Raw genomic sequence first — 57,671 nt, 5'->3', positions numbered from 1 at the left:
CGCCCTCGCCGTCGCGCATCAGCAGCCACGCCTCATCCACCACCACCAGCCGCCGGCCCTGCGGGCGGGATCCTGCGGGGGACCGCCGCCGATATTGGGGTGGGAGGTCGACCTGTCGCCAGATCTCGTCCAGCGCGAGCAGGGTGCCGACGGTGCGGAGTTCGTCCGGCAGGTGCCGCAGGCTCCAGACGACGAGGTGCCCGTCCGTCCGGGTCGTGGTCGGTGAGTCGAACAGGTCGGAGAATGAACCGGCCACCCACGGCGCCAGCCGGGCGGCCAGCTCGTGGGCGGCCGGGTTGTCGTCGGCCCGCAGTGTCGCGGCCAGATCCTTCAGCAGGGGTGCGGGCCGGTGGTGGGTGGCCGGGTCGGCGGTGATGCCCGTCTGCCGGTACACCTGCAGGATCGCCCGGTCGAGGGCGGCGCGCTCGGCGGGCGGCGGTACCTGCCCCACCAGGACGCTGATCAGCGTGTGGAGGAACAGGCCGCGGCGGGTGAGCACGTCCGGGCGGCCGTCGTGGGCCGGCAGGTCCAGGGGGTTGATCTTCACGCCGGGTGCGCCGAGTCGCACGATGGTGCCGCCGACCGCGTCGGCGAGGCGGAGGTATTCGTCCTCGGGGTCGACGACGGCGACCTGCACCCCCTGGTAGAGCTGGCGGAGGATGTCGAGTTTGACGAAGTAGGACTTGCCGGCGCCGGAGCGGGCCAGGATCACGCTGTTGTGGTTCTCGCAGCTCCAGCGGTCCCACCAGACGATGCCCTGGGAGTCCGGGTTGACCCCGTACAGCACCCCGCCGGTGGTGGCGGGGTCGCCGGGCAGCGGCGCGGGCAGGTCCGCCGACGCGAGGGGGAACGCGGCGGCCAGGGCTTGGGTGTCCATGGTGCGGCGCATCTGCAGCGAATCGGTGGCCAACGGGAGGGTGGTGGTCCAGCCGGGCAGGTGCCGCCACGTCGCGGGCTGCACCTCGATCAGGGTGGACGCGGCGGCGGCTTTCACCTGCGCGCACGCGTCGAGGAGTTCGGCTTCGGTGCGGGCGTGCACGGTCAGGTACAGGCCGACGCGGAACAGCTTGGCCGCCCCGCGGGCGAGGCGTTCGGCGAGGTCGGCGGCGTCGTCGGCGGCGGCCTCCACGTACGGGTCGGCCAACTTCCCTTTCTCGGCATCGGCCCGCCGGGACGATTCGAACCGGGCGCGTTGGTTGCGCAGCCGGGATGCCGCCACCGGTGCGGGGATCGGGTCGATGTGCAACGCGAGGTCGAGGCGGCCCGGCCAGGACAGCAGCGGCTCCAGCCACGCCGGCCCGACCTCGGCCGGATACCCGGTCACCACCAGCGTGGCGGCGTAGCCGTCCCCGACTCGCAGGAACCGGGGCGTGACCTCCACCGAAGCCGGTGCCACCGCCGCCGCCAGTCCTGCGGACGGCGGGCTGGCGCTGGGGTTGTCGTCGTGCGGGGCGCGTCGGCGCCTGACGGAGATCACGATGTCCTCCTGGTGCGTGGCCTCCTGACCGGAGGTCCGGTGATGGTGGTGTGGGGGGCGGCGAGTCCGCCGGGGCGGGGCGGCCGGTAGGGGTCGGCGGCGGCGGCCAGGGCAGCGGTCGCGGCGTGGCCGTCCAACGCGCGGGTGGTGACGCCCAGCCCGGACAGCGCCCGGACCGTCTGGTCGGCGCGGCGCCGGGCAGCGTGCTCTCCCCGTTCGCCGCTGGTGGTGCGGGTGACGATGAGGACCTGCCGGCGCAACGGATCCCGCCGCTGCGCGAGGTCGTCGAGGAAGCGGGCGTGGTCGGCCGCCGCGTCCGCGAGAGCCGGGTGCGGCATGGCGTCCGCCGCCTGGGCGACGGTGCGGGCGGCGGAGTGCAGGTCGACCGGCTGCGCCGACACCACGATCTGCGTCGGCGTGGACAGGCTGTTGAGCCACCGGCCGAACGTGTCGACCAGGGCGGCCTGCTCGTCGGCGGTGCGCAACGCGAGGTTGACGCTGGTCGCCGCGACCATCGCCGCCTTCACCGCTCCGAGGCTGATCTCCCCGCGGTCGTCGATGGCGTCGGCAGGCAATCTCAGCGGGGCCGGCAGTGTCACCGTCGACGTCGGGGCCTGTACCCAGTCGGGTGTTGTCGCGGTGGTGTCGGTGGTGGACAACGCGCGCGGAGCCCGCCAGTGGCGTACCGCGCAGGCCAGCCACACGTCCATGGGCAGTCCGTCGCGGCGGCCGACAGCGAGGCCGAACACCAGGCCGCCGAGCACGACACCCGCGCCGAGCAGCACCGGCGCGGGCACGACGGTGTGCAGGGCCTTCCCGCCGCCGTAGAAGACGACGGCGGCCACCGCCACGATCGCCAGTTGCCGGAACGTCAGCCCGTAGAGCACCTTGTCCGGCGCGTCCACGTCGGCGGGCATGCGGGCGGTGACAGCCTGTTCGTTACGCCGGTCGCGACTCATCGTCGCACCGCCCCCAGGCCGGGGATGCGCAGCCCGCGGGTGAGTTGCTGCACTACGACGACCCGCACGACCGCGCCGAGCGGATTGCCGCCACGCCCGCCTGCGCCGCTGGTGGCGTAGCGGCGCATCAGAGCAGGCACCTTGACCGTGGTCCACAGCAGGACCATCACGACGAACAGGTTGAGCACCGCGCCCGGTTCGACCGGCAGGCCCAGCAGCGGCAGCATGGCGCTGGTGTCCAGCAGCATCCACTGTCCGGCGAACAGCACGAACGCCTGCACCACCGGGATCGCCAGCATGGCGACGTACGACCGCCACCACAGGCGGGCCACACCCTCTGTTTGCGGCAGGGCGTGGCAGGCCAGGGCGATCGGCGCGACCGCGGTGAGCACCAGCGCGACCGCGAAGCGGACGATCACACTGCAGGCCGTGGCGGCGAGCAGGACAACGATGATCGCCAGGCAGACGACGAACAGCAGCCCGGCGCTCTGGTCCCGCGCGGCCATCAGGTGGGTCTTGACGGCGTCGAGGGCCCCGTCACCGTTGAAGTCCTGCGCGGTCAGGGCGGTGGTGAACGCGTTCGCGACCTCGATCAGCGTGCCCGCGATCAGCTGCGAGAAGTGGGCGGTGACGAACCCGACCACGCACCGCGGCAGGAGATCCTTGACGGTGTAGCGGGCGCGTTCGTCACCGCCGGCGACCATGGTGAGAACACCAGCAGTAACGAACGCCAGGACGAAGACGGTGTCGACGACCCAGACCGACCGTCCGGTCAGGGCCTGCACCTGCGGCAGGCTGGTGACGTCCGGGGTGATCAGCAGCGCGCGGGTGATCGCGGTGATGAGCCCGTTCAGGCAGTCCAGCAGCAGACCGGCGAACCAGTCCAGGATCTGGTCGAGCGCCCAGGCCATCGTCAGCCTCCGACGATTCCCTGAACGACCCTCAGCAGGACGGGCGCGAGCACGGCCAGGCCGTAGCCGATCAGAGCGTTCTTCAACGCGCCCTTGGCCTTGTCGACCTGGACGGGGTCGCCGCCGGCGGTGGCCCAGTACACACCGGCCAGGACCAGGAACAGGGTGGCGACGGCGGCCAGGATGCCCATCACCCAGGCCTGCAGGTTGGCGATGACGGTGGGCAGGTCGTTGACGGCCAGGACGACCGGCTCACCGGCGTCGCCGTAGGCGACGGCGGGCACGGCCAGCATCCCAAGGGCAGCCGCAGCGGGCGCGGCGACCCGGGCGACGCGGCGAAGCGTGGACAGCGCGATAGTCAGAGCACGAGAACGTGCCCACAACGTGGGGAACATGGGTGGCTGCACCTCCCGCACCGGCTCACGGCCGGCGCGAATAGTCGAACTTGGCGGTCGGGGAGCCGCCGCCGGGCGCGGGAGACACATGCCGGACAGGGGAGCGCGGTGAACCTCGAGAGGAGCTCGTCCTCCCATTCGGGTCAGCGGCGATCGATGAGGTGTCAGCGCATCAACGTGGCGCGGCACCCGAGGCAACCGGTCCCGTGTCAGCTAGGTGTCCCGGCCCGACGGCGGGCGAAACCAAACCTCCGCATGACGCCGCGGCGACGCCGGAGGAGTTCCGCACCCTCAAACCGGCGTTTGTGAGCCCTGACGAACACCTGCCGATCCCACAGCGCTCCAACACCACCTCACAAACCTCTAACGACCCTGGCCGGCACGCCTTTCCAGCGAGCATGCCGCCGGTGACGGAACCGCCTCTCAGCGTCGTCGCCGGAACCTCACAGCCGCCTCCTCGACATCCCCTGGACGCCGCTGTGAGAGTCCCGACAGCTCGGCCCACCCCCGGGCACGGCGGTTCGCCGCCGTACACGGGGGTGGGAGCCGGTCGCCGCTGCGGCACGGCAGGCTCGCCGCACACGGTCGCGGACCCGACCAGATGGCCGGGCCCGCGTCGAGGCGCTCAACGGGGACGGCACCTCAGGCGACTGCCAGCCTCACCCGCGCCGCAGCCGGTCGCGGACCGGCTGCGGCGCGGGCGGCCCGAATGTGCTGGCGTCGCTCGGCCGCCGCGGCGAGGTCCTCCTGCACCCGCGATGAGATCACCTCGGTGAGAAGCCCGGCGGCGAGCGCTTCGGCGATGCGCACGTCGATGCGCTCGACGCGCCGCCGCAGCGTGTCGACCTCCACGCCGAGCCGTGCGGCGATAGGTTCGATGGCCCGCCGGCCCAGCCGCAGGTCGATGTAGGGCTGCTCATCGCACTCATCGACGATGCCCAACTCGACGGCGCGGCGCACGAGGAGGTCCGGATGCCCGTAGGGCCGCCTCGGAGCACGCGGGCCGGTGACGTGCTCGAGGTCGTCCACCGGCACGGCCTCGGCGCCAGCACGCTGCCGCAGTTCATGGCCGGCCCGCCACGCGGCCATGCACAACGCCGCGTACGGCGCCGGGCGGGCCAGGTCAACCCGGTCGCGCAGCGCGGTCAGGAAACCGGTGAGGATCTCGGCGTCCAGGTCGTGGGCGTCGCCAGCCCAGCCGGTATGCAGCCGGCCGGCATAGCGGCGCAGCGCCGGCATCGCCAGGGCGACCGCGGCGATGACCCAGGCCGGCCCGTCGAGGCGGGCGCGGCGGATCAGCTCCCGCCACACCACGTCCCGCACCGTGTAGGCGCGGGGATGCTCCAGCAGCCACTGCCGCAACGCCGGCAGCGCGATGACACCCCTGGGTAGACCGGTGTCATCACCGAGCTGCCCGACAAGCGAATCGAGGTCCAGGAACAACGGGTCGGGGTCGCAGGTCAGGTCGGCGAACGCGGTGTCCACGGCGTCCAGAGGCGAGTCGGGCCAGCCGGTGGCGGAGGAGGTCATGTCCGGAACTCCCATGTCAGAGACGAATGTCGATGACGGGCCGAAGCGGCAGCCGGCACGCCTGACCGCCATTGCGCCACCTCGGCCTCACGGACCCCTGACAACGCAGGCTGGCCGACATGGACACCGGGTCGATGCCATCAGTCGCCTCTCGCGGCACCACCGCTCACTGACGATCGACGTCGACGTGCACCGTTCTGATACGCCACGCTGACCTGCGCTCTGACACGACCAGAGACGGACACACACTCCGCAGCCGCGGCCGGATGAGAGGACGCGCCATCGCGGCGCGGGTCCGACGACGCATCCCAGCCCGTCTCACAGCGCTGGACAGCGAACAGTGACAGACCGCGATCGGCTGGACGCCCGCCGCCTGTCGGAGGCCACGGGGCGTGGGGGGCGCCGGCATGCCCCGGCTGACAGCGTCCGTCCGCCGGGCCGTGACGGTCTGACGAGCCGCCGTCCGAATGACAGCTTCGGAGCCGGTGCCCCCGGTGACGCCGCTGCTGTCCGGCGAAGTCGGACAGCGGTCTGACAATGCCGGCCAGCACCCCGTGTCATTGGCGTACGCCGCTGGCATAGCCGAGGTGGCCGTGACACTGAGCGGCTGACAGAACTGGGACGATCGACGGCTCTGGCAGCCTCCCGATATTGATCCGACCCCACGGAGTCGGCGCCCGCGTGAACATCCCGGAGCCCCAGGACAGCTAAGCGGACGGGAACCGGCTGTCAGAGATTCGAGAGATCACCGTGAGAGGGGCAGGTGTTCGCCACAGCTGACAAACACCGGTTTGAGGGTGTCAGCGCACCACGGCGCGGCGCGGAGCCGACACCACATGAGCGAGCACACGCCGCAGCACCACAACCCGCATCCCGATCCCGCCGTCGACACCGGCCCTGACGCTGAGGTTGACCCGACACCGACCGACCTGGTCGCCGGCGACCCGCCGGTACCGCTCACCGTCTGGCGCACCGCCCGCACCCCGGGCGACGCCGGACGCAGCATCGGCACCCGACTGGCCGGCCGCCTCATCGCCGCCTACAGCCGCCCCGGCGAAGCGGTCGTCGACATCACCAGCGACCACGCCCTCACCCAGGCCTGCGCGGCGGGAGCGCGCCGTCACCACCCCGCGTGGTTCACCGACACGTCCAGCCTGATCATCGGCCCGGGCGCCGCGGCCCCGCCTGCCGGCGCCACCGTCGGTACGGAACCGGGGGAGGAGGACGACCTACCCGAGATGGCCACCTGGTTCGGTGACGATCTCACCGACCCGCAACTGCACCCACCGACCGACACGGCGGCCGACCCGCCACCCGACAACTCCCTGCAGCAGGCGACCAGTCTCGTGGTCGCCTGCTGGCCCCTGCACGAGCACGCCGCCGCCAACCGGGTCCGGCTGGCGTGGCTGCTGACCGCCTGCGCCGCACTGCTGCAACCGGGCGGCTGCCTTATCCTCCTCGTCACCGTCCCGGCCGGCACCACCACCGGCCCGGAAGACTTCTCCGGCGTGGTCCAGGCCGCCGCCGGCGTCGGACTGGGCTACCTGCAGCACCTCGTCGCCGTCACCGCCGACACCGACGGCGACGCCTTCGTCTACCACGTCACCGACGAGGAACTACTCACCCTCACCACCACCGACCAGCGGTGGCAGATGGCGCACCTGCGAATCCACGCGGACCTGATGGTCTTCAGCCAATCCCAGAGCCGCGCCCCGCGTCGACGGGGCGGGCGCGAGGGCGATGGTCGCCGTGGCTAAGCACCGCGCAGACACCGTCGGCGACCCCGACGAGCAGAGCACACCGACCGCCTCCTCCACCATCGACCCGATCGGAGGCCATCAGGCTGCTGCCGGCCCGGACGGCCTGTCGGTGTGGGCGACCGCCCAGGCCACCGGACCGGTCCAGCGCCGCGGCCGCTACGTCCGCGAGTCCGTGCAACACCCGGCACGGATGCTCCCCGCGATCGCCGCGCACGCCGTCACCGCCTACACCCAACCGGGGGACCTCGTGCTCGACCCGATGTGCGGGATCGGCACCACCCTCGTCGAGGCTATCCACGCCAGCCGTGACGCGATCGGCGTGGAGTACGAGTCCCGCTGGTCCGACATCGCCGACGCCAACATCACACACGCCCACACGCAGGGCGCGACCGGCCGGGCCGGCGTCATCCGCGGCGACGCCACCAGCCTCCTGTCGCTCGTACCCGGGGCCCTGACCGGGCAGATCGCCCTCGTCGTGACCTCCCCGCCGTACGGACCGACCGTGCACGGCCTCGTCCGGCCCGGCGCCGACGGCGTGGCCAAGTCCGACAACGCCTACAACGACGGCACCGACCGCGGGAACCTCGCCTACCGCGACCTCACCGGACTCGCCGACGGGTTCGCCCAGATCCTCGCCGGCTGCCACACCCTCCTACGCCCCGGTGGCGTCGTCGTCGTGACCGCCCGCCCGTGGCGCAAGCGCGGCGAACTGGTCGACCTCCCATCGGCCGTCATCGGCGCCGGCATCCGCGCCGGCCTCACCCCCGTCGACCGATGCGTGGCGCTGCTCGCCGCCGTCCGCGACGGCGGGCTCGTCGCCCGCCCGTCGTTCTTCCAACTCCAGGCCGTCCGCAAGGCCCGGGCCGCCGGCACCCCCATGCACCTGATCGCGCACGAGGACGTCCTCGTGTTCATCAAGAGCCAGAGCTCCGGAAGTTCCCGCGAACCCAAGTGTTCTCACGGGGAACCCAAGGCGCGGTAGCGGGCTGCCTCATCCCCGTGCTGCCGCCCCGTGCGGCGCTGGGCGGGCCGGTCCGCCGCCCGTGGTAGAGACGTCACGGTGGGTGGGCTGACTCGTTTCCGTTATGTCGCCCTGGGGGCTGACGAGGGTCTTGTCATGTCGTCCGCCGCCGTGTCGACCTGCCGGCGTGACGTGGTTGAAGCTTGGTCCCTATCCCCCGATCGAGGCACGTCCGCCGGGTTTAGCCGCGGCGCCGCGGTCCCCACCAGGGCAGGATCGGAGGAAGATCACGCAGCGGGTTCTTGGGAAGCTTGGGCATCGGCGATTCGTCATCGTCGCCGTCCCACCGTCGACCGTACTGATCGGGCAGGTTCCCCCAGCCCCAGTACGGCGCCGGCTCCGTCGGGACGAAGCCGAGCTGTTCCAGCGGATCGATCCGCTGTTCATCGACCGTGCACAGGTGCGCCCAGTCATCACCCATGTCGAAGACGTAAGCGAACTGTTCACCCGGGGTGAGCCGGCTCAGCTTGATCTTGTCGCTGTCGACAGCACCGTCCGGGGCCTCTTGCCAAACCTGGAACGAGCAGACCGGTGTCTCGTCGGCAAGGGTAAACAGGCGCAGGTGTGCCAGGTCCCATCGGCCGAAAGCGCCATCGATCGCCGCGCCGAACTGCTCAAACGTATGCGTCCGCGCCGCCGCGAAGATCCGCCCTGGGCGAGGCCAGAAGTCCTCGCCACGGCCGGACACCAACTCAACCCGGATCGACAACCACGTCCGCGCCACCGCACCGCCTCCGTCACCAGATGCGCAAAGAACGCTACCGGCAGCACCTCCCTCGGAGACCGCCGGGGGCCAGAAGCCCAAGCTTGACATTGGAGCGACAAGACATCTCCAAGGCCGGCAAACGCGCCGCCATCAGCGGTGTCCATAGCAATCTGTGGACAAGCGCCACCCACGCTGTTCGCGAACTTCGACCGCCCCTCGTGTTCGTGGAAGACGTCGCCGCCTCCGCCCACGCGGACTCGACGTCGTTCACGCCGACCTGGCCACGCTCGGGTACGAAACGAGCCGGCCATGCCTGCGCATCCGACGCCCCGCACCGACCGGACCAGCTGATCCCGCTCGCCACCGGCGGCGGGAGCAGCTACTCGCGCTGCCCACCCTCTGCGCCCGCGAAGGTAAAGAACCCGAGCACCACCACGGCTGCTCGACATCACCGAACCCCCACAGCGCCCGCCACCTCCCACCAACCCGATTCGCCAGCGACAGCAGAACCAGCGGCCACGAGTCGGCCCCGACTTCCGCCCAACCCTGTCCGGGGTCCTGCTGCCTAGACCCCGCGCTTCCTGATGCCAGAGGCCCCGGCCACCACCGCACCGGCGGATCTGGCCTGCGCACTACCGTCGCTCACCCCGCCACCACGCTCGGCGCACCCTCACCCACCCAACCCGGACAAGGCGGCCAACCCGTCCTCGCCCCACCATTCGTGGCATGGCTCATGGGCCTGCCCGACCAATGGGTCGCCCACCCCCGGCACTCGCCCTACCTCGCACCGTCGCGCTACGGATTCTCAGCAACGGTGTCGTCCCCGCCCAAGCAGCCGCCGCCCTTCGCCCTCCTGCTGTGCCGTCACCACTGACCACCCGCGCCTGCGAGGAGCTCACCGTGCGCGACAACCCGCCCCGCCCCCGACGACGCCCACCGCCGCCACCCACACCCGTCCGCGCGACGGGACACCACGACGAGCAGGAACCGCGCCTCTACACACCAGCCGAAGCCGCAGCGCTGCTGCGCATCCCGGAATCCTGGCTACGCCGCCGCGCCGGGCGCCGCCAGATCCCCTGCACCTTCCTCGGCAAGCACCTGCGCTTCTCCGCCGCCGACCTCGCCGCCCTCATCGCCGCCTCCGCAGAACCGGCCACCGGCCGCCGCACCCACCGGCGGCGGTACCCGCCAGCGCCGACTTGATCCGACCCGCGAAGTCACGCGTCCATCACCGACGCACGCACCCGCACCGAATGGAGTAACCCATGGCTTGGGTGGAACAACGCGGCATGAAGTTCCGCGTCCGCCTCCGCATGACCGACGGCACCGTCACCACCGACTCCACCCATGACCGGCGCGCCGATGCCGTCATCCGCGCCAAAGAGATCGACGTCGAGGTCGCCCGCGACACCTTCATCGACCCTCGCGGCGGACGGATCCCCCTCGCCGAATGGGTGCCCATCTGGGAGTCCACCCACCAAGCGTCCCCCGCGACCTGGGCCGCCTACCGAAGCCACCTGCGGCTGCACATCCTGCCCACCCTCGGCCCGCTACCCCTGGTCGACATCCGCCGCCAACACATCAAGACCCTCGCCGTCGCCCTCGGCAAACGCCTCGCACCCCGATCCGTCGCCGACGTGATCATGGTCCTGTCGATGGTCCTACAAGAAGCCGTAGAAGACCGCCGGATCCCCTTCAACCCCTGCCGAGGAATCCGCATCCCCAAAGGCATCCGCGCCGAGCGGCCCCACGCCACCGCCGAACAAGTCGCCGCCATCGTCGCCCGCCAAGCCCGACCCTCCGACGGCCTGATGATCCTCACCGCCGCCTACACCGGCATGCGCTGGGGCGAACTCGCCGGCCTGCACCGAGACAACCTCGACCTCACCCTCGGCAGCATCTACGTCCACCCCGACACCGGGGCCCTGCACGAAGTCGAAGGCAAGCTGTACCTCGGCCCACCCAAGACAAATGACTCCGTCCGCCACATCCGCCTACCCCGCTTCCTCACCAACCTCCTCGCCACCCACCTCGTCGGCCACCCCCACCACACCGTCTTCCCCGGCGCCCGCGGCTACCACCAACGCCGCTCCAACTTCAACCGCCGCGCGTGGACCCCCGCCCTCACCGGCGGCCCCCAGCGAGACATCCCGCCGATTCTTCCCGGGATGCACTTTCACGACCTGCGCCACACCCACAAGACCTGGCTGATCGAAGACGGCATCCCCGAGATCGCCCAGGCCCGACGGCTCGGCCACCGCCTCGCCGGCGTCAGAGGCATCTACAGCCACGTCACCGAACCCATGATCACCAACCTTGTTGATGCGCTGCAGCGACGCTGGGAGACAACCCATCCCGACCGCCCCAACAGCACGCTGCGGCATCTGCGACCCGTCGCTTGATCAGGCTGCTGAGGTGCGCATAGGTGTCCAGCCGTTAGTAGCCACATCATCTCGCCCAGGGCTGGACATGGGCGAGCACTGGCTGAGCGGGGGGTGTTGTGCCGCGCATTCGCGGGCACTAGCACCGCTGCGGAGAGCATCTGAGACTCCGCCGTCAAGCCTGGTTCGCGCAGCTCAGCGCCGACGGCTGGACCCTCCTTGAGCCGTACGTGTTCGACGAGCGGCGCCACAAGCCCGGCGATGTGGCCGCCACCGTCGGCACGTTCCGACCGACCCGCACCAGCTGACCGGCCACACCCACGGTCACCTAGTGCTCTGACCACGAACGTTGGGTCTGTGGATCTAAGGGTGTTTCCGGCCTGACCTGCCGGGCGTTGTGCCTGGTGAGGAGGGTGCCGTGATGACCACGACACTGAACGACCAGACCGGACGCAGGAAGCGGCCCGAGCCGTCGGCGGAGGCGAAGGCCGCCACCGATCTGGTCCGGGCAGCCAAGGAACAAGGGCTGTCCCTGACCGGTCCGGACGGGCTGCTGAAGCAGCTGACCAAGACGGTCCTGGAGACCGCGCTGAACGAGGAGATGGCCGAGCACCTCGGCTACGAAAAGCACGACCAACGACGTCGAGCTGAGAGCGCGACGTGACTGAGAGGGCGCAGCGAGCCGATTGGCTCGCTGCGCTCTCGTTGCGTGGCCGAGGAGGCGGCCACTACCGGCCCGCTGTGGGTGCTGCTTGGTCGATGGCGGACCTGGGCTCGGCATGGCCTGGGACCTCAGCGACGACGAACTGGCCGCCGATGGTGGCGTCCTGGGGCATCCGGTGACGTAGGTCCACGCCCACCTATCAAGCCGACGTCGCTCCGTGGCGCAGCTTGCACGTTCGAGCCGAGTCCGCCAGCGATTAAGCCCAGGGCGTGAAGGTTCCGCGGTGCAGGACACGGCACGGCCGCGTGGTCAGGACCAGGGTTCTTCGCCTAGCAGGTCACGGCACGCTGCCTTCAGCTTCTGTTGAGCTTCGGTGACCCGGGCCTCGGCCTGCGTCATGTCCGCTTTGCCCTTGCTGCCCACGTCCAGGTCGCCGGCCTCCTGCACGGCCAGCACCAACTCCTTGCCGGCAGCGCTTATCGCGGGGTCTGTCGAGCGAGCAGCCCGGGTCGCGACACTGCCATTCAGGATCCAGCCGTGGTCATTCTCCTTCAACCGTTGCGCCAGCAAGATGCAGCCGCTGCGGCTGTACTGGTCAGGGCTGGGACGGCTTGCCTCCGGCTTGTCGTCGCTACAGGCGGAGAGAAAGAGGACGGCACCTAGCAGGCCTGCGGCGAGGAGTCGCTTCACCGGCGGAGCTTATCCCAGTGATCATGAGCCAGTGCTACGCGATGGATGGGCAAGCCTCATGGCCGCTCGCCCAGAGCCTCGCCGGACGAACTTGCATCGACGTGCGGCTCTAGATCCGCCATGGTGGAGTTGGTAGGGATTCCGGCAGTTGAGACCCGAATCTCACCAGCAGCCATCTGACCAGGGTCTCCTGCGCGCTGACCACTTCGGAAATACCGGAGAGGCTACCGTCCGCTGCTGGCAGCGGGTCTCGTCGACAGTCGGGCTCGCTGCCTGAGCGGTCCACGTTGTCATTGCATGGGTGGCCGTTCCGGAGCGGTACACGCTGCAGTCCCAGGCTGCGAATCGCATTCCGCCGGCTTCCCGGGTGCTTCAGTCGGTCGCCATGCTGAAATTTGGGTGCGCCTTGCGCAGGCGAAGGCTGGTGCCGTCGGAGGCGAGTTTCGCGGCGGCGAGGGTGGCCCATCCACTGGTGCTGGCGAACACCACACCAGCGAGGAGTACGGCGAAGCTGAGTATGACGACGACCGCGGTCAGGCTGCTCGACGGTGGCATGGCCGCGGAGAAGCCGATGACGGCGATGAAACCCAGCAGGGCCACACCGATTCCGCCGAGCAGCCGTCGCAGGCGCTGGCGTGCGCAGGCCCGGCAGAACGGCCAGTTCGGCACGGTGACGCGCTTCTGCATGATCGTGGCGACGATCGCGAAGGGCAGCACGCCGAGCAGGATGAGCAGGAACGACCAGGTAGGTGGGGTAGAGCGGAACAGCACGGGCTTTCGTCGGATGGCGGGGGCGGCGTGTCTGACGCAGACGGGCGGCACACCGCCGGGTTGGCCGAGAGCGGCGACGGGAATGGGCGTCGGCAAGGCGGGGCTCCTGGGGAGCGGTCGGCGGGGCTATCGGCGGACAGTATGCACGACCTGCTAAGAGGTCGGTATTCGCTGGTGGACCGACGCTGCGGGCTACTCACGGTAGGTGAGATGGCTGCCGGTCCCGAAGCTTGTTGCCCGATTCGTCCTCACAACTTGTGAGGGATCTTTACATCTGTTGATCCGGGTCTCTACAGTTCGGCGACTTCATCACGTGATCAACGGGGGACCTGTGGTGACTGCTGCCCGACGTCGTGTCGGTTCGTTCTCGGCTGCTCGTCGACCGCGTCGGCGGCTGGCTTCGCTGCTGTCGATGGCGCTGGTGGCCGGCGTCGTGGTGGTGCCTTCTGCCGCCGCGTCGGCGGCCACGTCGAAGCCGAAGGCGCCGTTGACGGCCCGGGACGCGGCGGCGGCGTCGCGGCTGGCGGAGGAGACCGGTCAGCGGGTGGAGGTCGCCGCGGGGCGTTCGGAGTTGACGCAGGTTTTCGCGTTGCCGGATGGCGGTTTCCAGCAGGAGTCGGCGGTGGTGCCGCAGCGTGCGCGTCGCGCGGACGGGTCGTGGGCGCCCGTGGATCTGTCCCTGGCGCGGAGTGGTGACGGGTTGTGGCGGCCGGCGGTGTCGGTGGCGGACGTTCGCTTCTCGGCTGGTGGTAGCGGTCCGATGGTGACGTTGGTGCGTCGGGGCAAGAGTTTCAGCCTGTCGTGGCAGGGCGGCGCGTTGCCGTCCCCGACGATCGTCGGGGACTCGGCGACGTATCCGGGTGTGCTGCCGGACGTGGACCTGGTGGTGCGGGCCACGTGGACGGGTTTCTCGCACGTGCTGGTGGTGAAGACCCCGCAAGCGGCGGCGAATCCGGCGCTGCGGCAGCTGCGCTTCGACGTCGGCGGGGACGCGCGGGCGGTGCGGGTCGGTGACGGGGAGCTGCGGGCGGTCGCCGGTGGCGAGGTGTTGGCGGAGTCGGCGGCGGCGACGATGTGGGACTCGACGCCCAGTTCCGCGCCGCGTCCGCAGACCGCTGGTCGCGCTGCCGTGGCAGCGGCGGAAGCGGGGCAGGAGGAGGAGTCGTCGCCGGTCGGTCCGGGGGACGCGGCGGTGACCGCGCCGGTGCGTACGGAGGTGACCAGCGGCGGCGATGTCGTGTTGCACCCAGATGAGGCACTGCTGACCGGCCCAGGGGCGGTGTTTCCGGTGTTCATCGACCCGCCGTGGTCGACGGGTAAGAGCCGGTGGGCATACGCGACGAACAACAACTCCACGAACTCTGACGTCAGCGTCGCCCGGGTCGGAAAAAACCCGGACACAGGGGTGCTGTACCGGTCGTTCTTCGACTTCCCGCTGCCTGGGGTGGCGAAGAAGTTCATCAAGAAGGCGTACGTGCAGGCGACGGTCGACCACACCTGGTCGTGTGATGACACGATCAACTACCTGTGGCACGCGGGCCCGATCTCGTCCACGCCCCGCACGAAGTGGTCACCGACGATGAAGACGCCGGTGGAGAACGCCTACTCGCACGCTAACGAGGCTGGCGGCTGCAGCAGCATCCAGCCGGACATGACGGTGAACTTCGAGAGCACTGCGATCACGACCCTGATCCAGGACCACGCCGATCACTCCGCGCCCTACATCACGATGGCCCTGTGCGCGTGCGCGGCGGGTGGCAGCGGTGAGTCGACGCAGGAGCGGTGGAAGAAGTACCTGCCGAACTCGGTGAAGCTGATCGTGGACTACAGCTCCTACCCGGGGCAGCCGTACGGGCTGCAGACCACGGGGGCGGCTTGCACGTCGGGGGTGCGGTCGGTGATCGGCACGTTGACGCCCACGTTGTCGGCGGTGTTCCCGGACGCGGACGGTACGCAGGCGTTGACCACGAAGTGGGAGTGGTTGGAGATCCCGGCGTCGGGGACCTACAACGACAGCACCCCGCGCAAGCCCGCCCCGGCGGGGGCGTCGGTGCCGGCCGGTGGCCGGTCGACGACGGCGGCGTTGTCGGGGCTGGTCAACGGCAAGTCGTACGCGTTCCGGGCGATGGCCACCGACCCGGCCCCGTACAACCTGCCCAGCGTGTGGTCGGCGTGGTGTGAGTTCACCACCGATGTGAGTTACCCCGATGTGACCGCGACGGTGACCGTGATGCCGGCCGGGCCGGGGGAGAAGGGCGTGTTCAGCCTCTCGTCGAACACGTCGACGGTGGTGAAGTTCCGCTACGGCTGGACGTTCCCTCCCACGACGGAGATCACCGCGACGGGCACCGGTGTCCGCACGGCGTCGGTGACCCTGACCTCCCCGAAGTACGGCGAGAACATCCTATACGTCTCGGCGATCAACTCGGCGCAGACGGAGGGGCAGGGGTCGGTGGCGTTCATCGTGGACCGACCGGCACCGCCGACGAACTGGTGGAAACTCGAACCGCGTCCGGGTGTCACCCAGACCCAGGCACTGACCGACGAGCGGGCAGAAGCGACGATCACCACCCCGCTGGCCCCGACCGGGGTCACCTGGTCCCCGGGCCTGCGCCTGCCGGGGGCGTCGAGCCCGGCGTTCAACGGATCGTCCTCGGCGTTGAATCACCACCAGTCGGTGGTGAACACAATGGAGTCGTTCAGCGTGGCCGCGTGGGTGCGCCTCTCGGCGCTGCCGACCAGCGAGGACAACGTCGCGGTCAGCCAGGACGGTACGAGTGCCGCCGGGTTCCAGCTCGGTGTCCGGATGGCGGGGTCTCCGTTGACGCCGCGGTGGGCGTTTGTCATGAAGGACACCCCGGATCAGGCCAGCACCACTCGCTCCGCAGCTGCGGTCGCTGCGCTGACGTCGGCGGACGTGGGGAAGTGGACGCATCTCGCGGGGGTGTTCGACCGGCCGTCGGGCAAGATGCTGCTCTACGTCAACGGCACCCTGGTCGGTGACGCCGACCGGGCTGCCGCGCCGTGGGCAGCGACGGGGATCTTTTCGATCGGCCGTGGGTTCAACGCCGCACCGGCGAAGTGGTTCACCGGTTCGATCGCCGACGTGCAGGTCTACGACCGGGTGCTTGTGGCGCAGGACTTCACCGGCAGCACCGCCAGCGATGCCTACCCGTTCAACGAGCCCGGAATGGTCAGCGCCCCGCTGACCTCCGCCTGGAACTTCAGGGACGCCTACCCCTGCTACGAGGTCAGCTCCGACCCATCGTCACCGGCCTGCCAGGTCAACGAGGTAGGTAACCTCAGCCGACGCCTCGCCCTCACGGAGGGCAGCTGGGTCGGCTACGGCCAGCGCAACAAGGCACTCCTGCTGGATGGCACACACTTCGTCGAGGAGCCGAGCGACCCGCACTACAACCAGGTGACCCAGGAGTATGGACGCGCCCAGGACAACCTCGGCGACGAGGCCACCCCGAGCTGGAGTGACGGGGCGGTGGTGCGCACCGACGCGTCGTTCACGGTCTCGGCATGGGCGCGGGTGGACGCGGCGACCGGCCGGCAGACGGTCCTGTCGCAGGACCACAGCTCCGGCTACAGCGGCTTCGACCTGCAGTTCCGTGACACCTCCGGCGGGCAGTGGGCCTTCACCGTCCGCGCCGGGGCAACCAACACCACCGCGATCACCACCGCTGCGGCCACGGCGGTCGATCCGACAGAGTGGCATCAACTGACCGGGGTGCTCGATGCCGAGCGCCGGCAGATCCGCCTCTATGTCGACGGGGAGCTAAAGGCCACTACGGCGATGGTCTCGGCGTGGCAGCGGTGGAACGCCACCGGCCCGTTCGTCGTGGGCCGCTCTGACCAGCCCACCGGGTTCACCGATTGGCTCACCGGCGGGGTCGACGACGTGGTCGCCTACCAGGGCGCGTTCACCGACGGCGGCGTGCGCGACCTCTACAACATTCAGGTCAACCAGACGGGCGAGGAGTGACCATGCCCGCCGACAAGCCTGTTCACCGCCACGATCAGAAGCCGGCGCCGCGCCGGAGGACCACCCGAGATGGGATGCTCACGGTGCCAACTCTGACCTGCCCCCGCCGGGGCCGTCTGCTGTCCACGACGCGTCGGCTGATCGCGGCGACGGTGACCGCGGTCCTTGGCGCCGGCGTCCTGGCGGTCCCTCCGGCGCAGGCTAAGCCCCGCCCGTCGCTGCCGAGCGTGCGGCCGGAGAAGCTCGACTCCATCGGCGGCCCGGCGAAGCAGAAGGCGCTACCCACCAAGGCGGCCAAGACCGCCACGTGGGACAAGCCGGTGTGGCCGGCGCCGGGCCGCGCCCGAGCCGCCCTGCCGACGGCCACCGCCCGCGCCACCACCGCCGCTCCAGTACGCGCCGGCAGCCTGCCGGTGCGAGTCTCTCGCGCGGCGACGCCCTCCGGGCGTGCGGTCAGCGGCGTGGACGTCGAGGTCCACGATCGCGGGAAGATCCCCAGCGCGTGGCGTGATGGGCTGTTGCTGACTCTGCGTCCCGACGGCGCCGCCGGGCCGGCGGACGTGGATGTCACCGTCGACTACAAGCCGTTCCGTCATGCCTTCGGCGGCAACTGGTCCTCGCGGCTTAAACTGTGGGCTCTCCCGGCGTGCGCCCTGACGACCCCGGTCGCGTCTGAGTGCCGGGCCACGCCGGTCAAGTCCGTCAACTCGGTCGCGGACGGCACCGTGAGCGCGCGGGTGTCCGCAGCTCCGGCCGGGACCGTGATGGCCCTCGCTGCCGGTGCCGCTGGTGTTCAGGGTGACTACTCCGCCACGCCGCTGGCCGCCTCATCCACCTGGTCCTCCGGGGGATCGACCGGCAACTTCACCTGGTCCTACGACATGCGCGTGCCCCCGGCAGCAGGGCTGGCGCCGAAGGTGTCCCTGGCTTACTCCTCGGGTGCCGTCGATGGGCGTTCCAGCGCGGAGAACAGCCAACCGTCGTGGGTCGGCGAGGGCTTCGACTTCTCGCCCGGGTTCATCGAACGCAGCTATGTGCCATGCAGCGAGGACATGGCCGGCTCGGCCAACAACACGGTGAAGACCGGCGACCTGTGCTGGCGCTCCTACAACGCCACCATGTCCCTCAACGGTGGCGGCAGCGAGCTGGTATTCGAGGCCGGTAAGGGCTGGCACTCCCGCGACGAGGACGGCGCGAAGATCGAGAAGCTGCCCGGGGCGAGCAACGGCGCCGACGGTGGCGAGCACTGGAAGGTCACCACGACCGACGGCACCCAGTACTTCTTTGGCCTGAACAGCCCGCCCGGCCAGAGCGCCGCCACGAACTCCACCTGGACCGTCCCGGTCGCCGGCAACCACACCAACGAGCCCTGCAACGCCGGCACCTTCGCGGCCTCGTTCTGCACCCAGGCGTGGCGGTGGAACCTCGACTACGTCGTCGACCCCCGCGGCAACACCATGTCCTATTGGTACGCCCCGGAGACGAACCGGTACGGCAAGAACAACAAGGCCACCGACAGAGCCGTCTACACCCGCGGCGGCACGCTGAGCCGCATCGACTACGGCACCTGGGACCGCCCGACCGGCCGCTCCATCACCCCGACCGGGCAGGTCACCTTCACCGCCCTGGACCGCTGCGAGTCGAACTGCACCAACCACAGCCCCGGCGTCAGCTGGAAAGACGTCCCCTGGGACCAGGAATGCACCTCCAACGATGCCGACTGCGGCACCAACAACACCCCGACGTTCTGGTCGACCAGGCGATTGGCGAAGGTGACCACTCGGGTCTGGGACACCACCAAGACCACCCCCGCCTGGCAGGACGTCGACTCCTGGACGCTCACCCACACGTACCCGTCGGTCGGTGACGGCAGCGACTACGCCGGCATGTGGCTCGCCTCGATCGTGCACACCGGCCTGGTCAAGAACACCACCGCCACGGGCTCCACCGCCACCACTCCGGACAACCTCGACCCAGTCGTGATGCCGCCGGTGACGTTCGAACCCACGGCCCTGCAGAACCGTGTCCTTGCCTCGCACAACACCACGAACAACCGCAACCGGATCGGCAACATCATCACCGAGACCGGATCCAAGATCCAGGTCACCTACAGTGACCGCGAATGCTCCTCCAGCAACCTGCCCTCCGCCCCGGAGACCAACACCAAACTCTGCTACCCCGTCATCGGCCCCGACCCCTACAACCCGGGCGGATCGGATATCACCGAGTGGTGGCACAAGTATGTCGTCCGGAAGGTCTCCCAGTCCGACATACCGGCAGTCGTGGACGGCGTCGACTATCAGGCGCCGGTGCAGAACACCTTCTATGACTACCTCGGCGACCCGGCCTGGCACTACGCCGACGATGACGGACTCATCAAGCCCAAGCGCAAGACCTGGAGCCAGTTCCGCGGCTACCGCACCGTCGAGACCCGCACCGGTGACGCCCCCAGGCAGACCCTGACCCACACCACCTACCTGCAGGGCATGCACGGCGACCGCCTCAACCCCAGCGGCGGCACCCGCACCGTCACCATCGGCGCCTCGCTCGGTACCGAGACCGTCTACGACGAGGACCAATTCGCCGGCATGATCCGCGAAAAGGTCGTCTACAACGGCACCACCAGCAAGCCGGTCAGCAAGACCGTCAACGTTCCCTGGCGCTCCCCGGAAACCGCGTCGCGCACCATCAACGGCGACATCGTCACCGCCCGCTTCGTCAACACCAAGACCACCTACCAGGCCATCGCGCTCGGCGTCGGCGGCCAGGGCGGCTGGCGCACCACCCGCACCCAGTCGACGTTCAACAACACCTACGGCACCGTCGACCAGATCCAGGACGACGGCCAGTGGCCCACCACCGGCGACGAGCAGTGCACCGAGCTGACCTACAACCGCAACACCGGCGCGAACATCACCGGCACGGTCAAGCAGACCACCACCACCGCCCTGGCCTGCGGCACCGCACCGACCAGCACCGCGGACGTCATCTCCGACACCCGCAACAGCTACGACGGCGCCGCCAGCCCGAACACCGCACCTACGTACGGCGCGGTCACCAAGGTCGAAAAGCTCAAAGACTGGTCCCCGTCTGCCGGAACCACCTGGCAGACCACCGCGCAGAGCACCTACGACGCGTTCGGCCGCCTCGCCACCGCCACCGACGCGCGCGGTAACACCACCACGACCACATACACACCGGCCACCGGCCCGGTCGCCTCGATCAACACGTCGAGCCCTGACCCCAACGGCGGCGCCGCATGGACCACCAGCGTCACTAACGCCCCCTACTGGGGCGTCCCGGTCAAGACGACTGACCCCAACAGCCGGGTTAAGGACAGCACCTACGATCCTCTGGGCCGGGTCAGCAAGGTTTGGGGCGTCGGCTGGGACCGCAAGAACCGCGAATCCATCCCATCAGCCGCCTACACGTACTTCTACGCGCCGAACCGCGACGCCTACCCCTGGGTCCAGACCAGGACCGTCAACGCCGGCAACGGAATCCTGACCACCTACGAGATCTACGACGCGTTGCTGCGGCCCCGGCAGACCCAGTCCACCGGAGCCAACGGCGACCGGGTCATCACCGACACCATCTACGACAAGTCTGGACGAGTCGACGCCACCTACGGCGTCCACGGCAAGATCGGCGCACCGTCAGGAACCTTGTGGGGGCAGCCCGAGTGGTCGGTGCCGACAGTGAACCGCACGATCTACGACGACGCCTCCCGTCCCACCGCCAGCATCCTGCTCGGCACCGACGGCGTCATCAACCAGGTCGAGAAGTGGCGCAGCACCACCACCTACCTCGGTGACCGCACCAGCGTTACCCCGCCCGCGGGCGGCACCCCCACCACCACCGTCACCGACGCCCGTGGCCGCACGGTCGAGCTGCGGCAGCACACCACCAGCCAGGGCGTCGCCGGCGCCTACCAGAGCACCCGCTACACCTACAACCGCAAGGGCCAACTCGTCACCGTCGCCGACGCTGACGGCAACGAGTGGGTTTACACCTTCGACGTCAAGGGCCGCCGAACGTCGTCCAAGGACCCCGATAAGGGCACAATTAGCAGCACCTATACCGAGACCGACGACCTCGCCACCACTGAAGACGACCGCGGTGAGGTCCTCGCCTACGAGTACGACAACCTCGGCCGCAAGATCGGCCTCTACGACGACACCATCTCCCCCACCACCAAACGGGCAAGCTGGAAGTTCGACAAGACCGACATCATGTTCGGCGGCGAAGCCGTCCGCGGTCAGCTCACCGAGACCACCCGCTTTGACCCGCCCGGATCCACCAACGCCTACAAAATCCGCTACCTCTCATTCACCAAGCGCTACCAGCCCGGCGCGGTGCACTACGTCATCCCCCCCACCGAGACCGGCCTGAACATCACCTGGCAGATCGGCTACGGCTACCGGGAACAAGACGGCTCACCAGAAAGCGTCACCATGCCCGTCGCGGGTGACCTCACCGGCAGCGAGACGATCACCACCGGCTACAACTCCACCTCGGGCCTGCCCGTCACCCTCACCACCGGCTCCGCCTACGGCAACAGTTACGTCATCGGACAGCAGTACACCGCCTACGGCGAACCCACCCTGCTCACCCGCAAGAGTGGCGCCGGCAACTACGTCGAAGAGACCAATACTTACGACCTGACCACCCGCCGGCTCACCAACACCTACATCAAACCCGAAACCGCCGCCGGCACCGTCTCCAACCGCACCTACAGCTATGACGACGCCGGGAACATCACCTCCATTGCCGACCAACCCGCCGTCGGACCCAGCGACACCCAGTGCTTCAACCAGGATCTGCTCGGCCGGCTCACTAGCGCCTGGACGCCGAAGGCCGGCGTCGACTGCAGGACCACACCCACGACGTCCAACCTCGGTGGCCCGGCCCCCTACTGGCACGACTGGACCTTCGACAAGGTCGGTAACCGGCTCACCGAAACCGCCCACACTAGCGCCGGCGACACCAAACGCACCTACACCGTCCCTACCGGCGGCAAGAACGTCGTACGCCCCCACGCCGCCACCGCCGTCCTCACCGAAGCCCTCGGGCAGCCGGCCGTCACCAACGCCTACGCCTACGACGACGCCGGCAACACCACCTGCCGCCCCACCGGCGCCGCCGCCAACACCTGCCCCCCAGGCAACGCATCGCAGAACCTGTCCTGGGACTCTGAAGGCCGCCTCACCAGCATCTCCGGCGACGCATCCAGCGCCGGCAGCAACATCTACGACGCCGACGGCAACCGACTCCTACGCCGCGACGCCACCGGCACCACCCTCTACCTACCCGGCATGGACATCCGCTGGAACGGCACCACCCGCAACACCACCCGCTACTACACCTTCGCCGGCCGACTCGTCGCCTCCCGCACCGCCACCGCCCTCACCTGGCTCATCACCGACCACCAAGGCACCCAACACACCACCATCAGCAACTCCGGAACACAAACCGTCACCCGCCGCTACCAAACCCCCTACGGCAACCCCCGCGGATCACAAATCCCCTGGGCCAACCCCAAGGGCTTCGTCGGCGGCGACAACGACCCCACCGGACTCACCCACCTCGGCGCCCGCGAATACGACCCAGGACTCGGCCGATTCATCAGCGTCGACCCCATCATGGACCTCGCCGACCCACAACAGTGGAACGCCTACGCCTACAGCAACAGCAACCCAATCAACCTGTCCGACCCTAGTGGCCTCAAAGCCTGCGCCGACGACCGCTGCGGCGCCGGCGCGGACTATGAGAACCTGCAAGGCGACTACGTCACGGTCAAGGGCAATAACGACGGCTGTGGCGGATCCTGCGGCGACGACGACTGGCGGGAGGCCCGCAAGCTGCAAAATGTCGGGAAGTGCAAGAGAAGATGTGGGAAGCCCGCTCCAACTCCTGACGGGGAAAGCCTGGATACTCTTGGAGATATCCTGAAGGCCGACCACTTGGCGCAACACGACGCGCTAATGGACTTTCTGTTCGGCGCGGAGCATGCCCACCAGGTCGTCTGCGGGAAGGGGGTGAGTGCGGACAAGTGTGAACAATCAATATGGCGAATTGAAGCCTGCAAGCAGTTTGAGGTGTGCTCCGAGTCATATATCAACAACCTGCAGTACGATTGCGGCTGCGGCTTGTCCATCGTTCCGATCAATCATGCAGTGGTGCCTGTTGGCCCATCGCGTGGGGGTAAGCTCTCCTCTCCGCTGCCGCAAGGACTTTCAAAGAATTTCATCAGGGCCTACGAGGAGATTCGCGCAGGACGGGGCGTTCCTCAGATTGATCCACGCACTGGCAGGCAAGCGGTATTTCAAGGAAGGGCTACGCATGAACGCCCGTGGGCGGGGGCGCGAGAATATCGAGTCCCGGGTGATAAGACGAACCAAGCGAGAATCCTGGTCAAGGATTTGCCCGACGGCAGGCAGGTGATGGGGTGGACTGACTCGCATTATCAGACCATCAAGCCATTCAGGGCGCCGCACTTTCCTGACGCGGGCTGGGGCTGATGCCGTAAGCTCCTGGTGACGGGGATGCAAGAAGGATGGATATCGTGACGATGCTGTCGAAATTTCGTATTCCGACTACCCGCGAAATATTTCAATTGGCCGACAGTGAGACTGGGCAGGCCGTTTTAAAGGCGCGAGAGATTCATGGGTTCTTCGCTGACCAGCCCCTGAATCGTGGACGTGTGACGATGTCGGCAGCGTTACTCGAAGTTGGCGCTCTGCCCGCACGGCTGAACAACATCGAGCTGCAGGTGCTTGATTTGAGTTGGAGTCCGGCAGCTACCTACTACATCGGTGATGTTGACCTCATCGAGAGTGTCCCTTCTGCCCAGGCTGATCGCTCCGACGTTGTTGCCTCCTTTAAGGGTTATTGTCTGCCCTATCCGTTCGCGGGCGAGATTTGGCGGCGCTGGGTAAATGGCCATCCAATTGCGTCCAATGAGTGGTGGGGATCGAGTCCTCAATGGCATGCGAGTTGGCTGCATGTTGTGCAAACCGCCTGGTTTGGTGCGGGTCGAGAGGCTGCGAGATACACGACGAATAAGGTGTATTACGTAGATGGCAGTCAGATGCCGACAACTTCCAGTTTTTATCTCGCCCTAGGCGAGGCGATAAACGGACCGGGTGGCTACTTTGGGTCTGGGCTAAGCGCGCTTGAGGACTGCCTGCGAAACGCTGTCGCAGTCAGTTCGTTCGGGCTGGTGTGGCGCAATTTCGAGGCTTCCCAAGACAGCCTTGGTGAGGGAGAGGTGGCTCTTATAGCGGAACTGTTCGGCGAGTATGGTGTAACGCTCACGCGCGCCTAAGGGACGTCTCGTAACTGGTTGAAGGCGTTGCCCGGCAGCGGGGGAAGCACGGCTTTATCGATGAGGGACCGTCCGGTCGGGCTCACTCTTGGGGCCGTCTCCCGTTCGCGCCGGGCACTCGCGACTCAGATACCGAACCGGCTTGCCGAGCGACTCCGCGTAGGCAATCTCCCGTCGGGTTGACTCGCCTACGTAGCCGCCCGGATCCACGATGTACACCTCGTCAGCCATGCGAATCATTTGAAAGTGCACGCCGCCAAGCCGCCCCCTCAGGTCCGAACTGTCGACTGTCCAGTCGTAGTCCGACAGGTCGGGGAGGCTGAACATTCCGAGGCTGATCACGACGTAACCTTCCATCGTGAGCCGCTGGTTGATCTCCGCGAACTCAGCTTCAAACTTGGTCCGAGCCGGCATCCGGATCTGCCGCCTGAGCCCGTGCGACCCCCTACCAACTAGTACTCCAGCAGGAGATCCGTTCGGACCTGCTGGAGCTGTGTGGTTTTGTCCGTGGGCATGGAGCAGCCACCGCTGAGTCTCGTGGTTGTGTGGACCAAAGATACGGCGGTGGCTGCCGCCTACAGAGTAGACGTCCAGCGATGGTCTGGGCTGTTCGACGAGCTGATGGACGTGGTCGGGTCGTGCTTCGGTCGGCCTGAGCCCCGCCGGCGGGTGCGGGACTTCCTGGCCGGGCTGCTGGCGCCGTTGCCGACGAAGAACTGTTGGACGATCGCGGAGCACGCCGGTGACGACGGCCCGGGTGGCATGCAGGATCTGATCGGTCGTGCCAGCTGGGACGACGCGCAGGTCCGCGCCGATGTGCGGGACTTCGTCGCGGTCAAGCTCGGGCATCCGGACGGGGTGCTGGTCATCGATGAGACCGGGGATCTGAAGAAAGGCGTGCACACCGTCGGGGTGCAACGGCAGTACTCCGGCACTGCCGGGAAGATCGAGAACTGTCAGCTCGCGGTGCACCTGTCGTATGCCTCTCCGGCCGGGCACACTCTGGTCGACGTGGCTCTTTACCTGCCGAAGTCCTGGGTCGACGATCCCGGGCGACGGGTGGAGGCAGGGGTGCCCGACACGGTCGGGTTCGCCACGAAGCCGCAGCTGGCACGGCGGCTGATCGACACCGCCCTCGCCGGTGGGCTGCCGTGTCGGTGGGTTGCCGGCGACGAGGCCTACGGCGGTGACCCCCTTCTGGCCGCGGCCCTGCGAGGCCACGATCTGGGTTACGTCCTCGCGGTCGCCTGCTCGCACCGGGTTCCCACCGGACTGGGTATCCAGCGAGCAGACCAGATCGCCGCCGGCCTCCCGGCGCGGGCGTGGCAGCGGCTCTCCGCCGGTCAGGGGGCGAAGGGTCACCGCTACTACGACTGGGCGTTCGTCACCCTGCCCCTGGCCGTCGATGAGCACGACGGTCACCACTGGCTGCTGATCCGCCGCAACCGCAGCACCGGCGAGCTGGCGTTCTACCGCTGCTGGTCACCCCAACCGGTTCCGCTGCACCACCTGGTGGCCGTCGCTGGCCGGCGGTGGAGCATCGAGGAATCGTTCCAGGCCACCAAGACGGGCCTCGGCCTGGACCAGCATCAACACCGCCGTTGGCGGGCCTGGCACCGCTGGACCACCCTCGTCATCGCCGCTCACGCGTTCCTCGCCGCCGCCGCCGCAGCAGCCAGTACCACCAGCCCGGACGGCCTGATCCCGATCACTGTCAACGAACTCCGCCGGCTGTTCCACGCCCTGGTCATCGAACCCGCCCGACGCGTCGGCGACGTCATCGCCTGGTCCATCTTCCGCCGGCGGCATCAAGCCGAAGCCAAGATCAGCCACTACGCCCGGCAAGCCCTGATGGAGCCCTGAAAATGATCTCCTGCTGGAGTACTAGAGGTGGTCGCAATACGGAGAGCAACCACGGCCAAGGGCGTGGCGCAGGTCCCGCGGAAGAGTGCCCAGGCGGTCGGCCTCCTCGGCGGTGGGCGGAGTGCTGGCTGCCCGGGCCGCGATGTGCTCTTCGGCCTCGTACAGCGCGACGTACAGGTCTTCCGCGGCGGTGCGGTCGAGCCGTAGGACAATGTCATCTCGCATGGCAGAACCTAATCGCACGTCTCGCGGCACCGGTTGGCCAAGGTCGGGTGCGCAGATTGCCGCTGATACAGCGCGGCATACCGAGCATGTCGGGCGACAACCGGGCCGTGGGAGCGGATCGGGAGCAACTGAGCCCATCGGTCGCTGACCGGGCGTCGGCCTCAGCCAGGACGGCTCGGGCAAGCGGCCACGGTGTCTGACGAACGACGTGCAGGACGGTCCGACGCAGCCTGGACGCAGCAGCCCGGTCGCGAGCCCTTGGTCGGGGGAGCAGGTTGGGAGCAGCAGGGTGCATTGAACGGCCCTGAACCGCACCGAACGGCAGCTGGTCGCACCCAGCTGCACCCGCCCCTGCCTGCGGCTTTGCGTTTCCGCAGGTCAGAGTCGGTGCAGTGTCCTTCTTCACACAACTGCACTCAACGGCAGTGAACAGCAGTCAACAGCACTCAATATCGCCTGGTGGGGGAGTGTCCGCAGGTCAGGCCGGTAAAGGGCTTGTGGAGGCTCGCACCTTACAGGTGGGTGCAGATTGGGTGCAGGCTGTCGAAGTGGTCACCGCACCCGAAGTGCTCACCCATGCCGGGAAGAGCGGATGGCTTCACCTGCGGCGATGTGGGCGAGCGCCTGGCGTGACCTCCCAGAGAACACCGAAGTGGTCAGGGTGCGTCGCTCCCTTTCCTGCTGGTGCCAGCTGCCGTCGGGGATCCGTTGACGCCGGTCGAGAGGGCCCTGCCGTATCGACGTATGGCTCTGGCCCGCGCCGTGCTCGCGTCGATGTGAATCCGAGGGCTGAGACTCGAATCCCACCAGCAACGCGCTGACCAGCGCTTCCTGGGCGGTGACCTCTTCGGCGTGCCCGAAGTGTCTGCGGCTCGGCATACGGGGGCCGACGGGCTGATCATTTGAGCCTATATTCGCCCTAGTGAAGTCGACGGGTTGGCGTAGATGGCTGCGGCGGGGGACGCGGGTTGACGCTTCGCTGCGCCAGGTCGGGGCGGTGGTCGATGAGGCGGTGGAGCTGTCGCGCGCTGGTCGTTTCGACGATGCGGTCGAGACGGGCCGTCGGGCTGTGGAGATGTTGTCTGGCTTGACAGCGCGGGACCGTGGCACGGTTCTGCCCACTCTCGTCCTGGCATGCACCAACCTGTCCTACTACTTGTCGGACGCTGGCCGGCCGGCGGAGGCGCTGGTGCGTGCGGAGGAGGCGGTCCGGCTGGCCCGGGAGCTTTACGCCATCGACCGCCGTCATGAGGAGCAGCTCGCGGAGGCCCTGGACGCGCTCGCCAGGCGACTTATGAGTTGTGGCCGGGCGCCGGAGGCGCTGACTGCCGGCCGTGAGGCGTTGGCGTTGATGGATGCATGTCCTGACGTGCTGCTGTCGCGGCTGCTTGAGGCCTACGCGATGGCGTTGGCGGCGACCGGCCAGCACGCCGAGGCGCTGCAGGTCAGCGACCGTGCCCTGCAGTTGCTGCGCGGGCTTGCTGTGGATCAACCGGTCGGCTCGCAGATGCACGACGCCCTGGGCAGGGTCTTGAGTCTGCACGCGAACCGGCTGTTCGAGGCAGGGCGGTGGGAGGAAGCGGTCGACGTCGGCGCCGAGACGGTCACACATTTCCGTGAGTCGATGACGGGCAGCCAGCCGCGGCGTCTGGCCTACCTGGCGATTGCCCTGAAGAACCAGGCGGTTTATGTGGCGGGAGTACGACGGACGGCGGAGGATCTGGCGGCGGCCGCGGAGGCGGTCGAGCTGAGCCGTCAACTTGTCGCAGCCCAGCCCGAGGTGCATCAGCCGCTGCTCGCCTCGTGCCTGGACACGTACGGCGGGCGGCTCAGCGACATGGACCGGCAGGCGGAGGCTGCGGCCGCGACCGATGAGGCGGTGAAGCTGTATCGCGGACTGGCCGGTGCCGACCGGGCGGTATACCTGTCGAGGCTGGCCGAGGCGGTGGGCAACCAGGGAGCCGTCACCGAGGATCGACAGGCCAGCCTCGCCCTCACGACAGAGGCAGTGCAGTTGCGTCGGGAGCTCGTTGCTGACAACCGGGCCGGGCACCTGCGGGAGCTGGCGCTGTCGCTGTCGAACCTGGCTAACGGGCTGGCCAAGTCCGGCCGGCTCGATGAGGCCTTGGCCGTCGGCGAGGAAACCCTCGCACTGCAACGGGAGGTCGCGGCCGTCAACCGGCCTGCAATCCTGTCGCGACACGCGGAGATGCTGCGGCGGCAGGCGGTGTGGCTGGACGACGCAGGCCGTACGGTCGAGGCGTTGGCGCTCGGCGAGGAAGCGATCGCGGTCGCTCGCGAGGCCGTCGCCGGCAGCCGAGCCGCCAATCTCAAGGTCTTGTCGTATGCGCTGGAGGATCAGGCGGCACGGCTCGAGAAACTGTCCGGTCGGGGATCGCGGCAGACGCGACGGCCCGGGGGCACACCAAGCTTCAGCAAGAAAAAGGCGCGCCGTGCGCAGGCCATGTTGCGGGAGGCGCAGGAGCTGTGGGCGGAGTACCAGCAAGGCGCTTCGGCCTCCGGCTGAGCGACCCCACCGCGCGCGTCATCGCGTGGTGGTTCCGGAGCGGCCGTCCGGTGCGGTCGGGAAGATCCTGTCGGATCCGCTGCCTAGGGTCATCGCATGTACTTCGTGTGCCGTTGGCGAGAGGGCTCTCCTCTCGGTAAGCGCGTGATCACCCTGCCTGATGCGACCGTGCTCGACTGGTTTCGTCGCGGCTGGAAGCACGACGACGCGAAGGAGTGGATCTACAGCGAGCTGGGCGGCGACGTGTACGGCTTGGAGTCGATCTTTGAGGCGGCCCGGGAGCGTAACCTGCCGCCGCCGGAGTCGGTGAACGAGCTGCGGCAGCTGCTGACCGAGTACCTGTGGGTGGAGGGCGACGACAAGAGCGACTTCATTCGGCTCGGTGAGCACGCCCTGAGAGCGCGTACCGATGACGACGAGGTGGATCTCGCGTACTACTTCGTCGATGACGACGCGGCGTCCGCCTCACCTGACCGGCTCGCGTTCCTCCTGCACGACACGTGGCCGCTGCCCACCGGCGCGGGCGGGTCGGAGACCGTCTTCCGCCACAGCGTTCCAGTCCGCACCGTCCGGCTGGCCCCGCCCGGCACGGACTGCACCTTCTCGGTCCACTTGTGCTGGCAGTCGCCTGACTTATACCGGAACCTGGACTTGATCGGTGCCATCCAGTTTCCCGGCGTGAGCCTGCCGGACCTCGCCGCCCACCTGGCCGTCGATGGTCCCGGCAGCCACCGATGGCCACACGATGTCCGGCTGCTGCGGGCGCTTGTCGCTCCCGGGGAGCGCGATGTGGGTCGGGCGTTGGAGCGCTACGCCCAACTGCCCGGTTACGACCCGTCACCTCCCGGTCTCGACCGGATGCCTGGCCAGGAGACCGTTCACCGGGAGATAACCGACCTGCTGCACGCGGAGCGTCCCACCGAATCGCTGATACAGCTGGATACGCACATCGCGCAGGTCGCCCGATACATCGACGACTTCTTCGGTTTCGACCAGTGGATCCTGTTCGACAATCGGTGGGCGGCGACCCATCCCGACCTGGCACGCTCGCTGCTGCGCTACGCCGCTCACTGGGACCCCTACGAGAAATAGCTACGGGCGCGGGTCAATCGTCGAGGGGGGGTTGCCGGGTGAACATTTCGTGGACTGCTACGTCCCCGACGACAGGGACCTTCGTCGCAGTGGAGCGCTCGGACATCGCTGGCCTCTTCGAGCGGTTCGATGAACTGCGGACCCAGGGGCGCGGGTACGTCGAAGTGCGGGCGGGCGACGTATTCCCTGTGCTCACGCTCGGGTTCACCGAGTCCGCGGCGGTCGTCCATCTCATGACGGACGAGAGCACCATGTCCCTACTGGCCGCCGACGAACCGGCGAGCATGAATGCGCAGGTACTAGTCCTGGACGACCTGGTCGAGTTCGCCGCGGACTTCGTTCTCGACCTCGTACGCGCATGGCAGGTGGTCGAGGAATTCGTCCGCACGGGCGCCCCTGGCCGGGCAGGAGCATGGCGCGAGTTGTAGTGACGGCCACGGCGGATTGCGTCCACGCGCCGGCGCAACGGCCAAGCCAGCACGAGATTGCTGAGCCCTTACTCAATCCGCTCTAGGCCGTCAAACGCCACCCAACGATGCGCACGGTCCAGCAACAGGGCCAGCTAGCTGGGTTAGCGCGGTTAGGCGGGTGAACGCGATGACAGCTCGGTGGCCCAACGTCAACTGGACGTAACCGCGGAATCTAGAGATCGTGCGGCCACCCAATGACGCGCTCGGCGGTGACGCCTCGAAGGTCGGCTCCGTCCCACCGTGCCCCGGTGACGTCCGTGCGTCCGTACTCCGGATCGTGCGTCCTGACGTAGCTGAATCGCGCGTAGGACAGGTCGGTGTCGCGCAGGTCGGCGTCCCGCAGATCGCAGCCGGCAAAGCTGACACCGCGAAGAGACGCGCCCCGAAGGTTGGCGCCACGGAAGTCACACCACTTGAACGAGTGCCCATCCAGGGTGCGGTGCCGAAGATCGCGACCCGCGAACGATTGCCTCGTCGCGTGGGGCGGGGTGCTCACCCGCGAACCGTAGCGTGGGGGACTGTAAAACGAACGGTGTAACTCCTGATCAAGGAGCAGCACGTGATGGCGGATGTCGTGATCACCGAGGTCGATACTGACCAGGTGGCGAAGCGTGGGCCGGCGCGGCCGGTAGGAGACGGGGTCGACGACCAGCTCGTCGCCCAGGTGGTGGAGCAGGCCCGGGCTGCGGGTTTGCAGCTGACCGGCGAGGGTGGGCTGTTGCAGCAGCTGACCAAGCGGGTCCTGGAAGCCGCGCTGGACGGTGAGATCACTGACCACCTGGGCTATGACAAGGGCGACCCGGCCGGGAACAACGGTCAGAACTCCCGCAATGGGGTCCGAGGCAAGACGGTGCTGACCGAGGTCGGGCCGGTGCAGATCGAGGTGCCCCGCGACCGTGACGGCACGTTCGAGCCGCAGATCGTGCGCAAGCGTCAGCGCCGGTTGTCCGGGGTCGAGGACATGGTGATCTCGTTGTCGGCCAAGGGATTGACGACCGGGGAGATCCAGGCCCACCTCGCGGAGGTATATGGCGCCGACGTGTCGCGGCAGACGATCTCCACGATCACTGACAAGGTCGTCGACGGGATGACCGAGTGGCAGAACCGGCCCCTCGACCCGATCTACCCGGTGATCTTCCTCGATGCGGTGCACGTGAAGATCCGCGACGGGAAGGTCGCCAACCGGCCGATCTACGTGGCCCTGGCCGTCACCGTCGACGGCAATCGGGACATCCTCGGCCTGTGGGCCGGCGACGGTGGTGAGGGCGCGAAGTTCTGGCTCAGCGTGCTCACCGAACTGAAGAACCGCGGGGTCGCCGACGCCTGCATGGTGGTCTGCGACGGTCTCAAAGGTCTGCCCGACGCGATCGGGCAGACCTGGCCCGAGGCAGTCGTGCAGACCTGCATCATCCACCTGCTGCGGGCGTCGTTCCGCTATGCCGGCCGGCAGCACTGGGACGCCATCGCCAAGGCCCTCAAGCCCGTCTACACGGCGGCGACGGAGGCTGCAGCCAGGGAACGCTTTCGCCGAGTTCGCGCAGGCATGGGGCACGAAGTATCCGGCGATCATCCGACTGTGGGAGCAGGCCTGGGCGGAGTTCGTGCCGTTCCTGGCCTTCGACGCCGAGATCCGCACCGTGATCTGCTCGACCAACGCGATCGAGTCGGTTAACGCTCGGATCCGCCGAGCCGTGCGGGCCCGCGGCCACTTCCCGAACGAGGGCGCCGCCCTCAAGTGCGTCTACCTCGCGGTGATGAGCCTAGATCCGACCGGGCAGGGCCGCCGGCGGTGGACCATGCGCTGGAAACCCGCCCTGAACGCCTTCGAGATGGCCTTCGAAGGACGCCTGTCCGCAGGCCGAAAGTAACCCTCAACAAGCCGGGTTACACCGTTCGTTTGACAGACCCCCTGCCGTCGGCGCACCGCTGACACAGGGCCGGAGCTGCGCAGGTATATGGCTGTCAAGGGTAAGGGCGTCTGCGATCATGGCCGGATGTTCGAACCGGGGTCGCGTTCGAAGCAGGTCAGCACCTTCATGCTGCCCGAGGACGAGGCGGCGTTCGACGAGGCGTTGGGGCCCGCGATTGCCGATCTCGGGCAGTGGGGGACCTATGATCAGCCTGCTCGGAGCATCACGGTGCACGACTCATTGCCGGTCGCGATGCGGCACAACGGCACGCAGGCGTTCTTGCGGCTGCTCGACGGTGACGGCGGAACCGTGGGACCCCTCATCCAGTACCTGCGCACCTCCGTGGTGACCACGGACGAGGCTGTGCTCGCCACTACCGACGGTCGACACCGGGCAACGGCCGAGGGGCCCGAGGCGATGTCGCCGGGCAGGCTGGCGTTCAAGTGGTTCCCTGAAGACGAAGCCGACTGCGTACGGCGGGACTTTGTCCTTCTGGCTGGCATGGCCTGGAAGGCCTTGCAAGCGGTCACCTCGCCGCACATCGAAACCATCGCGGGCAAGCCGCTGCGGCGGTACCGGGTCGGGCCGGCCGCGAAAGCATGGGCGCTCGGTCGTCCGGGTCTTCAACTGCACGACTACGCGTTGCGTCTGAGGATCCGCCCGGGCATGCCCCCAAACGTGCGCGGCGCCTCGGGGCATCGGTCCCGCTGAGTAACCAGGCGCGGGAGTGTCTGGCCGATAGGGGTCACTTCACGGGGTGCTTTAGAACGATCGCGGCACAGGCCACCGAGGTCATCGCCAGTGTGGCATTGAATCGTGACGGGCGCCGTAGTGAGGGCGTCGAGCACGTTTCGGTCAGTCCAATCCGGCCACGCGCCATCGACCCATCCGAGCACTGCGAACCGCTCATCCACGACCCGCCAGAGGGCACCTGGCTCGTCGTCGACCAGGCGCCCTACTGCGTGCTGGCGAAGGCCCGGGCTCGCCATGGGGGCTCGTGTATCGGACCGTGTGCTGTTCGGGAGTGACGGTTCGACGGAAGCGTTCCGACCGAATGAACCGTACGTTCGAGTCGTCGGGCAGCAACGTGGAGGCGCGGGGAGGTCGCCCTGAGTAAGCGAGCTCGTCAGGCCGCACTGACGGTGGCCGGGGTCCTCGTGGCCACCGCTACGGCGATAGCGGTGAATCTGGCGACCGGCGATGCTGGCACGCGGTTTGGCTCGCGGGGGTGGACTTGGTGGGTAGTCGTCGCCGCGCTGAGCATCCTGGCCGCTGTGATCGCCGTTCGGCAATTCCTGGCTGGCAGCCCGGCGTCCCCATCGCCGGAGATCCGTGCCGCGATCGACCTAGTCGTCTCGGAGGCGTCGGTGCGACCGGCGCGTGGTCCGGTCGGCGTTCTGCCCTCGATGGCCGGACCTTTCGTCAACCGCAAGAGCGAGATCGCTGCGATTGTCGATACGACTCGGCGATGTGAAGAGCAGGGTGCCGTAGTCGTCGGCATCTACGGTAAGCCCGGGGTTGGCAAGTCGGGACTGGCCCGGCGCGTAGTGAGCAGGCTGGCCGGGCAGTACCCGGATGGCCGGATCTTCCTGACAGTCGGCGCCTTGATGAAGCCCGACGACGTGACGACCAGTCTGTTGCTCACCTTCGGCGAGGATGTCGGGCGTCATTCAGGCCCGGGGGAACGGCTGCGGGCCTTGCAGGCCGCGCTTTCTGCGTCTCGGATCATCGTCGTGTTCGACGACGTTCACGAGGAGCGGCAGGTCCGTGACGCCCTGCCGGCCGGCCGCGGCTCCGCGGCGCTTATTACCAGCCGCCGACCTATGTCCGGTCTTGGGCTCGACGCGCTGCACGGCCTCGACGTCCTTAGCACGCCGGACGGCATCGAGCTATTGCGCGAGGTCTCGGCGCGTCCGGAGGACGAGCACGATCCGTCTTGGCGGCGGATAGTTGAGCTGTGCGGCCAGCTCCCCATCGCGCTGCACGTCGCCGCCTCCTTGCTCCGCATCCGGCCGAGATGGTCGGTGGAGAACCTGGCAACGGCGCTCGCCGACGAACGCCGCCGGCTCGACCTGCTCCGGGTCGGCGACGCCGACGTCCGTGCGAGCTTCGGGATCAGCTACAACGAGCTGAGGCAGCCGCAGCAAGCCCTGTTTCGCAGGCTCGGCCTGCTGGGACCCAACCTGCTCGACGCGTCGCTGGCGGCCGCAGTGGCCGGCGTGCCACCGGACGATGCCTTGGTAATGCTCGAGGAGCTGGTGGACGCCCAACTGCTGGAGGCGACAGGCTTCCACGAATATCGGTTCCATGACCTGATCCGGTTGTACGCCTATGAGCGGACTCTTGCCGACGACAGCGATGTTGCTCGCGAAGCGGCCCTCAGTCGCGCCTTCGAGGTTCTTCTCGCGCAGGCCACAGACCACGGCGCACGGCTTGATCCGTCACTTGCGCACGACCGGCTGCCGGTCCTCGATGGCATACCGGCACTGGGTTCGCCCGCCGCTGACTCCGCCCATTCCTCGCGGAGCCCCGCCCGACCTACCGAATCGTTCACATGGTTCGGGCTTCATGCGGATCTGGTGCTGTTCCTGGCGAGCGACACCACCGTTGCGCGCAGCGCATCATCGGCGGCGGTGCTGACGCTCGCTGTTACGCCGTACCTCCTTGCGGTCGGTCGGCTCGAAGATGCGCTAGCGCTCACCACGTCTGGCGCCGCTCACGTCGCCGGCATGGACGGCGCGACGACAGCCGCGGTCGAGGCTATGCAGGGCGCGACGCTGCATCGCGCGGGCAGGAACGGCGAGGCGATCGCGCTGTTGGAGCATGCGATGCCGATCCTCCGGGCGACAGGCCAGCAACGCCGGGCTGTGCGAACCGCCCGGCGGCTGGCACAGGCGTACCGGGAGGCCGGCGATCTGCGGCAGGCCGTGCCCTGGTACGGCGTCGCGTTCTCAGGCTTCGTCGCGGAGGGCTCGCTCGTGTCGGCGGCCGGCGTGTCGAGCGATCTCGCCCAGGTGTACAAGCACCAGGGCGACTTCGACAAGGCGGCCGAGATGATGACCAGGTGTGTGCGGTACGCGTCACAAAGTCTCGAACCGGCGGAGGGGCAGGACCCCGACGTGATCGCGCGATCCACCGTTGCATGGGCGCAGGAAAACCTTGGCGCCGTACGCAAGCGTCAGTACCGAACGCAGGAGGCCATTGCCAGCCACACGGCGAGCCTCGAGCAGTTTCAGCATCTCGGTGACACGGTCGGACAGGGTTTCGCCATCCGCAACCTCGGCGACTTGGCCGCTACGCAGGGCAGCCTGGTTGACGCGCTGCGTCTCTACGAGATCAGCGCACAGCGGTTCCAGCGATCGGGCGCGAGTCTTGGAGAGGCGCAGGCGTTAGCTTCGATCGCGACGACGCAGGCCAGGCTCCTGAGACTGCGCGCGGCCGGTACTGCCCTGCTCGGTGCCGCCCGCGCCTCGAATCTGCCGTTCGCCGTAGCCTTCGCGGCCAAGGTGGGTGCATACCAGATCGCCGCGGCCCGTCGAGGGCACTCGCAGCGCCCGGCGTTGCCGGGGCCCTGAGCAGCTACCTTCGTCTACCTGAGGCGCGGGGGCGTGCGCCGGTCCGGAGGCCGGCACGGGGACGGCCACCGAATGGCCCCGTGCCGCGCTGCCGCAGCACGTCGATGCTCGACAGGCGGGCGGCGATCTAGTACGCAGTCACCAACCGACCCGTCGCCGCCCAGGTCGTGGTCCAGCCATAGCTCGTCCAGCCGACCATCCCGGTAGCGGGTAAGAAGCTCGACTTCGGCAGCGCTCGTACGGGCCACCTCCGCGCAGCGGCCATCGACGAATGACCGAAGGTCATCGATCAGAGCGATCGCTCGTCGGGCGTCCACCTGGTCATGATGCGCGGGCACCGTCACACGTTGCCATCCGGTTTCGCTGGCGAAGCGGGCGCCGAGAGCTGTCGGGGGTGTTGCGGTGATCCAGGCCGGTGGCGAAGCCGCGGATTCGGCGCATCTGGCGTGGCGGGCGCGGTTGATCCAGGTGTCGAGGTGCTGCTCGGTGCCCTGGTGGCGGACCAGCGCGGCGGACCCGCGGGCGAGGCCGGCGACGGTATCGAGGTCCAATGACGTGGCGGACCGGACAGCGCCCCGCTCCCCAGGGGGCGGGGTCGTCAACTGCAACCACCCGGATCGCGGCATGACCGCGCGAATCGCGGCAGAAGCGGATGGCGTGAGGCATCCTTGTTCGCCTCGTCCGAGGAGGTTGTCATGGAGTTGGATCAGCCGCCCCAGGCTGCGATGGAGGCTGCGATGTCGGACCTACTCCATCTGGGCTTCCTGGAGATCCGGTTCCTCACTGCGCCACTGCTGGATGCCCATTCGGCGGACGCACTCGACCGACGTCTTGAGCGCGCGAATATGGTCGCCGATCTCTGTCACGAGCTTCCAGGGCTTCTCGCGCCGCAGCGACGAGATCAACTCGCCGACGGGCTGCGATACCTATGGCGAACTGCTACCGCGACCAAGCGTCAGTGGCTGCGGTCCCGCTGGGACCACCTGAACTACGATCACCGCTGGCTGACTGAGGCCGCTACCGAACGGCCCACCCCAAAGGGGAAAACGGCAAAGGCCGACCCGCCGGGCCCACCAATTGAATCCGGCGCCAAATGACCTCGGGCGGCACCGAGCTACCGACGGCAGATCAGTGCACCTGATCTCGGCCGACGCCCGGGCGTCCGACCGTTGAACCGATGACCGGAGGCGGGCGTCGGGTGCACGTCGACCAGCGCGGCGTCGGTTGCTCGCTGTCCTGGACGGCTCAGGTTTCGTCGAAGAGTTCTTCGGCGATCGTGGCTGTGTACGGAGCCTCGCTGTAGGTGAGCCAGCGCTCGATTTCGTCGGCATGACTGCCGAGGGCGGTCGCGGTGGCGACGGCGTCGACCGCGTCCGGGGGTGGCGTGACCCCGTCGCGGGTCACCAAAGCTAGTGGCCACGCCGGCCGCACTCGACCACCGTCGGCGTAGAACAGGAACGGCGGTACGAACTGCAGCCGGCGACCGTCCGCGTCGTCGACGGTGTCACCGGAGCGAAGCGCACCGTATGGGCGGTGCAGCAGCTTCATCTCGAATGGCTCGGCACGCTCCAGCCACACGTCTGCCGCGTCCGCGTATCCGCTGCCGGCCGGCAGCAGCGCGATGCTCGCTGTCAGTCTCGGCAGGAAGCCGTCGTCCATCGGCGGGTCGTATCGGTTGGACCGCACCACGTAGCACCGGGTCGGCGGTACGCCAACCGCGCACCGGTCGCCCTCGTCGAGTTCGGCCGCCGGCGGGCGCAACTGGTACGGCCACCAGGGCTCGGTAGATTCGTCAACGGGGAAGGCGAAGCTGCCGTTCGGCCGGTACGCCGAGTCGGGATCGAGCACGGCCCACGGCCAGCGCACCGCCGCGTGGTACTTGCCGGCGCGTGTGGTCACCGTTGGGGTCCACGGGCATGACACCGCCACCACGTCACCGACCTGGTAGGGCAGATCGTGCGGGGGTATCACGATCTCCGGTCGCTTAGGGTCGGCGTTCAGCAGGCCGTGGTTGGCAAGTCGGGCTGCCCATTCGGCGCCGAGCCGGGCGGAAACGATCCGGATCTGGGCTACCGCCTGCGCGGGAGGCTGCTGCGTCATCGCCAGCGTGTCCCGCTGCGCCTGCGCCTCCCGGTCTCCCGAGTCGTCGTCGGACCCCAGCTCCGACCAGAGGTCCACCGTCCACGTGACAAGCTGTTCCATGGGTTCGGCCGTGGACTGCCGAGCAGCCTCGGCCGCCCTGACTATGACCCCGAAGATCTGCGCCTCGGCGCTGTACTCCTCGCACAGGGCTCTGAGCTTCGCGCCTACCGCCGCGATCCGGTCCGCGTCGGGCGCGGCGAGCTCGCCGTGCCCTGTCCAGAACGCGTCGACGCTGTCTCGATAGAAGGCGGCCGCTCGTGGCGTGCCGCACGCGTGCACGTACGGTGCGAGACGCTCGAGGCAACCCGCCACCCAGAGACCCGCCTGCCAGGGCAGAAGCGTCGTACCAGGCATTCCACCGCACCCCCCGTGTCACGCGCGGGACAGTGGACCATGCCTGACTGGGTCCGGCAACCCCTGGGAGCGGTCTGGGAGTTGAACCGCCCCGGATCTTGTAGAGACTTCCCCGCTTGGGAAGGATCGAGAGATGGCAGGAACGAAGCCGTATCCGCAGGAGTTGCGGGAGCGGGCGGTGCGGATGGTCGCGGAGGTGCGGCCGAACTACGAGTCGGACTGGGCGGCGATCACGGCGGTGGCGGCCCGGCTGGGGATCGGCACGGCCGAGACGTTGCGTAAGTGGGTCCGGCAGGCGCAGGTCGATGACGGCCAGCGGCCGGGGGTGACGTCGGAGGAGTCGGCGGAGTTGAAGCGGCTGCGGCGGGAGAACGCCGAGTTGCGGCGGGCGAATGAGATCTTGAAGGCCGCGTCGGCTTTCTTCGCGGCCGAGCTCGACCGGCCTATGACACGCTCGTGAGCTTCGTTGACGAGCATCGGGACCGCTTCGGCGGGGTCGAGCCGATCTGTCGCGTGCTGCGCCGGCACGGGCTGCAGATCACCCCGAGCGGTTACTGGGCGGCCAAGAAGCGTCCGCCGTCGAAGCGGCAGGTGCGTGATGCGCAGCTGACAGCACTCATGCGGGAAATCCATGTGGCGAACTACGGTGTCTACGGAGCCCGCAAGATCTGGCACGAGCTGCGCCGCCAAGGGCATCCGACGGCCCGGTGCACCATCGAGCGGTTGATGCGCGACGCCGGCCTGACCGGCGTGGTGCGGGGCAAGAAGATCCGCACCACCACCGCCGATCCGGGGCATGAACGGGCCGCTGACCTGCTCAACCGGGACTTCACCGCCGCCCGGCCGAACCGGTGCTGGGTCGCGGACTTCACCCACGTCGCCGCCTGGTCCGGCGTGGTCTACGTCGCGTTCGTCGTTGACGTCTACTCCAGGGCGATCGTGGGTTGGTCCGCGGCGACGAACAAACGCACCCCGCTGGTCCTGGCCGCCCTGGACATGGGGCTGTGGCGCCGTGACCGCGCCGGCCAGCCGGTCGGGGCGGGCCTGGTACATCACAGCGATGCGGGCAGTCAGTACACGTCGTTCCGGTTCACCACCCACCTGCTCGACGCCGGTATCGACGCCTCCATCGGCAGCGTCGGCGACGCCCTGGACAACGCCCTGATGGAGTCCACCATCGGCCTCTACAAGACCGAACTGATCAAACCCCGGGGCCCATGGCGCAGCCTCGCCCAGGTCGAACTGGCCACCGCCGAGTGGGTCGACTGGTACAACAACCAGCGCCTGCACTCCGCCATCGGGCACGTCCCACCCACCGAATACGAATCGATGTTCTACGCTCAACCCCAGCCCTGCGAGGTGGTTGGAGCCAACAGCTGAGGTCTCCACAGAACCCGGGGCGGTTCAGTTGCGGGACCAGGTGCAAAGCGAGGCGGCAACCGCGTCAGAGCCGAGGACTTGGCACCGCGCGTCCAGCGTCAACCCGGGCACCGGCCTGCGCGATAGGGACCGCGAGCGCCGGTCCCAGTACCTTCTTGACAGATGATCTAGGTTGCATGTGGCTACCCTGGGCCGCTGACGTGCAAGGTTGGTGATCATGGTTAGACTCGCGGCGCCTGGTCAGCAGCCGGTCCCCGGAAGCTAGAGATCGTGCGGCCACCCAATGACGCGCTCGGCGGTGACGCCTCGAAGGTCGGCTCCGTTCCACCGTGCCCCGGTGACGTCTGTGCGTCCGTACTCCGGATCGTGGGTCATGACGTAGCTGAACCGCGCGTAGGACAGGTCGGTGTCGCGCAGGTCGGCGTCCCGCAGATCGCAGCCGGCAAAGCTGACACCGCGAAGGGACGCGCCCCGCAGGTCGGCGCCACGGAAGTCACACCACTTGAACGAGTGCCCATCGAGGGTGTGGTGCCGAAGATCGCGACCGGCGAACGATTGCCTCGTCGCGCCGGGCGGGGTGCTCACTCGCGAACCGTAGCGTGGTCGCCCATTGCCGAACCAACGGTTTCTGTCCACTCACTTGCGGGGCATCCCGTTGCGCAGGACCGCTGCTTCGCCCGCACGTAGCGACGCGCGGGCGTCAAACGGAGCCTGACCGTTAGTCGTAGAGCTCAGGCCGCCACAGGGTCTCTTCTCTGCGATCTGCCTCCGGCGGAGCCTGAAGTAACGGATGATCTCGTAACCGGCGGGGTCGCTTCCTGGTCAGACGGTGCCGCAATCGCTGGATGCTCTCAGGAACGCGGATACAGACCCAAAGCAGGGCCAGTGATGCTGCGAGGGTGAGCATGCCGATGCATATGAGGCTGCCAAGCGGGCTCATCGGCGGCTCCTCGATGACAGCGGGACGGAAATCGGCAAGCAGGCACGAGCATGATCGATCGTGCCACGGCATCGATGCTTCCGGCCGTTGAGACTGGAGTTACACCAGCAGCATCTGACCGAGGGTTGCGCGTGCTCGGGCTGCGGCCCGCATAGCTGGTGAGGTAGATCGGCCCGTCCGGGCCAGCGGCCGCTAGGCCCGGACCTGGCCAGGCATGTCGATGATCGCGGGATCCTTCACCTTGCCACCTCCTCAGCCCATGCGATGACCGGCGCCGGCTTTCATGCTTGCTCGTCGGCCCCAGCTGGGGCGGTCACTCCGCATCGACGTGCAGCAGTGGGATTGTTGCACCAACGTCGGTGCTGATCCCGCCGACTGAGACTTAAATTCCACCGGCAAACCTGCTGCAGGTACTCCTCGACGGTGGTCTCTTCGGCGGGCCTGAAGTGGTCAGATGTCGGCGATAAAGACGAGGAGGATTGTGTCTTTGGTGTCGTGTGATCAGCGGGGTAGGTCGTCGGGAACGGGCAGGTCAAGTGCCGCGAGGAACCGTGCTGTCTTGACCTCTACGAAGACCTCGGCGTCGTCTAGGTCTTCGTCATCGTCGTGGTCGTGGTCGATGTCTGCTGGGTTGAGGTCTTCGGCGAGGTAGGTGGCCAGATCGGCTTCCTTGGCTTCGCGTTCGGTCCCGCTCGTCCTACCGTGCTGGTGGGCCCACCAGGCGCCTAGGCCGGCGGCCTCGCGGGCCGCATCGGTTGGGGCTGAGGCGTCCGGGTTTTCGAAGTATGTGCGTGGGGTGTCACCGAGGTAGGCGACACCGCTGCCGGGGCCGGGTGGGCGGTAGGTGATCGTGGCGATGTCGCTGTCATGGATGTCGACGAGCAGCCACGGTTCCGGGATGGTCGGCTGTTCGGCGGGGTGGTGTGCCGTCCACCGGTGTCCGTTGAAGAGGTAGGTGCCGAAGAACCCCACGATTGATCTCCTGAGCCCAGGGCGATGACCGGTCACGGTTCAGCGCGCAGATCATCGCATGACGGTGCGGGCAGGGCAGGGGCTTGCAGACCGGCCCGTGCGCTCGTGCCGATGACAGCGCATGTGATCAAGGGCTGCGCCGTCGCAGTCGTACGCGCACCGGCCCTGCGATGCCGGCCACGTCCTGTCAGAAGCCGGTTGTCGCCGCGGTGCGGGTGGCTTACCGTGCGCGGCGTGCCGTCGACGTTGTGGGAGTTCCAAGACTTGTTCGTCGAGCTGCGGGATGGTACGGCTGCGGGTTGGGGTGGCGAGGTGTTACAGCCTTGGCTAGACAGGCGTCCTCACCTCGTGGCCGAGTTGCACGAGTTGGGCCGTCCGGACAGCCGTCGGGTGCGTGTTCCGCGTGAGGGCAACCACTACACGGCCCTGGAAGGGCTGTACGCGTTCAGTCGCATCGTCGATGTGCTGCTGTCGGCCTTTCAACCGGGCTACTCCGATCCGCAGTTGCTGGACTGGACCAGCGGCAAGCCGTGGTGGCGGGGCACCATCCCGGGCACGTCGGCATGGCCGACGTTCCGCGCGGCGATCAGGGCGGCACCGCTGGCGGAGTCGTCATTCCACCCGTTCTTCCATGAGATCGTCTCGGTGCAGGTCAGCGATGACGCCGACGAGCCGCCGAGCGTCGTCGGCGAGTTGTGGCCGGGCGCGGTCGTCGGCAGCATGCTGGTGGCCCGAGCAGGCGTGGCGGTCCGGGCCGGCGCTCATCACCTCGACGCCGACGTGGCGGCACGCTCGGCGCTGTACTGGGCCTGGTGGCGGTGCAACCGCAGAGCGGTGGATCTATCCCACGGATGGGGTCACAACTCCCAGTGGACAACGGATTTTCGTCGCGACTACATCGCCGAGGGCCACCTGCACTACAACGTCGACGCCGATCCGTCGAGACAGCCGGACCGGGATCTGAACGACGCGGACCGGATCGACCTACTCAGGTACCGGTGCAGCATCCGAACCGATCTTGGCGCCGATCAATGGCCGTTCGACGACACGTTTGTCGAGCAGGCACCGTAGAGCCGCCCGAGGTACGCGCACATGCCGCTGCGCGCGCAGTGCCGAGTCGACCAGAAATGATCGCAGTACGGAGAGCGACGACGGCTCCTCAGAGTGGTTGGGGCCGTAGCTCAGCACGCTCCGGCGTCGTACGCCTCGACCTGACGAACGGGCCAGCCGTCATCGCCTACTTCGAAGTACCAGACCGAGTGTCCCCAGCCAGCGGACTCCCCGCATCGGTTCTCCGCCCAACGACGGCGGTCGAAGCGATTCGGGATGGCGGAAAGAGTGCTCGCGGCACGTCCGCTTCTGGCCGCCTTCCGTGCTGCAGAGCGTTCCGGCTTTATCGGGACTGGGTTTGCTTTTCGGCCTGTTCGAGCCATCCTCGGTACCAGCGCGTGAAGCCTGTCGGGCTCCCGTCGGGCTCGTGCAGAGGCAGGAACCCGCCGTCGCTGGCGGTGTCGTCGCCCCACATCTGACCGCGAGCTGGTCCGCTGATGACGAGGGCTTCGCGGTAGGCGCAGCCGAGGTGACAGAGGTAGAGCAGCCCGATGGAGTGTTCGGGCGAGAAGACGACAGCTTCGTGCTGCTGCCAGTAGGCGTCTTCAGCCTCGTTGAACTTTTCTTCGGAGTCGAAGTCCGCCTTGCCAGGGGGAGCGGGCAGGTCGTCTGCGGGGTTGAATGCATCGGTGTGCGGGAACGGCCGGCTCAACGTCTTCAGGTCGGTGAGTTCGGCACCGTCGCCTTCCCAACGCCATCGGTCGTCTACCCGTTGAGCGGGAAAGAGGCCGTACGCCGGGCCCGCGCCCCCGCGACTGACCTGTAGGAGGAAGGAACGGTATTCGGCGGGTAGCTCGACATCTAGCTGTGATTCCAGCTCGGCCAGCTCATCCGTGGTCAGAGGCGGCTCGCGTCGCCACTGATGGCCGTTGGCTCCGAAAACCATGCCGGCAGACGGGTGCGTCGACAGTCTGGCCAGGCGATCGGGTACATCCGACCAATCCGAGGGGATCACGGCAACACCCTAGACGTTGTGCTGCGGGCGCGCGCTCATGCCGCTGGTGGTGTGCGTCGATGTCTTGTGGGGGACCGCTCGGAGCACCGACGATAGTTACATGATCATCGACAGCTTGCCGGTCCCGTCTGCGCTCCTCCGGGTGCTGCAGCAGGGTCGGTGGGTAGCTCCAGACCGCTCGTCGTCGACGTATCGGGAAGTCTTCGGTGATGACGCCGTAGCGCCGCAGTTCCTTCCTTTGAGTCGGATGACGGCCAACAGGCGCTGGCTCGATGACATCCCTGAGGACTATCGCGGGTTCTACCTCGGTCAACCGGACCGGCAGAGCCGGCCCGGCGACGTGGATCCCGACCGGTCTCTCCTGATCGGTGACCTCGGACCTGACCGGCCTTTTGCGTTGGACTACAGACCTTCGTCGGCCGCACCGTCGGTGATCTACCTCAGCACAGCGGCGGACTGGACCGAGGTTGCGCCCAACATCGAGATGCTGATCGAACGCCTCGGGATCTGATTATGCCGAGGGATCCCTTTGCTCTTTTGCCGCCGACCGGGCGTCACGGCGTGCTACGAGTGGCCCGTGCAGCGAACAGTCGGGGCTGCCGCGCGTTCGTTAGGTGCCGAACCCGCCGCACAGGTAGGACAGGCTCGTGGCCAGACCCAATATCCAGCCAGCTACGAGGCCAGACGATGACCCACGGCCGAGCCGTCCGGACAGCGCGAAGCAGCTGCCCAGCAACACCAGCTGGGCGATGCCGTACGTGAGTACGCCGAAGAAGAGCGCCGCGAACCTGCCACCGGCGTCCAAGTCCGAATTCGGGCCGCCACCAGCGGCGGTGGCCAGGGCAATCGTGAACCCAACAGCAAGGCCGTGCCCAGCGAGGGCAACGACCGCTCCGGCAACCATGGGCCTGGTGATCGTCACCGCCGGAGCTTGGCATACGTCGAAGGAACCGGACCACCTCAGCCCGAACGATTTACGAAACCGCCTGGCACAGCCGCCAGACGGAGCCGCACTGATCTGCCGTTGATAGGGCGCCGGCATGTCTGAGCTTGTCGGGTTGACAAGCGGGCCGCGGGAGCGGATCGGGAGCAGTTGAGGCCTAACGGTTGCTGAGCGGGCGTTGGCGTCACTAGGACGGCTTGAGCATGCGGCCACGGAGTCTGACGAACGACGTGCAGGACGGTCCGGCACAGCCTGGAGGCATCAACCCGGTCGCGGGCCCGTGATCGGGGGAGCAGGTTGGGAGCAACAGGGTGCCCTGAACGGCGCTGAACCGCACCGAACGGCATCTGACCGCACCCAACTGCACCCACCCCTGCCTGGGGCTTCGCGTTTCCGCAGGTCAGAGTCGGTGCGGCGTCCTGCTTCACACCGAAGAGGTCACTGGTTCGATCCCAGTATCGCCCACGCAGGTCAAAGGCCACTTCCCGGCTTCGGGAGGTGGCCTTTCTGCTGCCGTACAGCAGCTTTGTACAGCAGTTCTCGTCAGCGGCTCAGGGATTCGCCGAGGCGCTTGAGTGCTTCTCTCGTCTTTGTCGATGTGACCTGCGTGTAGATCTCCATCGTTACCGAGAAGCGGGCGTGCCTGAGCACCTGCATGGCGACTCTGGGGTGGACGTCGAGGTCGGCCAGGAGGGTGGCGCAGGTACGTCTGGCGTCGTGGACGGTGATCGGCTTGACGCCTGCTTTCTCGCACCTCGTCTGCCAGGAGCGTTGGAAGTTGCGCGGCTCGATCGGTGTGCCGTAGCGGGTGGTGAAGACGAGTCGGGTCTCGTGCCACGCCTTGCCGGCGGCTGCCTCAGCCTCGTTGCGTTGTTGCTGTCTGAGCTTGAGGGCGGTCAGGCAGATGTCGGGCAGGGGGAGGGTGGCGTCGGATGCCTGGGTCTTGGTGTTGCGGTGCAGGAGCTGGCCGCGTACGCGTTGGAGCTGGCGGCCGATGGTCAGCTCTCCGGCGTCGAGGTCGACGTCCTCCCATGTCAGTCCGAGGGCTTCGCCCTTACGGAGGCCGGTGACGAGGACCAGGGCGTAGGCGGCGTAGAGCGGGTCGTCGTCGGCTCTCGCTGATTCCAGGAACTTCCGTGCCTCGTCGCTCGACCAGGACCTATGCCGGCGGCGGCGGACGGTGGCGAGGGTGATCGGCACGGCGGGATTCTTGGTGATGAGGTCTTCGGCCTGGGCGTGGGTGAGGGCGGCCCGTAGCGCAGCCCGGATGTCGCTGACCGTGCGCGTCGACGGGACCGCTTGGCAGCAGCGGCCGACCGCGCAGCAGCGGCGCTTGTGCTTGGGGCGGGCGGCGTCCTTGCCCTGGGCGCAGCACTGGCAGGTCCGGGCGACCTGGTTGATCCAGGTCTGCACGTCGCGGGACTGGAGCCGGTCGAGCCGCTTCGCTCCGAGGCCAGGGGCGATGTAGAGGCGGACGAACGTCTCGTAGGTGGCGAAGGTCAGGGGTGCCCGGTTCGGCTGAATGATCTCGGCCAACCAGTAGGTGAGGAAGCTGCCGACCGTGGGGACACTGGTCGCCACCGGACCCTGCTTCGCCTGCTGGTGCAGCTTGATCCACTTGTCGTGGACGGCGTCGCGGGTCTTGCCGTAGACGTACTTACGGGTGCGCCGGCCGTCGGGCTTGGTGACCCATACGTACGCGGCGAAGCCGTTCCGGTACGGGAAGATCGAGCCTTCGCCGTTCGCGCGAGATCGTCCGGGCATCAGGCGGCCTCCTGGCGCTCGACCTGTTCGCGGATGTAGTCGTCGACCCATTCGGGGAGGATGCGGCGGTACTTGCCGTCCTTGATGGAGCGCAGTTCGCCGGTGGTGATCTTCATTTTGACCTTGGAGATGCCGAAGCCGAGCAGGACGGCGACCTCGGCAGGGGAGTACCAGCGCGGGGTCAGGTGTCGGCTCATGCGGCCACCCCCAGCCATGCCTCGTGGGCGAGTTCTTCTCGACCGATGCGTCTGCTCTCGCGCCGCTGGCGGGCGGCGGTGTTAGCGAGCAGGGCGTCTCCCTCGGAAAGCCAGCCGGAGCCGATGTAGGTGAGGGTGCCGACGGTGAGGGTGTCGTCGGGTTCGTCGTCTTCGGTGCGGCGGTAGGTAGCGCGGGTGTCGCGGAGCTGGGCGAAGGTGACGGAGTAGCGGCGGGCTTTGGTGAGGAAGTGGCCGCCGTAGCCGAGCATGTGGGCCCAGCGGCGCAGGCCGCCGTAGATGTTGGGTTTGGTGTCAAGGCTGTCTTGACGGTCGTCGGCGGTTGCGGCGCCGCCGGTTGTGTCGGTGTGGGTGGGGCGGCCGAGGTGCCAGCAGGCGTCGATGAGGCGGGCGACGTGGTCGCCTCCGGGGTCGGCGTAGTCGTCGACGGTGGCGGGGGTGAGTCGGGTGGAGCTGTGGCCGGTGGCTTCGGTGGCCTTGGTGGCGTACTTGGCGAGGTAGGCGGCGACCTTGGCATCGGTCAGTTCGCCGCCAACGGTGTTGATGCGTTTGACGTCGACCTGCTCGCCCCAGGCGATCAGCCAGCCGTCGGGCTGGTCGGGGTGCGGTGGTGTGGTGACGGTGATCTGCCGGGCGGCGGCGCGGATCGCGTCTTCCAGGTCGTCAACGGTGATGCCGTCCGGCGGTGGTACGAGGGCGTCCGGGTCGTCGGGGTCGACGCCGTCGAGGCGCAGCAGGACGTGGAAATGCACGGCGGCGCGGCGTTGCATCTCGGCGACCTTGCCGTGGGACACCCGCACGGGCGGCACCCAGCGAACGTTGCCGGAGGCGGTGACGATGCCGACCTTCGGGATGCCGCGTCGACGGCACGTTGCGCCGACGTGGCGTTCGGCGGCTTGCTTGGTGCGTCGCCACAGCTCGCCGGAGAAGTGGTTCCAGACGACCTGGTGGGCGTGGTCGTAGCAGTCGAGGCACAACGGCTGTCCGAGCCGCGGATCGTTGGCGTCGTGGCGGGCGAAGCACGCCGTGGGCTGTCCGTGTGGGCAGGTGCCGGTGTTGCTGCGGGCGCGGCAGGGTGCGGGTCGGCAGTCGCAGCGTTGCCGGTTGCGGCAGGTGTGGCGGGGGACGTGGCGGTGGTGGACCGGGCCGAAGGACGGGGCGGTGAAGGTGGCGAAGACGACCGGGTGCCGGCCGACCGAGGCGGGGATGCCTTTGCCGCCGGTCAGGCCGCGACAGACGACTTGGTAGGCGTCGCCCTGGTAGACCCAGGCGCAGTCCGGGCACGCCGATTCGCGGCGGTTGCCGCACGCCTTGTAGAGCGTCCGGTCGGGCAGTTCGTCGGTGTGCTGCTCGCTCAGGATGCGGCCGGTGTCGCGGTCGACGGCGGCGATGGTGCCGGTGAGGCGGATCGGGCGGGAGCAGCCGCCGGCGGGGCGGGTGTGCTCCAGCCAGCCGGAGAACTCCGGTGTGGCGGCGCGGTGCAGGGCTTGGGCGTAACGGCCGGCGGCGAGGCCGGGGCGGTAGGTGGTGAAGATGGTTGTCTCCTCTTGCGGGGTGTCAGGGACGGAGACGAAGCACCACCAGCCGTGGACGCCTGTCCGCTGGTGGTGTTCGTCGTGTCTCCTGGCACCGCCGAGAGGGCGGCTGACGCCGGAGGGCGGAATCGTGGTGATGCCACTTCCCGCCGATGGGTCATGTCCTTTCACGCTCGTGGTTTTGGCATCGACGCCGGCACGGGTGGGGAGCCTGGGATGTCGGCATCCGGCGGGTTTGCCGCAGGCTGCCCCCACCCGTGGAGGTGTGCGAATCCGGGCCATCGTGGACGGCAGGCAAAGGCCGTGCTGGGCCGCTCAGCGGATTCGGGGGACCGGCATAGCGGCCGGTGCGATCGAGAGCCGGCGGGGCGTGGCCCGCATCAGCGGCAGGACGGCCGCTCGGCATCTTCGGCGTCGAGTCCAGCGGTCCGGCAGGAAGGCCGCGCTGGCGTGCTCGACGAGGGCCAGAGTAGCACCGGGTACCGACACGTCAACCTGAAGTAATGCCGGAGTGTGGGAGGCCATCCGGCCACCCAAGGACGCGGTCCGTGATTACGCCTCGGAGGGTGGCCCCGTCCCACCGGGCCCCGGTTACGTCTGTGCGTCCGTACTCCGGATCGTGTGTTCTGACGTAGGTGAACTGTGCGTAGGAAAGATCGGCATCGCGCAGGTCAGCATCCCGCAGATCGCAGCCAGCGAAGTGAGCACCTCGGAGAGAGGCGCCCCGAAGGTCGGCACCCCGGAAATCGCAGAACTTGAAGGAGTGCCTGTCCAGGGTGCGATGCCGAAGATTGCGACCCGCAAACGACTGTCTCGTCGCCCCGGGCAGGATGCTCATCCGCGAACCGTAGCCCGATCGCCCGTTGCCGAACCACCGGCTTTCTACGCGCTCACATGCGACCCATCAAGCGGCGCAGGAGCCGGCCGCCGGCCCTGTGATCCGACAGCTGGCCGCCGGCCCTCGTCTGGGAGGACTTTCTGTACGTCTATCAAGGCGGCCCGCAACGGGCCGCACGCGCCGCCGCCTGGGCGCGTGTCCGTCGCTCCGCTGGCGCTCCGACTCCGGCCACGCAACACGCCCGGCGGCTGGCGCGGAAGCGGGGAGCCCAAGGGGCCGCCGCCGAACGACAGGACGGTTGACCGGTGGTGTGAGCCGGCAGCCGGCCGGGCCGCGCGGCCACGAGCCCGCGCGGCGTAGGGGAGCGCACGCCAGCCGCGTCGGCCAGCTGACGGCGGTCGCGGGGTTGCGGCTACTGCGCCTCCGGCGGGGGCGCTCCGGCTCCAGGATGGCCGGGGCTCCGCCGGCGGGTCACGGTCCGTGGGAGGTTGCGGTAGGCCATCCCGCCAGCCGACGACCCGGGCGAGCCGAGCAGACCACCGCCCGACCCGCCAGCGTCCGACCGTGCGTCAAGGCCGTCTTGACGTGGCGGGCCGGGCGGCGGCCCGCTCCCCAGGAGGGCGGGTCGACGGCATACAGTGCACATGAGGGCTGCTAGTAAGGGGCACCTGTTATGGAGAGGTCTCCCTTCATCCACGTGTCGGCCCAAGGCGGACAGAAACGGCTCACCTCATGGCGCAAGCGTGGCCCGAGCCTGACGCTACGCAGTTCCTCGGCGGCACCCTCGTCCATCTGCTTGGACCTCATACGCTTGCGCAATACCCGATAGAGGAGATCATTAGGATAGAGGTACCGAACGACCTCATGGAATGAATGAAGTCCTGAGTCGGTGGTCTCACACATCAAGCATGCTAGCCAGAAAAGAAGGTTTTTGATAGTCGCCGGCTGCGCGGGCTCGACATCAGCCAACGCTGGCACTATGTCACCGACCACTCTTTGAGCACGTTCCGCAAGATCACGGGGAATTTGCGCGGGCTGCTGTTCCAACGCTCCACCGTACTGTACGCAGATCTGTTGATAAATCGCGTCCGGCTTGTCTTCGCCCAGATACTCGCGGACGGCACGGAGCGCTAGCCCTGGAATTTGCGCCCCGAAGGCCGACAACACCAAAGCCCTCTCCAATTCGGGTGCCGACACCTCAAATCCGGGCAGCAGCCCTGCCAGTTTTAGATACGCATATACCGCCGGGTCTTCGTCCGCCAGCGTAGGTCCGTCCTCTGTCGCAATTAGATGCGCAATTGCTCCCCACTCTTCCTCGAAGACGTCAGCGAAGCCAGTTAGCGATAGCCGGGACCATCGTCGTAGAAAGGCGTTGCGGAAAGCAGACGCCACCGCCGGCTGTACTGCTTCGTCTACTCTTCTCAGAATCCGCTGGCAAATGTTGCGTGGGTCTCGGTACAACTGAAGGAGCGAGATGAAGATTCCACGATCCGTCCGGTCATTCGTAAAGTTCCAGGCTGTCAGTGCATCGAGAAGTATTTCGCGAACCAACGGAGCGCCGACGGGCGTGCTGTTCAGAATGCGCAAGCAAAGAGGGAAATGACTTCCCGCCGGAATCTGCCTGCCTGCCCGGCCCTCCCTCTTGAAAATCCTTAATAGAGTCTCCGCGCCTCGATACTCCTTCTCGTCATATGCCTGCACGATAATGTCCGGCAGGACCGAGCTCGGATTTTTCCGATATACATCGTAAATGACTCTTAGTACATCCTCCTCCGATCTAGCTCGCCGGACGACCGCACGCGCCGCATAGAACTCCATGAAGGTTCGATGCGTGAAGGCGAAGACTCGCTGGCCGCGCGAATCTCTTCCAACCGATGTCAGTAACCACGCTCGTCCAGCGCAAAAATTCAAGAACTCTTGCGCCCTATGAGCCGCCTCGGTTTGGTCTACACCTGCCGTGTCCTTGAAGAAAGACGCGATAAGGCGGACCAGCAGGCCCTCCTCCACCCCGGCTCCAGCGGAAGGAAACTTGAAGAAGAGGTCGGCAAGTTCCTCCATAAGTGTATGGCCGTACCTCTTATGGTCTACCGGCTGCGGAATGTGCCTCAGGGAGTCCCAACTGTAGAAGAGCAAGTCAGCGCAAGACTTGTACACGTCGAGGCGGTTCATTGGGATATACCCTCGAACCTTGTACAGCGTGCACAGGAGTGACAACATCAAAGGATTGCGCCTGATTTCCCGCACCTCTTGCGAGTCCTGAAGGAAGGCCTTGCTGTCGATTGCAGGACGGCGCATTATCTTGAACCACCGCCTTGCGTATTGCGAAACCTGCGCCTCCGAGAAGTCATCCAGCTCGTAGAGCGAAAAGCGGGAGTTGTGAAAGGCGGCGCTATCGTAGCCAACGATTCTTGTAGTGCAGATGATCGGAGCTAGTGGATACGCCACCGCAAGAGATTCAATCGACAAAATTACTCGCCGACGCCTCTGAAGGTCCGCAATCTCATCTATGCCGTCGAAGACCAGGAGCGCTCGTCCGAGAGAAAGTAGCCTCTCGAAATCCCCCTCCTTCAGCTCCACGCCCGGCATTAGACCGAGGCGATTGGTGAGCTCCCGGGTCAGGTCGAAGTCAGATTCGCTATTCAACTCTCGGCAGAGCAGGACGATAGGGGCAAGGTCCCGCGTGGGACGCTTAATCTGCTGATATATGGCTTTCCTGACAAGGGTACTCTTTCCCGCGCCAGGATTTCCGATCACAACGGCATTGGTGCCAGGGGCAGGAGCTGTAATAACTGTGGACTCAACGCGTTTCTTCCGATTGCTCTCCCGAGGGATGAGCGTGCGCTCAATGTATAGGTCTTCGTGAGAGAATCGATGGTTGTCTTGAGCGTGCTCCAAGTGCATCTTGCCGAATTCTTCCTCGGCGGCCCTGCAGGCATCCTCACATATTCGGCGAAGTCGTTCTACGATCTCCCAATCGGTTGTGGATTCAAGGATCTCACGGATGTACCGAGGCGCTGGGGGGCGTCGATCCGGCATGCCTTCCTGTGTGTCAAATAGACGGGAAAGATCCTCCTTCTTCCCCCTCTTCAGTCCGCTCTGCGTCGGAGCAACGTTCTGCAATACTTCGGTTATCAGGTTCCAGATGAGTTCGCCAGCTGAGCGCATACTTGGAAACTCTTTGGCAAACAGACCAAGAAATGCTCCTTTCGACCCCGCGGTCAGCGCTGGCGCATCCTGAAAAGTCTCCGTCGCCCTTTGGCCCAAGATGTAGGTCTGCGCCAGCGCGGTCACCTCGGGAGACTTGATGAGCGCACCGATTGCCGTCGCTTGCTCGTCGGTCAACACGACTTGATTCCCCGCTTGGTCTTCGACTAGCAGGGCAGAGTCAGAGACCATCACGTCATGGCGCTCTGCAAAAAGCTCACCGTAGGTAGCTGCGCCGATCTTATAGGCCAGCGTACCCAGGGCTTCGCCCGCAACCGCTAGTGCCAGCTCTGCGCTCACTTGTCTGTGTCCTCCCCGGAATGGCCTGCGTAGGGAGCCTAAGCGACACCGACTTGTTTCGGGAGGCGTCAATGGGCCTCACGATCATCGGTGCCGACAGCTTCACCAGGCCAACCAACAGGTTGCAGGAGGAGCGCGAGCGGCCACCAGTGTGCTGTCAGCTGGCAGTTTGAGGGTGCAATCCGGCGGCCCGCGCTTACGCTCGTGGCTCCCTGGGCCGTGGTTGGGCCCCGGGGCCGTCCTGGGTCCGTCGAACGCCGACCAAGAATGGGTAACGACGACCAGCAGCGCCTGAAGAATCGGCAGGTCAGCCACGATGTGCTAGCGGCTGACCTGGTGGGCGGACGAGTCGACCTGTACGCCGGATGCAGCGGGCCGCAGGGATCGGGTATCTGACAGAGGACCTAGAAGCTGACCCTGCGGGGATACGTTGCCTCGATGATCCCTCAAGGCTATGAATTGTGGTTGTCCCAGCCGGCCGAGGAAGGCTCTGAGCGCGACGTCGGCAGGGTGATCGGTTGGGAACCCGACGGCCGCGAGTATGTACCGGTCATCGCCGTCACCCTGCCTGACGGATCGCTGCTGGGAGTTCAGAAGGCGCGGTCGGATCCTGACGGCTGCGTGCTTGGAAGCAGTCGCGAGGAAGTCACCAGGGATTAGCGCCACAAGATCCGGAACATGCGCGGAATGAGCCGGCGTCACGCTGGATGGCCGGAGGACGTACCTCCTGGTAGGACACGAGATGTCCGTGCTAGCGCTACTCCGTTCCTAAACCGTGTGCGTTGAACACCGAGGACGGCCGGCTGCGACGGACCCGCTCGGGGCGCACAGTGGCACAAGGCGCCGTCAAACGTCGGCAACCAGCGAGCAGCGGCGGCAAGCCACGACGGGGCGCGACCAGCGCGCCGACCAGGTCGCCGCAGGTCACAAACGAGCCCGCCTCAGTTCCGCTTCTACGTCTGTGTCCGACGCAAGGTAGGTCGCGTGGGTAGGCACCGAGGGTGGGTGGCGCTCTCGGCGTAGGCGAGGATTGCTTCCATGGCTGACGCTCCGAGTGCAGTTCGCTGCTCCATCCAGCATCGTTGGGGAAGTGGCGAGGATGTTTCATCGGTTGACCAGCTCGCGGACCTGCTGGATGAGCTGGAGGTCGATGACCCGGAGCATCCTGACGTGTGGATCAGCGATAACGAGGCTGGGTACAGCGTGTCGGTGTTCGCGGGAAGCCGAGGGCTTGTGATCTGGGAGGACCACGACGAGGTTCGCGGCCCGCTGCACATGGATGGCTACTCGCGGGCCGGGATGATGGAACTGTTCACGATGGTCTTGCAGGGGAGAACGACCGAGGTTGACTCGTTGCCGTGGATGCCGGGATACGGGAGCTGAGGGCGTCCGCGCGGGCCGGAGCCCTCGTCTGAGCAGGTCGCTCGGTGCTGTCGACAGCAACGGTGACAGCAACAAGGCTGGACGGGGAGGGGCCAAGCCGTACAGCCGTGGACCACGAGCCGAGGTCAGAGACACGCGCGGACCGGCCCGGACGGAGCGCCCAGAACTTACAAGCGAGAGATCGCCAGCCAGGCGGCGGCCAGCGGGCGAGTGGTTGACGCCGCCTGCCTGGACCCCTTGGGATAGGAGGTGAACGCCGCCGCGCAAGGAGGACCATGCCTCACATCCCTGACCGCGTCATCCTTAGGGCATGGCGCCAGAGCGGCGAGTCTGGCCGCATCCACTACGTTGCCGCCAAGGCTGGCGGCGGGGAGCGACGCCTCTACGTGGACGAAGGCAACGCCCTGTACACGGTCCTTGAGGGTCACCTTCTCGCCCAGAGCTACACCGGACCTACGAGCAGTAAGCCTGAGGAGTGAGCGCAGGCGCTGTACTTTCCCCGGGCTTTGTTGGGTAGCCCGCGACGCCGCGAAGAAGGCAGCCAGGAGGCAGCGAAAGGGTTGCCAGCGGCTGGCACGAGACGCCACAAGGCGGCAGGGAAGCGTAGCTCTGCAACATGAGGCGGCACCGGGCGACAGTCGACGGTGCTCCGTACCCGCGTTCACACCGAGGTGGTCGCCGCGAGTCGGTCGTTTGGGCGCGGTTAAGGGGTCTTTGGCCTTGCGCCTATTTCAGTTCCAAGCTGCCTGACCAGCTCACGGAACATCTCCTGGGTGCGATCGTGATCTTCCTTGATCGTTTCCGGCCGGGTCTCATATAGCCGGCTCACGAGCTCTTCCATTAGTTGTACCGTGGGCGGGCTGTAGAGGAGCTGGATCGCGGTGCGGGCGTCCTGCATTCGATCGCGCCGCGCGCGCCGGTCCTCTTGATTCATCGCGTCCTCGCCTAGCCACCGGTAGTGGTTGAGGAGGTAACGAGTCGGCGTGACGAACTCGACGGCTGTTCGCAGCATTTGATCCCTACGCCACTGGCGTAGTTCTCGCCTGCTGTGTAGCCAAGCGCCGAGGACTACAGCCGCGACGCTTACGAGTGCCCCTAACCCTCCGGCTACGAGCTTGTCCATGACCTTCCGTCCTCCTCGCTTTGAGGTCGCGTGTCCTACAGAGCAGAATTGGCGACGGCGTGAGGTGACGGCTGACCTAGTCGGCGACAAAGACGCCCACGCCGGGCAGCGTCTCGGTCATCCCCTTGATCCGTAGCACCTGCATGGCGCGGTCGATTACCGGCTCGGTAACGCCGTAGTACTCGATCAACTCTCGACGGCTGGGCAGCTTGGAGCCCGGCGGGAACTCGCCGGAGGCGATGCGCTCGGCGAGGTCGTCGGCAATCTGCTCGTAGCGGTAACGCGGTGGCACGGTGTTCCCCTCGGTTGGCAACACGAGTAGACCACCTACGTCAGCCCTTGACTACCCAACGGTACCTATGGGAGGTTGCCGAGGAGGTCGATTCCCTCGGTTGGCGCTGTGGGCCGTCCTCACCGGCGTGGGTGCCCGGCGCATCCCCCGTGATCGGGCATCCACGCCCCCGGACACCGGCGGCACGAGGAGGCGGCAGTGCTCCCTTCCAATCCCCTGACGCGGCGAAGAGTCGCCCCGAGGGCTCCGGCGAGCCGATGAAGCGCGTCTCGTACGACGAGTACGTCCTGGCGGTGGCGCTCACCCTCGCCCGCCGTCATCGGCCCGTTTGGTCATGGCGGCACTGGCGACATGTCTGCCGCTGCGGAAGCAGCCTGCCCTGCCGAAGCCGTCACCGCATCCCGATCAACCGCGGCCACTGGCCGAGCCAGGACGGCCCGCGATGACCACCCACCAACCGATCAAACCGGCCTGGACCTGCGGCGGCTGTGCGGGGGAGTGGCCATGCCAGACCCGACGACGCGAACTGCGAGCCGAATACGACCGCGCCCCGGTGTCGCTGGCCCTGTATCTGGCCGCCCAGCTCGTCGACGCCGCCCAGGACCTGGCCCACGTGCCCGCCGGCCGCCTGCACCACCGCTTCCTCGGCTGGACCCGATGAGCATCCTTCGACCCGGCGACGAAAAGTTCCACTACAGCGACGGCTCCCACAAGTGGACCCCGCCGGACCCGGACTACGACCAGGAGGTCTGGGAGGAGCAGGTCCGCCAGCACAAGCAAGGCCACCTCAGAAATGAGCGCCCGAAGGTCCGCATCCAACGTCTGATCTGATGCCGGCAGTACAGCAGCGAAGTACAGCAACCGTGCCAGCCGAACCCGGTCGAGACGAGCCCCACCAGGCCCCGTGACCTCGCATCGAGCCTGAAACGACCGGCTCGCCGACAGTTCACACCGAAGAGGTCACCGGTTCGATCCCAGTATCGCCCACGCAGGTCAAAGGCCACTTCCCGGCTTCGGGAGGTGGCCTTCCTGCTTGCGTACAGCAGCGGCGTCAGCGGATGGTCAGCGAGCTTTTCGCCAAGGCGTAAGCCGCGTCTGCAGTCATGCCAGCAGGTCGGCTCGGCTGCCTCGCCGACGCCAGTTCCCCTCCGCTTCAGAAGCGTCGCAGGCCCTGATGCGCTGTGGACAACGGTTACGAAGCTGCGGCTAGCGATATGCGGTCGATGAACCCCGCTTTGCCCTCTTCGCTTCAGTGGCGACTGTCTAGTCCCACCACATGCTTGGCAGACCCGTCCCAGCGCATGATTTACACATCGCCTAGCAGCTCTGCAGGAGGCGCTCTACGTCCGCGCCCGCTCGGACGACCACGGCGTCGGTGCGAAGTTCCTCGGGAAGGTGGTGCCGCTGCCCTTCGTGGGCGAGCATGGCGGGGCAGCCGGATGGGAGCACGACGGCATCAGCGAGCCGGATGTATTCGACGAGCATGTCGAGAACAGCACCGGCGGAGAACCGGCTGATCATGAGACTGTCGAGCGTGCCGCCGGCAGGGGCTGCGTAGAGGTCTGCAGTACCACCGTCGTCGGCGCTGATGTGCCAGTAGCTGTGTTGAGGCTCCCGACGGTCGACGCGGGGCTCAAAGGCGGCCAGGAACACCTCACCTGCCATCGGCGCTGCATCGCTCTGCTCGAACCGCTGAACGAACATGTCGTAGCTCATCCGAGCAGGCTAATGCCTCGACCAGGACGTCATGTCAAGCATCCGGCGGGGCGCAAGCGTAAAGCATCAGCCGGGACATGACACGCTTCAGTGACAGTCTGTTGCCGATTCCGTCTGTAGTAGATCAAGCGCGCTCCGCGCGGCGCGGGCCGGGGCGCGGCAAACGGCTCCTGCGGAGCCGCCGCCCCGGCGCAAGGGCGGGGGGGCGGAAAAATGGGGGTTGTGACGTGGCTGGGGGGGGGTGGGCGGGTCGTTGGTGG

The 57,671-nt window shown here is 67.5% G+C and carries 43 protein-coding genes and 3 pseudogenes (1 of these 46 running past the window's edge); 23 read left to right on the top strand and 23 right to left on the bottom strand.

The window, feature by feature from the left end:
- The 5 genes from V6U82_RS26735 to V6U82_RS26715 form a co-directional block, all read right to left on the bottom strand.
- On the bottom strand, positions 1-1,477 hold the 5' portion of the coding sequence (locus V6U82_RS26735) for a VirB4 family type IV secretion system protein (protein ID WP_442933470.1). The gene continues 359 nt to the left of window position 1, outside the view; the window shows 1,477 of its 1,836 coding nt (coding positions 1-1,477); its start codon is at positions 1,475-1,477; its stop codon lies beyond the left edge, outside the window.
- The gene (locus tag V6U82_RS26730; RefSeq protein ID WP_334465801.1) at positions 1,474-2,436 is read right to left on the bottom strand and encodes a PrgI family protein; all 963 of its coding nucleotides are present in this window, start codon (positions 2,434-2,436) and stop codon (positions 1,474-1,476) included. The genes V6U82_RS26735 and V6U82_RS26730 overlap by 4 nt, the downstream gene beginning before the upstream one ends.
- Positions 2,433-3,347: a conjugal transfer protein TrbL family protein gene (locus tag V6U82_RS26725; protein WP_334465798.1), complete on the bottom strand. Its 915-nt coding sequence runs from the start codon at positions 3,345-3,347 to the stop codon at positions 2,433-2,435. Before V6U82_RS26725 ends, V6U82_RS26730 begins: the two co-directional genes overlap by 4 nt.
- 2 nt (positions 3,348-3,349) lie before the next feature.
- On the bottom strand, positions 3,350-3,742 hold the full coding sequence (locus tag V6U82_RS26720; protein ID WP_069089539.1) for a pilin: 393 nt from the start codon (positions 3,740-3,742) through the stop codon (positions 3,350-3,352).
- 642 nt (positions 3,743-4,384) lie between these two features.
- The gene (locus V6U82_RS26715) at positions 4,385-5,272 is read right to left on the bottom strand and encodes a hypothetical protein (protein ID WP_334465842.1); all 888 of its coding nucleotides are present in this window, start codon (positions 5,270-5,272) and stop codon (positions 4,385-4,387) included.
- Positions 5,273-6,108: 836 nt separating this feature from the next.
- On the opposite strand from V6U82_RS26715, the gene V6U82_RS26710 reads away from it, so the two are divergent.
- Positions 6,109-7,029, top strand: coding sequence for a hypothetical protein (locus V6U82_RS26710; RefSeq protein WP_334465792.1), 921 nt, complete (start codon positions 6,109-6,111; stop codon positions 7,027-7,029).
- The gene (locus V6U82_RS26705; RefSeq protein WP_334465790.1) at positions 7,013-8,014 is read left to right on the top strand and encodes a TRM11 family SAM-dependent methyltransferase; all 1,002 of its coding nucleotides are present in this window, start codon (positions 7,013-7,015) and stop codon (positions 8,012-8,014) included. Before V6U82_RS26710 ends, V6U82_RS26705 begins: the two co-directional genes overlap by 17 nt.
- Before the next feature lie 220 nt (positions 8,015-8,234).
- On the opposite strand, the gene V6U82_RS26700 is transcribed toward V6U82_RS26705, so the two are convergent.
- The gene (locus V6U82_RS26700; RefSeq protein WP_334465788.1) at positions 8,235-8,777 is read right to left on the bottom strand and encodes an IS1096 element passenger TnpR family protein; all 543 of its coding nucleotides are present in this window, start codon (positions 8,775-8,777) and stop codon (positions 8,235-8,237) included.
- Positions 8,778-9,659: 882 nt separating this feature from the next.
- On the opposite strand from V6U82_RS26700, the gene V6U82_RS26695 reads away from it, so the two are divergent.
- The 3 genes and pseudogenes from V6U82_RS26695 to V6U82_RS26685 all read left to right on the top strand — a co-directional run.
- Positions 9,660-9,962, top strand: a complete 303-nt coding sequence (locus V6U82_RS26695) for a helix-turn-helix domain-containing protein (protein ID WP_091331882.1) — start codon at positions 9,660-9,662, stop codon at positions 9,960-9,962.
- 62 nt (positions 9,963-10,024) lie between these two features.
- Positions 10,025-11,161 carry a tyrosine-type recombinase/integrase gene (locus V6U82_RS26690; protein WP_091329306.1) on the top strand — a complete coding sequence of 379 codons (1,137 nt, stop codon included), beginning with the start codon at positions 10,025-10,027 and terminating at the stop codon, positions 11,159-11,161.
- 400 nt (positions 11,162-11,561) lie between these two features.
- Positions 11,562-11,774 (top strand): annotated as a pseudogene (locus V6U82_RS26685) (transposase); the annotation flags it as partial.
- Positions 11,775-12,113: 339 nt separating this feature from the next.
- Here V6U82_RS26685 and V6U82_RS26680 read toward each other — a convergent pair.
- Positions 12,114-12,494, bottom strand: coding sequence for a hypothetical protein (locus tag V6U82_RS26680; protein ID WP_091329304.1), 381 nt, complete (start codon positions 12,492-12,494; stop codon positions 12,114-12,116).
- 372 nt (positions 12,495-12,866) lie between these two features.
- The gene (locus tag V6U82_RS26675) at positions 12,867-13,265 is read right to left on the bottom strand and encodes a hypothetical protein (protein ID WP_334465774.1); all 399 of its coding nucleotides are present in this window, start codon (positions 13,263-13,265) and stop codon (positions 12,867-12,869) included.
- 412 nt (positions 13,266-13,677) lie between these two features.
- Here V6U82_RS26675 and V6U82_RS26670 point away from each other — a divergent pair, with 412 nt between their 5' ends.
- From V6U82_RS26670 to V6U82_RS26640, 7 genes are all read left to right on the top strand, one after another.
- Positions 13,678-17,256, top strand: coding sequence for a LamG domain-containing protein (locus tag V6U82_RS26670; protein WP_334465771.1), 3,579 nt, complete (start codon positions 13,678-13,680; stop codon positions 17,254-17,256).
- Between the two features lie 2 nt (positions 17,257-17,258).
- Positions 17,259-23,777, top strand: a complete 6,519-nt coding sequence (locus V6U82_RS26665; protein ID WP_334465768.1) for an RHS repeat-associated core domain-containing protein — start codon at positions 17,259-17,261, stop codon at positions 23,775-23,777.
- A 50-nt stretch (positions 23,778-23,827) separates the two neighbouring features.
- Positions 23,828-24,583 carry a barstar family protein gene (locus V6U82_RS26660; RefSeq protein WP_334465840.1) on the top strand — a complete coding sequence of 252 codons (756 nt, stop codon included), beginning with the start codon at positions 23,828-23,830 and terminating at the stop codon, positions 24,581-24,583.
- Between the two features lie 621 nt (positions 24,584-25,204).
- Positions 25,205-26,446 carry an IS701 family transposase gene (locus tag V6U82_RS26655; RefSeq protein WP_334465838.1) on the top strand — a complete coding sequence of 414 codons (1,242 nt, stop codon included), beginning with the start codon at positions 25,205-25,207 and terminating at the stop codon, positions 26,444-26,446.
- A 1,147-nt stretch (positions 26,447-27,593) separates the two neighbouring features.
- Positions 27,594-29,198 carry a tetratricopeptide repeat protein gene (locus V6U82_RS26650; RefSeq protein ID WP_334465766.1) on the top strand — a complete coding sequence of 535 codons (1,605 nt, stop codon included), beginning with the start codon at positions 27,594-27,596 and terminating at the stop codon, positions 29,196-29,198.
- A gap of 144 nt (positions 29,199-29,342) precedes the next feature.
- Positions 29,343-30,290, top strand: coding sequence for a hypothetical protein (locus tag V6U82_RS26645; protein ID WP_334465763.1), 948 nt, complete (start codon positions 29,343-29,345; stop codon positions 30,288-30,290).
- An 89-nt stretch (positions 30,291-30,379) separates the two neighbouring features.
- Positions 30,380-30,718: a hypothetical protein gene (locus V6U82_RS26640; protein ID WP_334465760.1), complete on the top strand. Its 339-nt coding sequence runs from the start codon at positions 30,380-30,382 to the stop codon at positions 30,716-30,718.
- 214 nt (positions 30,719-30,932) lie between these two features.
- Here the strand turns inward: V6U82_RS26640 and V6U82_RS26635 are convergent, their stop codons facing one another.
- Complete coding sequence (locus V6U82_RS26635; protein WP_334465757.1) at positions 30,933-31,256, bottom strand: pentapeptide repeat-containing protein; 324 nt, start codon at positions 31,254-31,256, stop codon at positions 30,933-30,935.
- Positions 31,257-31,322: 66 nt separating this feature from the next.
- On the opposite strand from V6U82_RS26635, the pseudogene V6U82_RS26630 reads away from it, so the two are divergent.
- From V6U82_RS26630 to V6U82_RS26620, 3 genes and pseudogenes are all read left to right on the top strand, one after another.
- A pseudogene (locus V6U82_RS26630) lies at positions 31,323-32,628 on the top strand (IS256 family transposase).
- A gap of 126 nt (positions 32,629-32,754) precedes the next feature.
- A complete protein-coding gene (locus V6U82_RS26625) occupies positions 32,755-33,381 on the top strand; it encodes a hypothetical protein (protein WP_334465754.1) in 627 nt (208 codons plus the stop codon).
- Between the two features lie 470 nt (positions 33,382-33,851).
- A complete protein-coding gene (locus V6U82_RS26620) occupies positions 33,852-36,245 on the top strand; it encodes a tetratricopeptide repeat protein (protein ID WP_334465750.1) in 2,394 nt (797 codons plus the stop codon).
- 143 nt (positions 36,246-36,388) lie between these two features.
- On the opposite strand, the pseudogene V6U82_RS31630 reads toward V6U82_RS26620, so the two are convergent.
- Positions 36,389-36,562: pseudogene (locus V6U82_RS31630) on the bottom strand (cyclic-phosphate processing receiver domain-containing protein); the annotation flags it as partial.
- Positions 36,563-36,940: 378 nt separating this feature from the next.
- Between V6U82_RS31630 and V6U82_RS26615 the strand changes: the two are divergent.
- A complete protein-coding gene (locus V6U82_RS26615) occupies positions 36,941-37,342 on the top strand; it encodes a hypothetical protein (RefSeq protein WP_334465748.1) in 402 nt (133 codons plus the stop codon).
- Between the two features lie 148 nt (positions 37,343-37,490).
- On the opposite strand, the gene V6U82_RS26610 is transcribed toward V6U82_RS26615, so the two are convergent.
- The gene (locus V6U82_RS26610) at positions 37,491-38,741 is read right to left on the bottom strand and encodes a hypothetical protein (protein WP_334465746.1); all 1,251 of its coding nucleotides are present in this window, start codon (positions 38,739-38,741) and stop codon (positions 37,491-37,493) included.
- A 133-nt stretch (positions 38,742-38,874) separates the two neighbouring features.
- Here V6U82_RS26610 and V6U82_RS26605 point away from each other — a divergent pair.
- Positions 38,875-40,121, top strand: a protein-coding gene (locus V6U82_RS26605; protein ID WP_128139296.1) for an IS3 family transposase whose coding sequence is annotated in 2 segments (ribosomal slippage) — positions 38,875-39,157 and positions 39,157-40,121 — 1,248 coding nt in all. Because the reading frame shifts where the segments join, the coding sequence is not laid out codon by codon here.
- A 261-nt stretch (positions 40,122-40,382) separates the two neighbouring features.
- Here V6U82_RS26605 and V6U82_RS26600 read toward each other — a convergent pair.
- Together V6U82_RS26600 and V6U82_RS26595 are read right to left on the bottom strand one after the other, a co-directional pair.
- Positions 40,383-40,706, bottom strand: a complete 324-nt coding sequence (locus V6U82_RS26600; protein ID WP_334465744.1) for a pentapeptide repeat-containing protein — start codon at positions 40,704-40,706, stop codon at positions 40,383-40,385.
- Positions 40,707-41,562: 856 nt separating this feature from the next.
- Entirely contained in the window at positions 41,563-42,033 is a 471-nt protein-coding gene (locus tag V6U82_RS26595) for a hypothetical protein (RefSeq protein ID WP_334465741.1), read from the bottom strand.
- A gap of 234 nt (positions 42,034-42,267) precedes the next feature.
- Between V6U82_RS26595 and V6U82_RS26590 the strand changes: the two genes are divergently transcribed.
- Entirely contained in the window at positions 42,268-43,104 is an 837-nt protein-coding gene (locus tag V6U82_RS26590) for a hypothetical protein (protein ID WP_334465738.1), read from the top strand.
- A gap of 322 nt (positions 43,105-43,426) precedes the next feature.
- Here the strand turns inward: V6U82_RS26590 and V6U82_RS26585 are convergent, their stop codons facing one another.
- A complete protein-coding gene (locus V6U82_RS26585; protein WP_334465736.1) occupies positions 43,427-44,098 on the bottom strand; it encodes an SMI1/KNR4 family protein in 672 nt (223 codons plus the stop codon).
- A gap of 100 nt (positions 44,099-44,198) precedes the next feature.
- Between V6U82_RS26585 and V6U82_RS26580 the strand changes: the two genes are divergently transcribed.
- Complete coding sequence (locus tag V6U82_RS26580; protein WP_334465733.1) at positions 44,199-44,609, top strand: SMI1/KNR4 family protein; 411 nt, start codon at positions 44,199-44,201, stop codon at positions 44,607-44,609.
- Between the two features lie 99 nt (positions 44,610-44,708).
- On the opposite strand, the gene V6U82_RS26575 is transcribed toward V6U82_RS26580, so the two are convergent.
- The 6 genes from V6U82_RS26575 to V6U82_RS26555 form a co-directional block, all read right to left on the bottom strand.
- On the bottom strand, positions 44,709-45,020 hold the full coding sequence (locus tag V6U82_RS26575; RefSeq protein WP_334465731.1) for a hypothetical protein: 312 nt from the start codon (positions 45,018-45,020) through the stop codon (positions 44,709-44,711).
- A gap of 564 nt (positions 45,021-45,584) precedes the next feature.
- The gene (locus V6U82_RS26570) at positions 45,585-46,805 is read right to left on the bottom strand and encodes a tyrosine-type recombinase/integrase (RefSeq protein WP_334465729.1); all 1,221 of its coding nucleotides are present in this window, start codon (positions 46,803-46,805) and stop codon (positions 45,585-45,587) included.
- Positions 46,805-47,002, bottom strand: a complete 198-nt coding sequence (locus V6U82_RS26565) for a helix-turn-helix domain-containing protein (protein WP_334465727.1) — start codon at positions 47,000-47,002, stop codon at positions 46,805-46,807. Before V6U82_RS26565 ends, V6U82_RS26570 begins: the two co-directional genes overlap by 1 nt.
- Positions 46,999-48,555 (bottom strand): replication initiator, encoded by a 1,557-nt coding sequence (locus V6U82_RS26560; RefSeq protein WP_334465835.1) that lies wholly within the window; start codon positions 48,553-48,555, stop codon positions 46,999-47,001. Before V6U82_RS26560 ends, V6U82_RS26565 begins: the two co-directional genes overlap by 4 nt.
- Before the next feature lie 490 nt (positions 48,556-49,045).
- Positions 49,046-49,393, bottom strand: a complete 348-nt coding sequence (locus V6U82_RS31625) for a pentapeptide repeat-containing protein (protein ID WP_113973361.1) — start codon at positions 49,391-49,393, stop codon at positions 49,046-49,048.
- A 654-nt stretch (positions 49,394-50,047) separates the two neighbouring features.
- Entirely contained in the window at positions 50,048-52,897 is a 2,850-nt protein-coding gene (locus tag V6U82_RS26555) for an NACHT domain-containing protein (protein WP_334465725.1), read from the bottom strand.
- Between the two features lie 438 nt (positions 52,898-53,335).
- Between V6U82_RS26555 and V6U82_RS26550 the strand changes: the two genes are divergently transcribed.
- On the top strand, positions 53,336-53,557 hold the full coding sequence (locus V6U82_RS26550) for a hypothetical protein (RefSeq protein WP_334465722.1): 222 nt from the start codon (positions 53,336-53,338) through the stop codon (positions 53,555-53,557).
- Between the two features lie 378 nt (positions 53,558-53,935).
- A complete protein-coding gene (locus V6U82_RS26545; RefSeq protein ID WP_334465719.1) occupies positions 53,936-54,280 on the top strand; it encodes a hypothetical protein in 345 nt (114 codons plus the stop codon).
- A gap of 703 nt (positions 54,281-54,983) precedes the next feature.
- Here V6U82_RS26545 and V6U82_RS26540 read toward each other — a convergent pair.
- Together V6U82_RS26540 and V6U82_RS26535 are read right to left on the bottom strand one after the other, a co-directional pair.
- Positions 54,984-55,292 (bottom strand): hypothetical protein, encoded by a 309-nt coding sequence (locus tag V6U82_RS26540; protein ID WP_334465717.1) that lies wholly within the window; start codon positions 55,290-55,292, stop codon positions 54,984-54,986.
- 187 nt (positions 55,293-55,479) lie between these two features.
- Positions 55,480-55,719, bottom strand: a complete 240-nt coding sequence (locus tag V6U82_RS26535; protein ID WP_334465714.1) for a winged helix-turn-helix domain-containing protein — start codon at positions 55,717-55,719, stop codon at positions 55,480-55,482.
- Between the two features lie 418 nt (positions 55,720-56,137).
- On the opposite strand from V6U82_RS26535, the gene V6U82_RS26530 reads away from it, so the two are divergent.
- Both V6U82_RS26530 and V6U82_RS26525 read left to right on the top strand, forming a co-directional pair.
- Positions 56,138-56,356 carry a flavin reductase gene (locus tag V6U82_RS26530; RefSeq protein WP_334465711.1) on the top strand — a complete coding sequence of 73 codons (219 nt, stop codon included), beginning with the start codon at positions 56,138-56,140 and terminating at the stop codon, positions 56,354-56,356.
- Positions 56,353-56,526: a hypothetical protein gene (locus V6U82_RS26525; RefSeq protein WP_199496078.1), complete on the top strand. Its 174-nt coding sequence runs from the start codon at positions 56,353-56,355 to the stop codon at positions 56,524-56,526. Before V6U82_RS26530 ends, V6U82_RS26525 begins: the two co-directional genes overlap by 4 nt.
- A gap of 486 nt (positions 56,527-57,012) precedes the next feature.
- Here V6U82_RS26525 and V6U82_RS26520 read toward each other — a convergent pair whose 3' ends face one another.
- The gene (locus V6U82_RS26520; protein ID WP_334465701.1) at positions 57,013-57,411 is read right to left on the bottom strand and encodes a hypothetical protein; all 399 of its coding nucleotides are present in this window, start codon (positions 57,409-57,411) and stop codon (positions 57,013-57,015) included.
- Positions 57,412-57,671: the final 260 nt, after the last annotated feature.

The organism is Micromonospora sp. CPCC 205554 (genome assembly GCF_036902745.1).
Taxonomy (GTDB): domain Bacteria; phylum Actinomycetota; class Actinomycetes; order Mycobacteriales; family Micromonosporaceae; genus Micromonospora; species Micromonospora tulbaghiae.
This window is presented reverse-complemented; position numbering and strand designations above follow the sequence as displayed.

Excerpts from the sequence above, each read along its gene's own strand:
- V6U82_RS26730 (WP_334465801.1), bottom strand. The coding sequence starts at position 2,436 with ATGAGTCGCGACCGGCGTAACGAACAGGCTGTCACCGCCCGCATGCCC.
- V6U82_RS26725 (WP_334465798.1), bottom strand. The coding sequence starts at position 3,347 with ATGGCCTGGGCGCTCGACCAGATCCTGGACTGGTTCGCCGGTCTGCTG.
- V6U82_RS26720 (WP_069089539.1), bottom strand. The coding sequence starts at position 3,742 with ATGTTCCCCACGTTGTGGGCACGTTCTCGTGCTCTGACTATCGCGCTG.
- V6U82_RS26715 (WP_334465842.1), bottom strand. The coding sequence starts at position 5,272 with ATGACCTCCTCCGCCACCGGCTGGCCCGACTCGCCTCTGGACGCCGTG.
- V6U82_RS26710 (WP_334465792.1), top strand. The coding sequence starts at position 6,109 with ATGAGCGAGCACACGCCGCAGCACCACAACCCGCATCCCGATCCCGCC.
- V6U82_RS26705 (WP_334465790.1), top strand. The coding sequence starts at position 7,013 with ATGGTCGCCGTGGCTAAGCACCGCGCAGACACCGTCGGCGACCCCGAC.
- V6U82_RS26690 (WP_091329306.1), top strand. The coding sequence starts at position 10,025 with ATGGCTTGGGTGGAACAACGCGGCATGAAGTTCCGCGTCCGCCTCCGC.
- V6U82_RS26670 (WP_334465771.1), top strand. The coding sequence starts at position 13,678 with ATGGCGCTGGTGGCCGGCGTCGTGGTGGTGCCTTCTGCCGCCGCGTCG.
- V6U82_RS26665 (WP_334465768.1), top strand. The coding sequence starts at position 17,259 with ATGCCCGCCGACAAGCCTGTTCACCGCCACGATCAGAAGCCGGCGCCG.
- V6U82_RS26660 (WP_334465840.1), top strand. The coding sequence starts at position 23,828 with ATGCTGTCGAAATTTCGTATTCCGACTACCCGCGAAATATTTCAATTG.
- V6U82_RS26655 (WP_334465838.1), top strand. The coding sequence starts at position 25,205 with ATGGACGTGGTCGGGTCGTGCTTCGGTCGGCCTGAGCCCCGCCGGCGG.
- V6U82_RS26625 (WP_334465754.1), top strand. The coding sequence starts at position 32,755 with ATGTTCGAACCGGGGTCGCGTTCGAAGCAGGTCAGCACCTTCATGCTG.
- V6U82_RS26615 (WP_334465748.1), top strand. The coding sequence starts at position 36,941 with ATGGAGTTGGATCAGCCGCCCCAGGCTGCGATGGAGGCTGCGATGTCG.
- V6U82_RS26610 (WP_334465746.1), bottom strand. The coding sequence starts at position 38,741 with ATGCCTGGTACGACGCTTCTGCCCTGGCAGGCGGGTCTCTGGGTGGCG.
- V6U82_RS26580 (WP_334465733.1), top strand. The coding sequence starts at position 44,199 with ATGATCATCGACAGCTTGCCGGTCCCGTCTGCGCTCCTCCGGGTGCTG.
- V6U82_RS26570 (WP_334465729.1), bottom strand. The coding sequence starts at position 46,805 with ATGCCCGGACGATCTCGCGCGAACGGCGAAGGCTCGATCTTCCCGTAC.
- V6U82_RS26565 (WP_334465727.1), bottom strand. The coding sequence starts at position 47,002 with ATGAGCCGACACCTGACCCCGCGCTGGTACTCCCCTGCCGAGGTCGCC.
- V6U82_RS31625 (WP_113973361.1), bottom strand. The coding sequence starts at position 49,393 with ATGAGCATCCTGCCCGGGGCGACGAGACAGTCGTTTGCGGGTCGCAAT.
- V6U82_RS26550 (WP_334465722.1), top strand. The coding sequence starts at position 53,336 with ATGATCCCTCAAGGCTATGAATTGTGGTTGTCCCAGCCGGCCGAGGAA.
- V6U82_RS26545 (WP_334465719.1), top strand. The coding sequence starts at position 53,936 with ATGGCTGACGCTCCGAGTGCAGTTCGCTGCTCCATCCAGCATCGTTGG.
- V6U82_RS26540 (WP_334465717.1), bottom strand. The coding sequence starts at position 55,292 with ATGCTGCGAACAGCCGTCGAGTTCGTCACGCCGACTCGTTACCTCCTC.
- V6U82_RS26530 (WP_334465711.1), top strand. The coding sequence starts at position 56,138 with ATGACCACCCACCAACCGATCAAACCGGCCTGGACCTGCGGCGGCTGT.
- V6U82_RS26525 (WP_199496078.1), top strand. The coding sequence starts at position 56,353 with ATGAGCATCCTTCGACCCGGCGACGAAAAGTTCCACTACAGCGACGGC.
- V6U82_RS26520 (WP_334465701.1), bottom strand. The coding sequence starts at position 57,411 with ATGAGCTACGACATGTTCGTTCAGCGGTTCGAGCAGAGCGATGCAGCG.